The organism is Pseudomonas sp. NIBRBAC000502773, from assembly GCF_006517195.1.
Taxonomy (GTDB): Bacteria; Pseudomonadota; Gammaproteobacteria; order Pseudomonadales; family Pseudomonadaceae; genus Aquipseudomonas; species Aquipseudomonas marginalis.
The window spans coordinates 3,290,141-3,346,055 of sequence record NZ_CP041189.1 but is presented as its reverse complement, the minus strand read 5'-3'; the positions used below and the strand labels follow the sequence as shown (position 1 = coordinate 3,346,055).

Genomic DNA, 55,915 nt, shown 5'->3' with positions numbered 1-55,915 from the left:
GGCAGGCCACGCAGTCGCCGGCGCGGGCCAGGTATTCGCCCTGCTTGATCAGGTCGGTTTCGGCGGCACTGATCGAGCAGCTGCTGAGCAGGGCAAACGTCGCGATAACAAATGCTTTCATGGTCATCGCTCCTTATGCCTGAACCAGCGGGCCGGGGTTTTTCAGGTACTGCTCGCGGATCGCCCGGGCCGACCAGTAGGTCAATGCCGCCACCAGGCCGGTAGGGTTGTAGCCCAAGCCCTGTGGGAAAGCGGATGCGCCGGGGACAAACACGTTGTGCACATCCCAGCACTGCAAGTAGCGGTTCAGCGCACTGGTCTTCGGGTCGGTCCCCATGATCGCGCCACCGTTGAGGTGGGTGGTCTGGTAGGACGCGGTGTTGAAGTGCTCACCGACTTTTTTGCCCAGTACGGCTATCGCCTTGGGGTTCATCGCTTCGGCGACCTTGCCCATTTTCTCGACCATGAAGCGGTTCATCTTGATGTCGTTTTCCTGCCAGTCGAACGTCATGCGCAGCAACGGCAGGCCGTAGGCATCGCGGTAGACAGGGTCCAGATCCAGGTAGTTACCCCGGTAGGATTGATGGGCACCGTGTGCATCCATCGACACCTGGTGGGTGTAGTAATCGGCGGTGGCGCGCTTCCAGGCACTGCCCCAGGCCGGCGTGCCGGGCGGGTTGGACGTACCGGCAATCGGCCGGCTGCCGGCCTGGTTGACCCACATCGGCGAACCGCCCACAAAGCCATGGGGCCCGTGATCGAAGTTGTCGGCGTTGAAGTCATCGATGGCCACGCCATTGCCGCCGGCACCGATAAAGTTGTTGGTATGGGTGTCCTTGTCGAAGAACGCCTTGATGGTGGCCATGTTCTGGTAGGCAAAGTTCCTGCCCACCACACCCTCATTGGTTATCGGGTCGTAAGGCTTGCCGATGCCCGACAGCAGCATCAGCCGCACGTTGTGGAACTGGAACGCGCCGAGGATCACCAGGTCTGCCGGTTGTTCGCACTCTCGGCCCTGGGCGTCGATGTAGGTCACGCCGGTGGCCTTGCTCTTGGTGCTGTCCAGATTGACCTTGAGCACGTGGGAGTTGGGCCGCAGCTCGAAATTCGGCACCTGGCGCAGCGCCGGCAGGATGTTCACGTTCGGCGAGGCCTTGGAGTACATGTAGCACACGTAGCCGCTGCAAAAACCGCAGAAGTTGCACGGGCCCATCTGCGCGCCGTAGGGGTTGGTGTAAGGCCCCGAGGTATTGGCTGAGGGCAGGTTGTAGGGCTTGTACCCGACGCTGGCGGCGGCTTTCTGAAACAGCTGTGCGGAGACTGTGTTCTTTTGCGCTTCCAACGGAAACGGGTTGGAACGGTCCGGCGCATAGGGGTTGCCGCCACGCCCTTCGCCCACCACCTGGCCTTTCACGGTCCAGGCCTGGCCTGAGGTGCCGAAGACTTTTTCCGCATAGTCGAAAAACGGCTCCAGCTCTTCGTAGCTCACGCCGAAGTCCTGGATGGTCATGTCCTTGGGAATGAAATGCTTGCCGTAGCGCTCTTCGTAATGGCTGCGCATGCGCAGTTCAATCGGATCGACACGGAAATGCACGCCCGACCAGTGCAAGCCTGCACCGCCCACGCCGTTACCCGGCAAAAACGCGCCGAGCTGACGGTTAGGCAAGGCAACGTCATTCACACTATGGCGAATCGTCACCGTCTCCTTGGAGATGTCCTGGAAGAGTTTTTTACGCACGCTGTAGGTCAGTTCGTCGATGACCTGGGGATAGTTGCCGTCCGGGTAAGTGTCCTGCATCGGGCCGCGCTCCAGCGCCAGCACGTTCAGTCCGGCTTCCGTCAGCTCCTTGGCCATGATCGCGCCGGTCCAGCCGAAGCCGACAATCACCGCATCCACTTTCTTCATGATGGTCGCCACGTTTATGCCCTCTCGCCGCGAATGGATACTGCCGGGAAGGGGTACTGCTCGTTGCGTTCCACCCAGTCCATGAAATCGGCGCGGGCGCCGGGGAAGCCAATCATGGTCCAGCCGACCATGCCTTTGTTGCCACCATGGATCGGGTCGCAGAAGAAGCCTTCCTTGGTGTTTTGCAGCAGCAGGTTGAAGAACATCTTCGGCGGCACCGCGTCAAAATGTGCCGTGACTTCACTGCCGCCCGCCTCCAGGCGCCGCAACATATCGTCTCGGGTAGCGCTGTCTTGCGCAGCAAAAACTTTGCCGTTGAACGCCTTCGACCAGGCATCCGTCGCGGCAATACCCAGGCGATAGATGTCCTTGGGCACCAACTTGCTCTGCCAGCCCATCTCCGGTGGCGCATCGGCATTAAACGGGCCTTGCATGAACCACAGGGCACCGCTGGCGTAAGGCGTGTTCATCTGCCGGTCGATGTACTCCGGCGCGCCAGCTTCCAGGGCGCCGGGGCCTTGGGCATCGGCCGGGATCAGACGCTCGACGGCAGCGTTGATAAACGCCCATTCCTCGGCAGTGAAATAGCTTGGCTCGTAGGCTTTTTCGCTGGCCGCAGGCTTGGCTGGCGCAGCCTCGACCGGCGCAGGCGTCGCCATCAGCATCGAACCGCCAAGGCCGGTGCTGGCAACCGTGACCACCGGGATCAAGGTCAAGGATTTGCGTAGAAAGTCACGCCGGGGGTTGTCTTGATCTTGATCAGACATGGTGGCACCTCATCATGTGGTCACGGGTTATCAGCCGCTTCTAGGGAGTGGCTTGGCGTTGTCGGGCGGCGAACTGGATCCAGGCAATCCAGGGAGATAGAGCGCAGCGCGCAAACAATAGTTACAAATGATAGCAGCCTAAGCATCGAGAGAATCGCTTCAGCGACTAAAGATTGAAGATTCACGATTCTTTGACGCACACCTCACACCTCCTTGACCCGCCGTGACCGACTCTGGGCGCTATCAACCACTCCCTATAGGGTGACGTCGCCCATGTACAAGCATCATTGGTTGCCGGCCCTGGGTCTGGCGTTCATGGCACTGTTCACCACAGCTTTTGCGCGGGCCGATGACACTACGTCCCTGCGTTCTCCAGAATGGGCCCAGCCAGTGGGCGACCGCTACAACCTGCATCAAATGACGCCCACGCTCTATCGCAGCGCATTGCCGGATAGCAATGCAGCGCCGTTGCTGGAACAGCTCAAGATCGGCACCGTGATCAACTTCCTGCCCGAGTCCGATAGCAACTGGCTGAAGGCGCCAGGCATCCGTCAGGTTCAGTTGAGTTATCGCACCAACCATGTGGATGACTCTGACGTGCTGGCGGCACTCAGGGCGATCAAGGAAGCGGAAGCTGACGGCCCGGTGCTGATGCACTGCAAGCACGGCTCTGACCGCACCGGCCTGATGGCGGCGATGTATCGCGTGGTGATCCAGGGATGGAGCAAGGAGGATGCGCTGAACGAGATGACCCTGGGCGGTTTCGGCACCAGTAACGGCTTCAAGGACGGCGTTCGCTACATGATGAGGGCCGATATCGACAAGTTGCGCACAGCCTTGGCGAATGGCGATTGCAGCACCAGCGCCTTTGCCCTGTGCTCGATGAACAGCTGGCTGAACCCGGCGAACAAGGATCACGAGTCCGCCGAGGAAAAAACCGCACTGCTGGTCACCCCCTGAGACGCACTCCCAGGGGGTAGACGAATCAGTCTTTCTTCAGCTTCGGGTTAGGGAAAAACTGCACCGCCTGCACCTTCGGATCCGGCGCTTTCAACGCCGATGTATTGACCCGCGTGCCCAATTCCTTGGGCACCGACAGGCCTTGATCATTCAGCGTATCGGTATACCCGCAGGCCACGCACTCGCGATGCGGCACGCTGTCCTCGGTCCACATCTTCAACTTGTCCGGCTCGCTGCACGCCGGGCAGACCGCCCCGGCGATAAATTGCTTTTTGGTAATCACAGGCCCTTCACTCATGCTGCTGCGTCCTCACTCAGGCCGCTGTGGCGCAAGAGTGCGTCAATCGACGGGGCACGTCCGCGGAAGTCGACGAACAGCACCATCGGCGCCTGGGAACCGCCGCGCGCCAGGATCGCCTCGCGGAAGGCACGGCCGGTCTCGGCATTGAGCACGCCGTCTTCTTCGAATTTGGAGAAGGCATCCGCCGACAGCACTTCGGCCCATTTGTAGCTGTAGTAGCCCGCGGCATAACCGCCAGCGAAGATGTGCGCAAAGCTGTTGGGGAAACGGTTGTAGGCTGGCGGACGCATCACCGACACCTCATCGCGCACACCTTCGAGCACCTGCGCCACGCTGCGGCCATCGCCATGGGTGGCATGCAACTCGAAGTCGAACAGCGAGAACTCCAACTGGCGCACCATCATCAGGCCGGACTGGAAGTTCTTCGCCGCGAGCATTTTTTCCAGCAGGTCCTGGGGCAGTGGCTCGCCGCTTTCATAGTGGCCGGAGATCAACGCCAGGCCTTCCGGCTCCCAGCACCAGTTCTCCATGAACTGGCTCGGCAGCTCCACCGCATCCCATGCCACGCCATTGATACCGGACACGCCGGCATGCTCGACGCGGGTCAGCAGGTGATGCAGGCCATGGCCGAATTCGTGGAACAGGGTGGTCACTTCATCGTGGGTCAGCAGGGCAGGCTTACCGCTGTCGGCCGGGGTGAAGTTGCACACCAGGTTCGCCACCGGGCTTTGCAGCACACCGTCGATGGTACGACGACGGTCGCGCGCGCCGTCCATCCAGGCACCGCCACGCTTGTTGGCGCGGGCGTACAGGTCGAAGAAGAAGCGCCCGACGTGCTGGCCGTTTTCCTTGATTTCAAACAGGCGAACATCCGGGTGCCAGGTGTCGAAGCCTTTTTGCTCGGCAATCTCGATGCCGTACAAACGCTGCACAATGGCGAACAGGCCGCCCAGCACCTTGTCGATCGGGAAGTAGGCGCGCAGGGCTTCCTGGGACACACTGTAGCGCTGCTCACGCAGCTTTTCGCCGTAGAAACCGCTGTCCCAGCTTTGCAGGTCGGCGCAGCCTTGTTCGGCGGCGTAGGCCTTGAGCTGTTGCAGGTCCTGGGCAGCGAACGGCTTGCTACGCTTGGCCAGGTCGCGCAGGAAGCTCAACACCTGGTCGCTGGACTCGGCCATCTTGGTGGCCAGGCTCAGCTCGGAGAACGAGGCGTAACCCAGGAGCTTGGCCAGTTCCTGACGCAGATCGAGGATCTGTTCCATCACCGGGCCGTTATCGTTCTGACCGGCATTCGGGCCTTGGTCTGACGCACGGGTGCAGTAGGCCGCGTAGATTTCTTCCCGCAGGGCGCGGTCCTGGGCGTAGGTCATGACCGCGTAGTAACTCGGAAACTCCAGGGTGATAAGCCAACCGTCGAGGCCTTTGGCCTGCGCGGCAGCAGCCATCTGCGCCTTGGCCGAATCGGTCAGGCCGGCGAGGGTGGCTTCCTCGGTGACGTGCTTGGTCCACGCCTGGGTGGCGTCCAGCAGTTGGTTGGAGAATTTGCTGCCCAGTTCGGAAAGCTTGCTCTGCACCTCGGCATAACGTTTTTGCTGCTCAGGCGGCAAATCGATACCCGAGAGGCGGAAGTCGCGCAGGGAATGTTCGAGGATGGTTTTTTGCGCCACGTCGAAACCGGCGGCTTCCGGGCTGTTGGCCAGGGCTTCGAAGGCCTGGAACAGCGCGCGGTTCTGGCCCATCTCGGTGGAGTAGGCGCTCAACGCCGGCAGACACGCCTCGTAGGCTTCGCGCAGCTCGGCGCTGTTGCACACGGCGTTGAGGTGGCTGACCGGGCTCCAGGCAGCGCCCAGGCGATCATTCAATTCGTCCATGGCCAGCACCAGGCCGGCCCATGTCGGATTTTTACCCTGGCTTTGCAGGATGCCTTCGATGGCAACACGGTTATCGGCGAGGATCTGTTCGATGGCCGGCTGCACGTGCTCGGCACGGATCGCCGAGAACGGCGGCAGGTCGTAGGACTGCAGAAGAGGGTTGTTCGCGCTCACGGTTGGCACCTTGGCTGAAGAAACATGTAAGAACAAAGATGGGGCCATCTTAATTACAATCAACGCCCACCGCAGCTATCACCACATAAGAGAGAGGCTATCGTGACCCTTCGCACCTATCAGAATCACACGCCAACCCTGGGCACCGGGGCTTTTGTCGATATTTCGGCGGTGGTGATCGGCGATGTCGAAATCGGCACCGACAGCTCGGTCTGGCCGCTGACCGTGATTCGCGGCGACATGCACCGCATCCGTATCGGCGCGCGCACCAGCGTGCAGGACGGCTGCGTGCTGCACATTACCCATGCCGGACCGTTCAATCCTGACGGTTTCCCGCTGCTGATCGGCGATGACGTGACCATCGCCCACAAAGTCATGCTGCATGGCTGCACGGTGGGCAACCGGATTTTGATCGGCATGGGCAGCATCGTGATGGACGGCGCCGTGGTGGAAGACGACGTCATCATCGGCGCCGGCAGCCTGGTGCCACCGGGCAAGAAACTCGACAGTGGTTTTTTGTATGTGGGCAGCCCGGTTAAACAAATCCGCCCGCTGACTGACAAGGAACGCGCTTTTTTCACCTACAGCGCCGCCAACTACGTGAAGCTCAAAGACCTGCACCTGGCTGAAGGATTCGACCAATGACCCTCCCTTACCAAACCGTCCTGTTCGACCTGGATGGCACCCTCACCGACCCACGGGAGGGCATCACCCGCTCGATCCAGTACGCCCTTGGCAAACTGGGCATCGACGAACCCGACCTGACCCAACTCGAACACTTCATCGGCCCGCCATTGCTGCAAGCCTTCATGCAGTTCTACGACTTCGATGAGGCCAAGGCCTGGGAAGCGGTGAATTTCTACCGCGAGCGCTTCAAGGTCACCGGGCTGTACGAAAACCGCGTATTCGACGGCGTGATGCCGCTGCTCGAAGACCTAGGCAAGCAGGGCCGCCAGTTGTACGTCGCCACATCCAAGCCCTGGGTGTTTGCCCGCGAGATCGCGCGGCATTTCGATTTTGCCAGGCACTTCAAGGTGATCTACGGCAGTGAACTGGACGGGACACGCACCAACAAGGTCGAGTTGATTGCGCATTTGATCAGCGAAGAAGGCCTCGACCCAGCGACCACCTTGATGATCGGTGATCGTAAGCACGACCTGATCGGGGCGCGCAGCAATGGCGTGGATTCGGCGGCCGTCGGTTACGGGTTTGGTAGTTTCGAAGAGTTGAACGCCGAAGCGCCGACCTGGCATTTCGAGACGTTGGCGCAGATGCATCAGGCGTTTTTGCAGCGGCCCTGAGGCCGCCATCGGTGGCAAGCCTCCTCCCACATTGGGAGCGGCTTGCCCCCGATGAGGCTCTACAGATCAGGACCTTCCAACCGCCTCAACGCAGCCTTGCGCTGCGCCACCGGCAACCCGCCCATCTTCTCCACTGCGGCGTAAAACTTCAGCCAATCCCCGCCTTCCTGCCTGAACAACGCCGCAAACGCCGGCACCCACCGGTCATACAGCCCGAACGGCAACAACCGCGCATTGTTCATCGGCAGGTTCATCCAGGCGTCATAACGCTTGTCCCCACCCCATTGGCTATCGCGCATCTGCCGGTACTCACGGCGCAACGCCTCGAATTCGGCCGCCTTGGCCTGGCGCATCGCCTCGACGGACAGCGGTTGCGCATAGAGTTTTTCCAGGCGCTTACGTGTATCGAGGATCAGCTGGGTAAATTGGTCCCGCTGCTGCCGCGTCGAGCTGCCAAGCGGCGCCAGGCCCTGGGCCGCGCGCCACTGGCGGGTGCCTTCCTGCTCGACGAAGCTGGCAAACGACTCGTTGAATTCGGTGTCATCCTTCACGTAGAACCGCTGGTGCGCCAGCTCATGGAAGATCAGCGTGGCCAGGCGTTCGTCGCCCCAGTTCATCATCGAATTCATGATCGGGTCGTTGAACCAACCCAGGGTGGAATAGGCTTCGACGCCACCTATCGATACGTCCATGCCTTGCTGGCGCAACAACGCCGCCTCACCCCGTGCCGCGCCCTGGCGGTAATAGCCGCGATAGGCCACGCAACCGGCAATGGGGAAGCAATGGGTTTGAGGCGCCAGGGAAAATTCCGGCGTGGCGAAGACATTCCAGACCACATAGGGTCGACCAATATCCGCATACAACCGGTAACTCTGGTTGTCCGGCAGATGCAGGTGCTCGCTGGCGAAGGTTCGGGCTTTCTGTGCTTGAGCCAGATGATCACGCAGCCCCTGTGGCCGCGACGGATCGGCGATGACCTCGGCAACCGGTTCCCGGGCTCGCAACAGCTGCCACTGACCACCTGCCAATTGGCTGTAGTAACTGACGCTGGAACAGCCACTGAGCAGCACGACTATCAACCCTGGAAGAAAACGCCTGACCATGCCCCGACCGCTCCTGGGTGATGTGTTCGCCAGACTATCGCGCCTGAAGGGGATTTTTCCATGGCGTGGCGTGTTTATACTCAAACCTCTCCTTGCGTTGAGTACCCGCCATGCGCCAGCTCCTGCTTCCCATCGTCGCCCTGTTGCTCAGCGCCTGCGCTTCGACCCCCCTGCCGCCGGTCGACCCGCATCAGGCCTGGGTCGATTTCGCTACGCCGACGCCGGGAGCCAAGCTGGTGATGGCGCAACGCCTGGATGGTAAGAACCTGCCGGACGGGCGCTACTTCCAGGTGCCACCGGGCAGTCACGAGTTGATGGTGCGCTTTGATTTCGAGGTGCCGACCGGCGGCAGCCTCAATGGCTTTGGGCAAACGGCCGACCGCACCTGTTTCATCACGCTGCAGTACGACCATTTCGAGGCAGGCCAACGCTATCGCCTGGAAGGGCGCTCATTGGCCTTCACGCCGAATATCCGGCTGTATAACGCCGCTCGCCAATTGCTGGCGGAAGAGCGCAGCGTCAACTGCCTCTGATCAATCGTTGTTCTTCTGATAGATGATGGCTTTGGTACCGTTCTCACAGCTGCCGACGACCATGGCGACGTCGTGCTTGTCAGCCTCTTCCTTGCTGACAATTTCCAAGGTGTAGGACGGAACCGCGTTCGCCTGGATCTTGACCTCAATCTCTTTCCTGAGCTCTTCGCAGTCTTTTGGTGCGGCCACAGCCGATGTGGCCAACACACCGCAAATGATCGCCAAAGCAAAACGTTTCATGTGTGAAGCTCCCTGAATGCATGCGCACGGGTGTGCGCCTAAGGCTGCATAGGCTATAGGACCACATTCGGGAAACACGAGTTCTGATTTAACGCAGAACAAAATGTGGGAGGGGGCTGGCCCCCTCCCACAGTGGACCTGCAATGTCAGCTGACCAGCGTCGCATCCAGGCTGATCTTCGCATTCAGCACCTTGGACACCGGGCACCCTTCCTTGGCCTTCTTGCTCAATTCATCGAACTGCGCCTGGCTGGCGCCCGGGATCTTGGCCTTGAGCACCAAGTGCACGGCGGTGATCGCGAAGCCACCTTCGACCTGGTCCAGGGTCACTTCGGCCTGGGTGTCGATGCTGTCAGCCTTGAGCCCGGCATCGCCGAGAATCATGGAAAAAGCCATGGAGAAACAGCCGGCGTGGGCCGCGCCAATCAGTTCTTCAGGGTTAGTACCCTTGCCGCCTTCGAAACGGGCCTTGAAGCCGTAGGGCGCTTCGCGCAGCACGCCGGTTTCGGTGGAAATGGAGCCCAGGCCAGTCTTCAGATCACCTTCCCAATGCGCGGATGCCTTTTTAACGATACTCATAGCTCTCTCCTCGAACGGTGGTTTTGCGTCAGTAAGGTTCTGAGGATAGACACGCCGGCAAAGTTCAGTTGTAAGAGAAACCTAGCGATTAAGTAGGAAATTTCATTGCTGCTATTGAATCTCGGGTATATGCCCTCATTGCATAGAGCATGCACATGAAGCGGCAGGTTTTGGTTCGTCTAAGAAGCCTGCGCCCCCATTGGAGAAGCAGGCTTATGAAATCGCTGTCCGACGTAAAGTTCTCGACCCTCGACCTGGTGCCGGTGCGCGCCAACGGCAGCCCGGCGCAGTCGCTGCGCAATTCCCTGGATTTGGCCCAGCATGTGGAAAAGTTCGGCTACAACCGTTTCTGGGTGGCAGAACACCACAATATGGATGGCATCGCCAGCTCGGCCACCTCGGTATTGCTGGGTTACCTGGCCGGCGGTACCTCGACGATTCGCGTCGGCTCCGGCGGCGTGATGCTGCCCAACCATGCACCGCTGGTGATCGCCGAGCAGTTCGGCACCCTGGAAAGCCTCTACCCCGGACGTATCGACCTGGGCCTGGGCCGCGCGCCCGGCTCCGACCAGATGACCGCCCGCGCCCTGCGCCGTGAACGCTCCGGCAGCGCGGATGACTTCCCGGAAGACGTGGCCGAACTGATGGCCTACCTCGGCCCACGCACGCCGGACCAACGGGTGATTGCGGTGCCCGGCACCGGCACCAACGTACCGGTATGGCTGCTGGGTTCCAGCCTTTTCAGCGCGCAACTGGCGGGCGAACGCGGTTTGCCCTACGCCTTCGCCTCCCATTTCGCACCGCGTTTGATGCACGAGGCGATTCGCGTGTACCGCAACCACTTCAAGCCCTCGGCCGTACTGGACAAGCCTTACGTGATGCTCGGCATTCCCTTGGTTGCCGCCGACACCGATGAGCAGGCCGACTACCTGGCCACCTCGGTGTACCAGCGCATCCTTGCCTTGATGCGCGGGCAAAGCCTGGTCCAGCGCACCCCCGTGAAAACCATGGACGGCCTGTGGCTGCCCCATGAAAAAGACGCCGTCGGCAGTTTCCTCGGACTGGCAATGGTGGGCAGCCCGGCGAAGATCCGCGCCAAGCTGGAAGTGCTGATCGAACAGACCGGCGCCGACGAATTGATCTTCACCTGCGACCTGTACGAGCACGCCGATCGGATTCATTCCTACGAGCTGCTGGCGCAGTTGATGAAGGGCTAAATCCCCAGGCAAAAAAAAACCGACGCACCTTTGCGTCGGTTTCAAGCCTGCCACACGGAATTAACCGCGCTTGTAGACGATTTCCTTGGTACCACCTTCACAGGTGCCAACCACTTTAGCGTCGGTCGAGGCGCCTTTATCCACGACTTCCAGCGAATAACCCGAAGCGCCCTTGGCGTCGATTTTCGCTGCAATTTCACTTTTCAGCTCTTCACAAGGCTTGCCCGCCGCCAGGGCTGTGCCCGCAATGCTCAACAAACCTACCGCTAACAGGAACTTCTTCATCCGTCACTTTCCTTGCGCTGATTGAAACGAGCGTGCCGACGCTGCAGGCATCGGCACCCATTGTTTGTAGCGCAGGTTATGGCAATCGGCCAGCCGGCAAGTTCAACCGACGCGATTAACTACTGGCAATTCGGAACCCCACCTTGAGCGTGACTTGGTAGTGGGCGACCTTGCCGTCCTTGATATGACCACGGGTCTCCGTCACCTCAAACCACTCCAAGTGCTTGATGCTCTTGTTGGCTTCGGCCAGGGCATTGTTGATTGCGTCTTCGATGCTGGTGGTGGACGAACCTACCAATTCCACTTTCTTGTAGGTGTGATGATCAGACATGGTGTTTCTCCTGAGGGTCGTCAATAAAGCCTAGCAGTCATTGTTCATACTGCTTCTGGCGACGGTTCCTACCCGAAAGTTCAGATTTACTGCACTTTCTGAAACCGCTGGAGTCGGTATCTACACACGCCACTCAATCACTTCAGGAGAATCCACATGGCCAACACTTCTTTACGCAAAGCGTCGCTGGAAAGCATGGAAGCCGAGATTTCGAGCCTGCTCAAGTCCCTTGAGAGCCTCAAGGACGATGCGTCGGATGAGTCGCGCAAAACCCTGAAGGCCCTGAAAAGCAATGCCGAGAATGCCCTCAAGCATTCCCGTCACCTGATCAGCGATGCCTACGAAGAAAGCAAAGTCAAAATCCGCGAAACCGGTGTTGCCACCCGGGACTACGCACAAGAGCACCCATGGACCACCGCCGGCGTCGCCGTTGGCGCACTGGGCCTGCTGGCGGCTTACCTGCTGTGCAAACGCGGTGACTGATTGACCGGCTACACCGGCTGGCGCGCCAGCTCAGCCTTGAGCCAGTGCGCCAACTGACCCGCGCGCCCGTCTGCGGCGCGCTTGGGTAGCCACAACGCCAGGTGCGCCGGGGTTTCACTGAAACCCCACGGCGCCACCAGGCGACCCGCGCGCAGGTCCTCTGCTACCAGCGGTTCTGGCGCAATCGCCACGCCCAACCCCGCAACCGCCGCTTCCAGCAAATAATACAAATGCTCAAAACCCTGGCCGTGTTTCAGCGCGCCGGGCTCGATGCCGTGCTGTTGCGCCCAACTGGGCCAGGCTTGCGGACGGGACGTGGTGTGCAATAAAGCTTCGCCACACAAGGCGTGCGGCGGCGCCTGGCGCAGGCGCTCGTAGCCGGCAAAACGCGGGCTCATCACCGGGCCGATACGCTCGCTCGCCAGCTCATACACCTGCATATCCGCCGGCCACGGCGGTTCGGCGAAGACCAGCAGGGCGTCGAGGCCGGGGCGTCGAGGGTCGAGGTCGCCGTCGCCTGCCGACAGGTGCAGGCGCAGGTCCGGCAGGTCGGCATTCAAGCGTCCCAGGCGCGGGATCAACCAACGCGCCAGCAGACTGCCTGAGCAGCCGAGCACGAAAGGCGCGTCGGCGCTGGCCTGGGTGAGTTCGGCGCACACGTCCCGCAAGCGCTCGAACGCCTCGGCGCTGGCATCTCGCAACCGCACACCTGCATCTGTGAGTTTAAGGCCGCGCCCGTCCTTGATGAACAGGCTGACACCCAAATGCTCTTCCAGCACTTTCAACTGACGGCTGACCGCACCGTGGGTCACGTGCAATTGCTCGGCAGCCTGGCTGACGCTGTTGAGGCGGGCAGTGGCTTCAAATGCGCGCAGGGCATTGAGGGGCGGGAGGTCGCGGCTCATCTGTGAGTTTTCCTGACAGGTTGCAGCGATCTTATCGGTTTTCAGCGCCAGATGTGAGGGGTAGAGTGGCCCTCATTGCTTCCCATACAGAATTCCTACCTGGAGCGTCCCATGACTCAGTCCCAGACCGATCTGCGCAACGGCCCTGACGCCAACGGCCTGTTTGGCGCGTTTGGCGGCCGCTACGTCGCCGAAACCCTGATGCCATTGATCCTCGACCTGGCCCGTGAATACGAAGCGGCCAAGATCGATCCGGCGTTCAACGAAGAATTGGCCTACTTCCAGCGCGACTACGTCGGCCGCCCCAGCCCGCTGTATTTCGCCGAGCGCCTGACCGAGTTCTGCGGCGGCGCCAAGATCTACCTCAAGCGCGAAGAGCTGAACCACACCGGCGCGCACAAGATCAACAACTGTATCGGCCAGATCCTGCTGGCGCGGCGCATGGGCAAGAAACGCATCATCGCCGAGACCGGCGCCGGTATGCACGGTGTGGCCACGGCCACCGTGGCCGCGCGTTTCGGCCTGCAGTGCGTGATCTACATGGGCACCACCGACATCGAGCGCCAACAGGCCAACGTGTTCCGCATGAAGCTTTTGGGCGCTGAAGTGATCCCGGTGGTCGCCGGCACCGGCACCCTCAAGGACGCCATGAACGAAGCCCTGCGCGACTGGGTGACCAACGTCGACGACACCTTCTACCTGATCGGCACCGTGGCCGGCCCGCACCCGTACCCGGCGATGGTGCGCGACTTCCAGGCCGTGATCGGCAAGGAAACCCGCACCCAGCTGCAAGCCCAGGAAGGCCGCCTGCCGGACAGCCTGGTGGCATGCATCGGCGGTGGCTCCAACGCCATGGGCCTGTTCCACCCATTCCTGGACGACACCAGCGTCGAGATCATCGGCGTTGAAGCGGCCGGCCACGGCATCGAGACCGGCAAGCACGCCGCCAGCCTCAACGGCGGCGTACCGGGCGTGCTGCACGGCAACCGTACCTTCCTGCTGCAGGACGACGACGGCCAGATCATCGACGCCCACTCGATTTCCGCCGGCCTCGACTACCCAGGCATCGGCCCGGAACACGCCTGGTTGCACGATATCGGCCGTGTCCAGTACACCTCGGTGACCGACGATGAAGCCTTGGACGCGTTCCACAAATGCTGCCGCCTGGAAGGGATCATTCCTGCCCTGGAAAGCGCCCACGCCCTGGCCGAAGTGTTCAAGCGCGCACCGACCCTGCCGAAGGATCACCTGATGGTGGTCAACCTGTCCGGCCGTGGCGACAAAGACATGCAGACCGTGATGCACCACATGGAACAGTCTCAGCAGGAGAAACACTAAATGAGCCGCCTGCAAACCCGCTTTGCGCAACTCAAGGAACAAAACCGCGCCGCCCTGGTGACCTTCGTCACGGCCGGTGACCCGGGTTATGACACCTCGCTGGCGATCCTCAAGGGCTTGCCCGCTGCGGGCGCCGATGTGATCGAGTTGGGCATGCCCTTCACCGACCCGATGGCCGACGGCCCGGCCATCCAACTGGCCAACATCCGCGCGCTGGAAGCCAAACAGAACCTGCTGAAAACCCTGCAGATGGTGCGTGAGTTCCGCAAGGACAACAACGATACCCCGCTGGTGTTGATGGGCTACTTCAACCCGATCCACAAATACGGCGTGCCTAAGTTCATCGCTGACGCCAAAGAGGCCGGCGTCGACGGCCTGATCGTGGTCGACATGCCGCCAGAACATAACGGCGAGCTGTGCGACCCGGCCCAGGCCGCAGGTATCGACTTTATCCGCCTGACCACGCCGACCACCGATGACGTGCGCCTGCCGACCGTGCTCAACGGCAGTTCCGGGTTTGTCTACTACGTATCCGTGGCCGGTGTGACCGGTGCTGGCGCTGCGACCCTGGAACACGTCGAGGAAGCCGTGACCCGCCTGCGTCGGCATACCGACCTGCCGATCAGCATCGGTTTTGGTATCCGCACACCGGAACAGGCGGCCGCCATCGCGCGCCTGGCCGATGGCGTGGTGGTGGGCTCGGCCCTGATCGATCACATCGCCAATGCCAGTAACGATCAACAAGCAATCGATGGCGTATTGAGCCTGTGCGCGGCGCTGTCGGAAGGTGTGCGCAACGCCCGTAAGTAAGCACCATGTAGCGAGAGGTAAAGTTCCTGATACAGAGGAATCAACGCGCGCAATCACGGCCTAAACAGCAAGACCAAGGGATTTCGAACCGCGTTCGAGATCCCTTTTTTGTATGTGTGCCCTGAGGAATACCCGATGAAAATGCCTAAATCCGTGATTGCAGGTCTTGGTGTGCTGGTGCTTGGCGCCAGCGCCCTGGTGCAAGCCGCGCCGCCTGACCAGCGGGGTGACGACCGTGGCGGCCCGCAAGGCCAGCACGAGCAACGGGGCGACGAGCATCGTGGCCCGCAGGACAATCGTCGCGGCGGCCCACCCCAGGACTTCGGCCCGGTACGCCAGATCATTCACGACAACCACGGCCAGTTCTCCCGTGGCGCACCGCCGCCGCCGAATGTGCGCCTGGTGCGCGGCCAACCCCTGCCGCGCGGCTATTACGGCGAGCGCCTGGACAACCGTGCGCTGGCGCGCCTGCCGGTGTACCCGGGTTATGAGTGGCGCCGTTCGGGGCCGGATGTGGTGTTGATTGCGGTGGGTACCGGTATCGTCTATGAAATTCTGGACGGCGTGCTGAACTGATCCGGGCTTTTTCCATATAGGCTAGGCTTGAGGGGGAACACACCCCCTCAACACACTTCGTGCCTATTGCCGTCTAACCACCTCTGCAAGTCACGCCTTCTTGCGTTGCCGGTCGTTAAGTTAGCTGCATCAGAAGTCATTATCGTCTCCCAGGAGTCCATCATGGCATTTGATCTCATCACCCCCTCGGACCGTCGTCATTCCACGTTGCAAAAGGGTTTCAACCTGCGCTGGCCATTGGGTAACGTCCAGGGCGAGTCTTCACCCAACGGCGCCAACCTGATCTACCTCTGCCGCAACCCACAAGACATCCTCGACGCAGCCGCCCAGGCCCTGGCTGTGCCCAACGGCCGCATCACGGTGCGCAGCGGCGGGCATTGCTATGAAGGATTCGTCTCTAACAAGATGCCGGATGCGCCAGGCGAGGTGTTGTCGATCCTGGACATCGGCCAGATGAACCAATTGGCCTATGACCCCAACGGGCAAATCGGCTCCGTGCTGGTACCCGCGTCACCCCATCGCTATGCATTCCGCCTGGAGCCCGGCTGCCAGAACTGGGACACCAGCGTCGCGCTGTACAAATTGGCAGGTAAGGCGCTGCCCAGTGGATCCTGCTATTCGGTGGGACTGGGCGGGCATATCTGCGGCGGCGGCTATGGGCTGCTGTCGCGTAAATACGGGCTGGTCTGCGACTGGCTGGACGGCGTCGACCTGCTGGTCGCCAATGCCTCCGGCTCGGGCCTTGAACCTGTCCATGTGTCCCGTAACAGCCTCGACACCGATGAGCTGGACCTGTTCGCCGCCTGTTGCGGCGCCGGTGGCGGGCAGTTCGGCATCATCACCAGTTACTATTTCAAGACGCTGCCGCCAGCCCCGGAGAAAGTGCTCTGGCTGCCATTGGAATGGGACTGGTCAGACCTCACACGCGCCGCCCTCGAACGTTTGCTGCACGCCTATCAAAACTGGTTCGTGGATCATCAGGCCGACCCGAAAACCTGGGGCCTGGCCACCAAACTGGAGATGCGCCACCTCAATACTGGCAACGTGACCCTCGGCATTCACTACGTCGACAAGGACGGGAAGCTCGATGACCTGGCGCCTTTCAACGACTTTGTCAGCAGCATGCAGGCCGCGGTGGGCGTCAGTGCGACAGAGTCGCTCCTGCCGTTCCACGTCGTGCATCAGCCACGTGGTCGGCAAAAGGGTCGCCGGATCGATTCACTGCGGAGCGCCCACAAAAGCGCCAGGCGCCTGGACTGGTTGTACGCCACCCAATCACTCAACGGCTCCGGCGACAATCAGCGCGGCCGGTATAAATCGGCGTATCAGAAAGGCGGATTTACACAGCGCGTGCTGGATGCGATCTGGACGACGCTGAACTTGCCGGACGATCAGCAATACCTGACCCAAAGCCTGATCCAGATCCAGTCATTTGGCGGGCGCATCAACCAGATGGACGGCCCGATCCTGGCGCAGACGTCAGCCGCGCAACGCTCCTCGTACCTCAAATGGCAACCGCAGTGTTACTGGCACGCCGACGATGACGCCATCGACCGCGCCCATGCCGACTGGATCCGCGGCCTCTATTACGCTGCATTCACCAACGGCGTTCCCAATGACCCGGAGTTCGAGGGCTGCTACATCAATTACCCCGACCTGGACATGACCCACCTCGGTGGTAATCCCGCGAACGCCAAGAACCCCCTGTGGTATGGAATTTTCTTCCCCAACACGATCATCGAGAACCGCCTGCGCCGAACCAAGCAACGCTGGGATCCGTTGAATGTGTTCCGTAACGAAATGTCGGTGCCCTGAGCCCGGCCAACGGGCGGTCCGCAGGCCGCCCACGGCTTACAACTCGATCCGCTCGACCTTGCCCACCAGCAGCACATAGGAGAGTGCGCCCAACAGCGCCAGCACGGCGATATAGGTGATCGCCGGCGCGAACGAATCACCACTGGCCAGGAAACCAATGACGATCGGCGTGGCAATCGCCGCCAGGTTGCCGATGAAGTTGAAAACCCCGCCGGTCAGTCCCAGCAGACGTGCCGGGGCAAGGGTCGAGACCAGCGACCAGGTGATCGAGGCCAGGCCATTACCGAAGAACGCCAGGGCCAGGAAAGCGATGACCAACGGTGTCGATTCGACGAAGTTGGCGCCAATGATCGCCGTAGAGATCAACAGGCCGCTGATGATCGGCAACTTGCGGGCAAACCCCACCGAAGCGCCACGGCGGATCAGCCAGTCGGAAAACAACCCCGAACACAGCACGCCGACGAAAGCCGCGAGGAAGGGCAGTGACGCGAGCATGCCGGACTTGATGAAGTCCATGCCGCGGTATTTCACCAGGTAGGTCGGGAACCAGGTCAGGAAGAACCACAACGTGGAGTTCAGGCAGAACTGCCCCAGGTAGATACCCCACAACTTGCGCTTGCTCAGGACGATGCCCAGGTCGACCCAGCTGAAGGGCGCCTTGCTCTTGCTCGCTTGTGCGCTCAAGTCCACCAGCCCGCCACCTTCGCGGATCAATTCGATTTCAGCGGCGTTGACGCCTTTGAAGTCCCGAGGCTCGCGATACAGGGCATACCAGATCGCCGCCCACAGAATGCCCACGCCACCGGTCACGACAAATACCATGTGCCAGCCGTAATGGTGCTGCAACCAGGCCAGGACCGGCGTCAGGAACGCCAGCCCGACAAACTGCCCGGAGGTGTAGAAGCCAATGGCCGTGGCGCGCTCACGCTCGGGGAACCAGCTGGTGACCACGCGACTGTTGATGGGGTAAGCCGGTGCTTCCAGGGCACCCACCGCCATACGCAGCACAAACAGCGCAATGAAGCTGGCGGCAAAACCGAGCATCACGGTGGCGATGGACCACAGCAACAGGGCGGCGGTGTAGAGGATACGCGGCGGCACCCGGTCCACCAGCCAGCCGCCGGGGATCTGCATGGCGGCGTACGTCCAGCCGAACGCGGAGAAAATCAGCCCGACATGTACCGGGTCGATGCCCAGCTCACTGGTCAGCGCCGGAGCGGCAATCGACAGGTTGCTGCGGTCGAGATAGTTGATCACCACGGTGATAAACAGCAACACCATGATGAAGTAGCGCTTTCGGGTAGGCGTGACTAAAGAAGCCTGCCCGCTCAAGGATTCAGGTTGCATGGTAGGTGCCTCTTCTTATATTTGTTGAGGAAGGGACTTCTGCAGAAACCGGATCAACATGTGGGAGGGGGCAAGCCCTCTCCCGCATGTTTGACCGTGTTCTTTCAGGAAGACATCACCACTCGGCAAAGCTGCCGTCGGCGTGGCGCCAGATCGGGTTGCGCCAGCGGTGGCCGATGGCTGCGCGTTCGATCACGTATTCCTCGTTAATCTCGATGCCCAGGCCCGGCCCGTTGGGGATCTTCACAAAGCCCTGGTCATAGTCGAACACGCCCGGGTCGCGCACGTAGTCGAGCAGGTCGTTGCTCTCGTTGTAGTGAATACCCAGGCTTTGCTCCTGGATAAACGCGTTGTAGCAAACCGCATCCAGTTGCAGGCACGCCGCCAACGCAATCGGGCCCAGCGGGCAGTGCAGGGCCAGGGCCACGTCGTAGGCTTCGGCCATGTTGGCGATCTTGCGGGTTTCGGTGATACCGCCCGCGTGGGAAGCGTCCGGCTGGATGATGTCGACGTAGCCTTCGCTGAGCACGCGCTTGAAGTCCCAGCGCGAGAACAGGCGCTCGCCCAGGGCAATCGGGGTGCTGGTCAGCGGCGCCAGTTCCTTGAGGGCCTCGTAGTTTTCGCTGAGCACCGGCTCTTCGATAAACATCAGTTTGTACGGGTCGAGTTCTTTCATCAGCACCTTGGCCATGGGCTTGTGCACCCGGCCATGGAAGTCGACGCCGATGCCGACGTTAGGGCCGACCGCATCGCGCACGGCCGCGACGTTGGCCAGGGCCAGGTCGACTTTTTCGAAGCTGTCGACGAACTGCAACTCTTCGGTGCCGTTCATTTTCACCGCGGTAAAGCCACGGGCCACGGCCTCTTTGGCGGCGCGGGCGGTGTCGGCCGGGCGGTCGCCACCGATCCAGGAGTACACGCGGATCTTGTCACGTACCTGGCCACCCAACAGGTCGCTGACCGATACGCCCAGGGCCTTGCCCTTGATGTCCCACAACGCCTGGTCGATGCCGGCGAGGGCGCTCATGTGCACGGCGCCGCCACGGTAGAAGCCGCCGCGGTAGAGCACGGTCCAGATATCCTCGATATTGCGTGGGTCCTTGCCGATCAGGTAATCGGACAGTTCCTCGACCGCCGCAGCCACGGTGTGAGCGCGGCCTTCGACTACGGGCTCACCCCAGCCGGTCACGCCCTGGTCGGTCTCGACCTTGAGGAAGCACCAGCGCGGCGGGACGATAAAGGTCGTCAGTTTAGTGATTTTCATCTGTTATCTCTCTTATAGATGCAGCGCCAGGGGCGCGGAACTTGATCTCAGCTCAGGGCTTTCCAGGCGGCGACATAAGCCTGGGCACGGCTCGCTACCTGATCCACTGTCATACCCGGTTTGAACAACCCGGAACCCAGCCCGAACCCCTTGGCGCCGGCGTCGATAAACACCTGCATGTTGTCCGGGGTAATGCCGCCCACCGGCAGCAGCAACGTGCCTGCCGGCAATACCGCCAGCCACGCCTTGATCACAGAAGGGCCCATTTGCTCGGCCGGGAACAGCTTCAACACGTCGGCGCCTTCATCCAGCGCGGCGAACGCTTCGGTGGGCGTGGCCACCCCCGGCGACAGGTACAGGCCAGCGGCCTTGGCAGCGCGCAGGACCTTGGCATCGCTGTGGGGCATGACGATCACTTGGCCACCAGCAGCTTTCACCTGCTCGACCTGCGCAGGCGTCAACACCGTACCGGCGCCGATCAGGCAATCGGCGGGCAGGCTGTCGCGCAGGATGCGGATGCTGGTGTAAGGGTCCGGCGAGTTGAGCGGGACTTCGATCACGCGAAAACCGGCGTCGTACAGCACCTGGCCGACCGCCTGGGCTTCGTCCGGGCGCACACCGCGCAGGATTGCGATCAAACCGTTTTGTGCCAGTGCTTGCTTGAGCATGTCAGGCCTCCGTTGCAGGTTGAGTGAGCCCGGCGGCCACTGCCAGTTGCCACAGGCCGCGCTCGGTCGCTTCCTGCGCCAGGCTGAAGTGGGCGAAACCGCAGAGGGCGAGGGCGCGTTGGTAGCGCACGCAAAGCGGGCCGGCGCCCACCAGGATGATGGGGACGAGCCGCGCACTGGCTGGCAGACCGGCCAGTTCATGGCCGATCAGCAGGCCGGACAGGTAATCGGGCTGCTGCTCAGGGGTAAGTTCGGCAGTCAGCCCAAGGGTGCGCGCACTGAACAGGGTCGACAGCACGCCGCGCTGACCCTCTTTCGACAGCGCCACTTGAACGCCGCGGTCGAAAGCCTCGGCCTGGAACTGCGCGGATACCTTTTGCGTACGCCCCAGCAGGCTGTGCTTGCTCAGCACCGCGAACAGTTCGCCGGTCATGAAGGTATCGAAGTGGGTGATGCAACCTTCCACCACCTCGACCCATTTGGAATGGCTGCCGGGCAGGCCGATCAACATTTCACCGTTGGCCGAGAGGCTTTGCAGCACACCCAGCACCTGGGTTTCTTCACCGCGCATCACATTGGGCAAACCGACCTGCTCGATCACGCCGGGCACGATATGCACATCGACGCCGCGCAAGCTGCGCACCGTGTGCAAAGCCTGGCCCAGGCTGGCGACGTCGACCGGCGTATTGCGATATGCCGCCTCGCTCCAGCCCTGGGCGCTGCCGACCATGCCGCAGGCGATCACTGGAAGATGGGGTTGGGCCTCGAGCCAGTCGCCGCATGCCGCATCGAACGCCAACTCGAAGCCATCGCTGCAGTGCACACCGCCGATGTCCCGGGGCTCACTGGGCAAATGCATGATGCCCGACGCCAGCGAGCGCTGTTCCAGCACGACGCCTGCGGGCCCGAGTTTATAAGCACGAAGGGAGCTGGTCCCCCAATCGAGCGCGATCAATTGCGCCTGCATCGCTTCACCTGAAATGAGTGGGTGCTGAAAAAAGCAGATGGGCGAATATAAACCTATGGCCGGCAATATCTCAATATATAAATAACAGTCCCATATAGTGAGACGAAACAAGATAAATCCTACAACTTCCTCGCCTTTTACTGCGGGAAGAGTCGGGTTTTATCTGATAAAGAGAGGTTAAAAAACCGACAGATCCAGCTCGCGCATCGCACCCATCCAGATCGCGTGATCGGTGTGATCCTTCAGCTCATCGCCGGTTTCAGGGTGCAGAAACACCACCAACCCATTGCGATGCAGCGCCAGCCACGGCAGCACTACGCCAATGTATTCGGCATCGAACGCCAGCTGGCAGCTCCAGTCCGGGTGCGGGCCTACGGGCCGTTCATGCACACGGCCCATGCGCAGCGGGAACAGTTTCGCGCCGTCTTCACATAGGGTGCGCGCCTGGTCGATGGTGCTGGCGTCAAAGTAGATATGGGCATGGTAGCCCTTGATACGTTGCATGACGGACTCCGGATCCAATGTGCGGCAAATCCTAGACCGCAATCGACGGCAGGGCCAGTCCGGTCAGGGACTGCGCGCTGCTGGCCTGTTCTGCCTGCAACCAGTCGACGAAACGTTCGACCAACTGCCCACGCCGCTTGCGCTGTGGCTGCACCACGTAATAGCCAAAGCGCGAAATCACCGTATTGCCGATCGGTCGGCACAACCAGTTCTGTTCCAGCAGGTTATCCACCAAATGGCGCCAGCCGATCGCCACCCCTTGGCCGGCAATCGCTGCCTGGATCAATAAGGTGTAGTTGTCGAATCGCAGCTGGCCGGGCGTGGGCGTGGCGGTGATGCCCAGCTCGCGGAATACGCCACTCCAGTCGAACCACTGGCTGTTGTTTTCCTGGCGCAGGTGCAGCAACGGGTAGTCGGGCAAGGTGTGCACAGTCAAAGGCCTGGCCTGCTCCTTGAGCCACTGCGGGCTGCACACCGGAAACACTTCCTCGTTGAACAGCCACAGGCTGTCGCCCTGCTTGAAACGACCATCGCCAAACAGCACCGCCACGTCGATGTCGCTGCGCAGTGTCGCGTGGTTGCGCTCGCTGGTCACCAGGCTCACGTCCACCTGCGGATTGGCGGCGTGGAAGCGATGCAGGCGCGGCATCAGCCAGTAGGCGGCGAACGCAAAGTCTGTGGCCACTTGCAGCACTTCGTGCTGGTCCTGCTGGGTAATCACACTGAGGCCCTGGTTGATGCTCTGCAAACCGCCTTGCACATGCTCGAACAGCAGGGCGCCGGCGTCGGTCAGTTCGATGCCCCGATAGATGCGGTCAAACAGGCGGATCGTCAGTTGTTCTTCAAGGCGCTTGATCTGCTGGCTGATCGCCGGCTGAGTGGTGCCCAGCTCCATCGCAGCGGCAGTAAAGCTGCGGTGACGGGCTGCGGCTTCGAACGCACGCAGCAAATCGAGGGAGACATCGCCAAGGGCTTCATACATAAGCTGTGCTTATCCTAGACATTGCTTTTCATGGGCTTTACCCCATTTTCCATGGGCTGCATGCTCATTCGCATAAACACTGCCTATGGAATGCCGAAGACCCATGAAGCGCAAGAACATTCTTTTCATCATGGCCGATCAAATGGCCGCGCCGCTGCTTCCGTTCTACGGACCTTCTCCGATCAAGTTGCCGAATTTGAGCCGCCTCGCCGCACAGGGCGTGGTGTTCGATGCGGCCTATTGCAACAGCCCGCTGTGCGCGCCCTCACGCTTCACCCTGGTCAGCGGCCAATTGCCGAGCAAGATCGGCGCCTACGACAACGCGGCGGATTTTCCCGCCGATGTGCCGACCTATGCCCACTACCTGCGGCGCCTCGGTTATCGCACCGCGCTGTCGGGCAAGATGCACTTCTGCGGCCCCGACCAATTGCACGGTTATGAAGAACGCCTGACCAGCGACATCTACCCCGCCGACTATGGCTGGGCAGTGAACTGGGATGAGCCGGACGTACGACCCACCTGGTACCACAACATGTCCTCGGTACTGCAAGCCGGCCCGTGCGTGCGTACCAACCAGCTGGATTTCGACGAAGAGGTGGTGTTCAAGGCCCAGCAGTACCTGTTCGACCACATCCGCGAAGACAGCGACCAGCCGTTCTGCCTGACCGTGTCGATGACCCATCCCCACGACCCGTACACCATTCCCAAGCCATTCTGGGACCTGTACGACGACAACGACATCCCTTTGCCCGCAACGCCGAACCAGGCAGACCTCGACCCGCATTCCCAGCGTCTGCTCAAGGTCTATGACCTATGGGACAAGCCGCTGCCTGTGGATAAGATTCGCGACGCCCGCCGCGCCTACTTCGGCGCATGCAGCTACATCGACAGCAATGTCGGCAAGCTGCTGCAGACCCTGGAAGACACCGGCCTGGCCGACAACACGATCATCGTTTTTTCCGGCGACCACGGCGACATGCTCGGTGAGCGCGGCCTCTGGTACAAAATGCACTGGTTTGAAATGGCCGCCCGCGTGCCGCTGCTGGTCAGTGCGCCGGGGCAATTTGCACCGGGCCGGGTGACCCAGGCCGTGTCCACCGCCGACCTGCTGCCCACCCTGGTGGAACTGGCCGGCGGCGAACTGGACCCGCGCCTGCCACTGGACGGTCGCTCGCTGGTCCCGCACTTGCAGGGGCAGGGCGGGCATGACGAAGTCTTTGGCGAATACATGGCCGAAGGCACCATCAGCCCGTTGATGATGATTCGCCGTGGCGCCTACAAATTCATCTACAGCGAAGACGACCCTTGTCTACTGTTCGATGTGCACAACGACCCGCACGAGCGGGAAGACCTCAGTCAGTCACCGGAACACCGGCCACTGTTCGAGGCGTTTTTGAATGAAGCGCGGGCCAAATGGGACATCCCGGTGATCCACCAGCAGGTGCTCGCCAGCCAACGCCGTCGTCGCCTGGTGTTCGAGGCGCTGACCCAGGGCAAGCTGAAGAGCTGGGATCACCAGCCACTGGTGGACGCCAGTCAGCAATACATGCGCAACCATATCGACCTCGACGACCTGGAGCGCAAGGCACGTTATCCACAACCCTGCCAAAACCAATAAGTACAGAGGGAAGGCCATGCAAAAGTTAACTGCAGTAGTGGGCATGTTGGTGCTGAGTAGCGCCAATGCGTATGCGGACACCCGCTGTGAGACCGTGAAGATGGCCGATCCAGGCTGGAGCGACATTGCCGCCACCAACGCCATTACCGGTTTCCTGCTGAACGGCATGGGCTACAAGGCCAAGGTCGACACCCTGGCGGTGCCGATTACCTTTGGCGGGCTCAAGGACGGCCAGGTGGATGTATTCCTGGGCAATTGGATGCCGGCGCAGCAGGGCTTCTATGACAAGTTCGTGGCCAACGGCGATGTGGTGCAACTGGCGAAGAACCTCGACGGCACCGAGTTCACCCTCGCCGTGCCGGATTATGTGTGGGATGCCGGGGTGCATGACTTTGCCGACTTGAACAAATTCGCCGACAAGTTCGACAAGAAGATCTATGGCATCGGTTCCGGCGCGCCGGCAAATATCTCGCTGCAGGAGATCATCAAGAAGAATGACTTCGACCTGGGCCAGTGGAAGCTGATCGAGTCCAGCGAACAGGCGATGCTCGCCGAGGTCTCACGGGCGGTGAAAAAACAGCGTTTCGTCACCTTCCTCGGCTGGACGCCACACCCAATGAACGTGCAACTGAAAATGCACTATCTCAAAGGCGGCGAGAAATACTTCGGTGATACCGGCAGTGTGTATACCTTGACCCGCAAAGGGTATGCGCAGGCCTGCCCTAACGTCGGCAAACTGCTGACCAACCTGAGCTTCACCCAGGAGATGGAGAACAGCATCATGGCTGAGGTGGCCAACAACAAGGTCAGCAATGCCGACGCGGCGAAGGCGTGGATCAAGGCGAACCCGGCTGTATTGGACAAATGGTTGGACGGCGTGAAAACAGTGGATGGCCAGGATGCGTTGCCGGCAGTAAAGGCCAAACTCTAGGGCCTTGCGCTATTCCAATGTGGGAGGGGGGCTTGCTCCCGATAGCGGAGTGCCAGTCAGAGAGATTTAGACGGGTCCACCTATATCGGGAGCAAGCCCCCTCCCACAAGGACCAGTGTGTACTGATACCCTGAGTCAAACCTTTTCAGCCGAGTTATAAATGCCCCGGCCCAACCGCCATACACTCTTCCCCTTCCTCAGCTGGCTCCCGCGTCAAACACGAGCCACTGTGGGCCGTGACGCGCTGGTCGGCCTCAGCGGCGCCGTGCTCGCACTGCCCCAGTCGATTGCCTACGCGCTGATCGCCGGTCTCCCACCGGAGTACGGTCTGTATGCCGCCATCATCCCGGTGCTGATCGCCTGCCTGTGGGGTTCATCCTGGCACCTGATCTGTGGCCCCACGGCAGCGATTTCCATCGTGCTGTACGCCAGCGTCAGCCCGTTGGCCGTGCCGGGGTCTCAGGACTACATCACCCTGATCCTGTTGCTGACATTCCTCGCCGGGGTATTCCAGTGGCTGCTGGGCATGCTGCGCTTTGGCGCGCTGGTGAACTTCGTCTCGCATTCGGTGGTGCTGGGTTTTACCCTCGGTGCCGCCGTGGTGATTGCCCTTGGGCAACTGCCCAACCTGCTGGGCCTGGATTTACCGAGCCAGGCCACAGCGATCAATAGCCTGCTGGCGCTGATCGACCACGCCGGCGAGTGGGACCACGCTTCCCTTGCCCTTGGGCTCGGTACTTTGCTGGTGGGCGCGTTGCTCAAATACCTTGTGCCTCGCTGGCCAACGCTACTGATCGCACTGACCCTGGGTAGCCTGGCAACGTGGCTATGGCCGACGATGTTCGGACATGTGGCGCTGGTCAGTTCGTTTATCGGCAAGCTGCCACCGTTCAGCCCGTTGCCGCTGGATCCGGACATGATCCTGCGCCTGCTGCCCAGCGCCGTTGCGGTGGGCATGCTGGGGCTGGTGACCAGCCTGTCGATTGCCCGTTCGCTGTCGGCCCGTTCACAACAATTGCTCGATGCCAACCAGGAAGTTCGCGCCCAGGGTTTATCCAATATCGTTGGCGGATTTTTCTCCGGGTATCTGTCGGCAGGGTCGTTCACCCGCTCCGGCCTCAGCTATGAGGCGGGTGCCTGTTCGCCGTTGGCCGGGGTGTTTTCAGCAGTATGGGTGGCCTTGTTTGCGCTGTTTGGCGCCGCATTGATCGCACATATTCCGATCCCGAGCATGGCCGCCAGCATCTTGCTGATTTCCTGGGGCCTGGTGGATCGTCGGGGTATTCGTGCGTTGTTCCGCGTGAGCCGCGCAGAGTTCGTAGTGATGAGCCTGACCTGTGTCGCCACCTTGTTGCTGGAGTTGCAAACGGCGATTTATGCGGGGGTGTTGGCGTCATTGTTTTTCTACCTTAAGCGCACGTCGCAGCCACGGGTACAGCAATGGCGTGATGGGGAAGACGATGTGTTGCGCGTCGGTGGGTCGATCTTCTTTGGCGCCAGCCATTACCTGCAAGTGCGCCTGCATAGCTTGCAGGGTGAGCGGGTGGTGATCGAGGCGCAGCAGATCAACTTTATCGACTATTCCGGGGTGGAGATGCTGCACCAGGAGGCGCGTCGTTTAAGCGGGCTGGGCCGTAGCCTGACATTGCGCCGCGCCAGGCCGCAGGTGGTGGAAGAGTTGAAAAAACTGGAGGGGGCCGATAAATGCCCCATCCAGTTTGAAGATTGATTACTGCGCCAACTGCCGGCGCAGTTCAGCCCACACCGGCGCCGAATCCGGGCGCACACCGCGCCACAGGAAGAACGCTTCGGCTGCCTGCTCCACCAGCATGCCCAGGCCATCCATCGCCACGGCTGCGCCTTGCTCACTGGCCCAGCGGCAGAACGCGGTCGGTTGCTTGGCGTACATCATGTCGTAGCAAAATGTCTTGCCCGGTGCGATCAGGCTGCCGGCAATCGGCGGTACATCGCCTGACAGGCTGGCGGACGTGGCATTGATGATCACGTCCACCGGCTCACGCAGCCAGTCGAATCCACTGGCGGACACCGGGCCCAGGTCGTCGAACAGCTCGGCGAGCAATTCGGCTTTTTCCACGGTGCGGTTGGCGATGATCAACGAAGCGGGCCGTTCAGCCAGCAACGGCTCCAACGCGCCCCTTACCGCGCCACCCGCGCCCAGCAACAGGATGCGTTTGCCTTGCAGATTCAAGCCGGCGTTTACCGTCAGGTCGCGCACCAGGCCGGCGCCGTCGGTGTTGTCGCCGAGCAACGTACCGTCAGCCAGTTTGCTCAAGGTGTTCACCGCTCCGGCGCGCTGGGCGCGTTCGGTGAGGCTGTTGGCCAGGCGGTAGGCGTCTTCCTTGAACGGCACGGTGACGTTGGCACCTCGGCCCTGTTGGAAAAACTCACGGGCACAGCCGGTGAAATCCTCCAGGGGCGCGAGCAAGGTGCTGTAGTCCAGTTGCTCGCCGGTCTGCTCGGCGAACATACGGTGAATCAGCGGCGACTTGCTGTGGCCGATGGGGTTGCCGAACACCACATACCGATCCATCAGACAGCCGCCTTGGGCGCGGCGATGCCCAGCCAATCGCGGTCTTGCAGGAAGTAGTCGGTGAGGCGTGCTTCTTCGCTGCCGGCCTCGGCTTTCCAGTCGTAGCTCCAGCGCACCTGGGGCGGCAGCGACATCAGGATCGACTCGGTACGCCCGCCCGATTGCAGGCCGAACAGGGTGCCACGGTCATACACCAGGTTGAATTCAACGTAGCGGCCGCGACGGAATTCCTGGAACTGGCGTTGCTGTTCGGTATACGCGGCGGCTTTGCGACGTTGCACGATCGGCAGGTAGGCGTCGATGTAGGCGTCGCCGATGGCGCGGATAAACGCGAAGCAGGTGTCGAAGTCCCACTCGTTCAAGTCATCGAAAAACAGGCCGCCGATGCCACGGGGCTCGTTGCGGTGCTTGATGTGGAAGTAGGTATCGCACCAGGCCTTGTAGCGCGAGTAAACGTCCGGACCAAAAGGCGCGCAGGCCTGCTCGGCCACGCGGTGCCAGTGAATGCAGTCTTCTTCGTTGCCGTAGTAGGGCGTGAGGTCGAAGCCGCCACCGAACCACCACACCGGCTCTTCGCCGTCTTTTTCGGCGATGAAAAAACGCACGTTGGCGTGGGACGTCGGCACGTGTGGGTTGTGCGGATGAATCACCAGCGACACGCCCAGGGCTTCAAAGCCACGACCGGCCAGCTCGGGGCGATGCGCACTGGCTGACGGTGGGAGGCCGCTGCCGAACACGTGGGAAAAGTTAACGCCGCCCTTTTCGATGACCGAGCCGTTCTCGATCACACGGGTGCGACCGCCGCCGCCGGCAGGCCGGGTCCAGGCGTCTTCGATAAAGCGAGTGTCCGTCTCGAAGGTTTCCAGGGCGCTGCAAATGCGGTCTTGCAGGTCGAGCAGGTAGGCTTTGACAGCCTCGGTGCGAGTAGTCATGACATCACCTTGAATCGGGCAAAGCTACGCGAAGCCGTGGGGCGTCGGCGGCAAATGGGCGCACAGGATACCACTGCACTTGGATAGCACTGCACTTAGGAGCGCCACAGTTGACGAAGATCAAGCTTAGGAGTCCGATAGGGGGCTACGCGAATTCGACCTCAGGAGAAGTGCAGATGGCCAAACGTATCCAGTTCAGCGCCCATGGCGGCCCCGACGTACTTGAATATGTGGACTACACACCGGCAGAGCCCGGCCCGCAGCAGGTTCGAGTGCGTAACGAGGCGATTGGCCTGAATTTCATCGATACCTATTTCCGCAGTGGCCTTTACGCGCCGCCGGCCCTGCCATCGGGGCTGGGCGCAGAAGGCGCCGGTGTGGTTGATGCGGTGGGCAGCGAAGTTACGCAATTTAAAGTCGGTGACCGCGTGGCCTACGGCAGCGGCCCACTCGGGGCCTACAGCCAGTTGCACGTGCTGCCCGCCGCCAACCTGGTGCACCTGCCGGACGACATCAGCTTCGAACAAGCCGCCGGCGCCATGCTCAAGGGCCTGACCGTGCAATACCTGCTGCGCCAGACCTATGAGCTCAAAGGTGGCGAGACCATCCTGTTCCACGCCGCCGCCGGTGGCGTGGGCTCCCTGGCCTGCCAATGGGCCAAGGCACTGGGCGTGAAGCTGATCGGTACCGTGAGCTCGCCAGAAAAAGCCGCCCTGGCCAAATCCCTCGGCGCGTGGGAAACCATCGACTACAGCAAGGAAAATGTTGCACAGCGCGTGCTGGAGTTGACTGACGGCAAAAAGGTGCCCGTGGTGTACGACGGTGTCGGCAAGGACACCTGGCTGACCTCATTGGACAGCGTGGCGCCACGTGGCCTGGTGGTGAGCTTTGGCAATGCTTCGGGCGCGGTGGATGGGGTGAACCTGGGGATACTCGCGGCCAAAGGCTCGCTGTACGTGACACGGCCGACCCTGGCGACCTACGCCAACAATCCGGCGAACTTGCAGGTGATGGCGGATGATCTGTTTTCGATGATCAAGAGCGGCAAGGTGCGCATTGATATCAACCAGCGGTATTCGCTGGCGGACGCGGCGAAGGCACAGACGGAGTTGTCGGGGCGGCGTACCACTGGGTCGACCATTCTGTTGCCTTGAGGGCCTCTTCGGGGGCGGTGCGACGATTCCACTTGCCCCCGATAGGCGCGACGCGGTCTCAGGAAGGCCGCACCACCTCACCCGTTGCCAAATCGCGGATCAGGCTCGGGTTCTTGCGCCCACCCAGGGCACCACCCAGCACCAGATCCACCTGCCCGCGAAAGTACTGCTCCACACGAATCCGCGTGCGCGCTGCCGGGCGGCCCTGGGGGTTGGCTGAGGTGGAGATCAACGGCCCCACCAGCGCGCACAAGTCCCGTACCAGCGGATGATCGCTCACTCGCAGCGCCACCGTGTCGTGCACACCGGTGACCCATTCCGGTAACAAATCCTGATGCGGCACCAGCCACGTATTCGGTCCGGGCCAGGTGCTGGCCATACGTTCGATCCAGGTATCCGGGAAGTCTTCGAACAGAAAGTCGAACTGGCGAATATTGTCTGCCACCAGGATCAGGCCCTTGTCCACCGAACGGTTCTTGATCGCCAGCAGCCGATCCACCGCTTCTTCGTTCCAGGGATCGCAACCCAAGCCCCAGACCGCTTCGGTTGGATAGGCAATCACCGCGCCTGCGCGAATTTCTCGTGCGGCTTCCAGCACACGCCACCTGTTGACCATTGTTTACTCTCCGGACTAAAGCTCTGGGCAGTTTACCGATCTTCTTTACAAAACCTAGTTCCAAAAAACTGGCCGCTACAAAAGGTGGCCACGCGCAAGCCAGCGCCCGCTTTCGCAGATCACCAGGCCTTCAAGTTCCAACTCCGTGAGGGTCGCCAACACCTGGGCCAACGGCCGCCCACTGGCCAGCGCGAGGGCTTCGCTGGTATGGGGCGCCGCGTGCAACAGCGCCACCAACGGATGTATCACAGGCATCGGCGCCGGGCGCGACAATGCCTGCCAGCCACGCAAACCTTCGAAGATGTGTTCAATGGTTTCCACCAGCATCGCCCCATCACGGATCAACTGGTGACACCCCTTGGCCCCCGGATGATGGATGGAGCCCGGGATTGCATACACCTCGCGCCCTTGCTCGGCCGCGAGCTTGGCGGTGATCAGCGAGCCGCTGGCCATGCTGGCCTCCACCACCAGCACGCCCAGGGACAGGCCACTGATGATGCGGTTGCGCCGGGGGAAGTTACCGGCCTGGGGGGCGGCGTCCAGCGGAAACTCGGAAACCACGGCGCTGCCTTGGGCAATCATCGCCGCCGCAAGCCGTCGATGGCGCTGTGGATAAAGATTTTCCAGGCCCGTGCCGAGCACGCCGATTGTATGACCCCCCACATCCAAAGCGGCTTGATGGGCCGCACCGTCGATACCCAGTGCAAGGCCACTGGTGATGACAAAACCTGCGCTCGCCAGGCTGCGGGAAAATGCGACAGCCGTGTCCATGCCGGGGCGGGATGCACGGCGGCTGCCGACCATCGCCAGTTGCGGTTTTTCCAGGATCCCGGGGTCGCCGGCGACAAATAAAAGCGGCGGGGCATCATCTATCTGGGCGAGCAGTGCCGGGTACTCAGGTTGGTCCCACATCAGCAAATGCTGGGCTGGACGCTCCAACCAGGCCAACGCCTCACAGGCGCCGTCGCGGATCTCATGGCTACGGCGGGCATCGGCGCTGATGGGCGACAACCCCAAGGAGCGCCACGCGCTGGCCGGGGCACTGATGGCCTTTGAAGCGCTGCCGAACGCTTCGATCAACAACCGAAAACGCTTCGGGCCTACCTCCGGCAGCCTGTGCAGGCGTAGGCGGGCTTCCAGTTCTGAAGGGGAAATTTCATTGCAGTTTGTCGAAAGCATCTGATCATCCTTGACCGGAACAAGCTGTGGATAACTCTGTTGGTAACTTATTTAGCAGGCTATTTATTGCGGTCGAGGGGCAGTCTCGAAATGGGGGGTAAAGCCCTTGGGACGTCGTAGTATTAAGAATGGGATTGTGTAACAAGAAATAGTGAATGGCCTGTTGCGTCGCTTGATCCAGCCGCGGGCCGGGCTCTGGAAGCAGGGCCATGGCGAACGGGGCCCATAGCAGCAAGACGAGTAGCGATTTCCTCATGGGGTGAATCTCCTTTATTATGTGCGTTCGCGTGAAATGCCACAGCCTTCGCGGCTTTCGGGCGTTTCACACCGGCCGTATGGGTCCATCCCACCGCCGATTTGCCTTTACCTCACATGTGCAGCAATTACGCTTATGGCTATTTTGAACATCCTCGAATTCCCCGACTCGCGCCTGCGCACAATCGCCAAGCCGGTGGCCGTAGTGGACGACAAGGTTCGTCAGCTGGTCGATGACATGTTTGAAACAATGTATGAAGCGCCTGGTATCGGCCTCGCCGCCACCCAGGTCAACGTGCATCTGCGTGTCGTGGTCATGGACTTGTCGGAAGATCGCAGCGAACCGCGGGTGTACATCAACCCCGAGTTCGAACCGTTGACCGACGAGATGGGCGAATACCAGGAAGGCTGCCTCTCGGTACCGGAGTTCTACGAGAACGTCGAGCGCCCGCTGCGCGTGAAGATCAAGGCTCTCGACCGCGATGGCAAGCCGTTCGAACTGATTGCCGAAGGCCTGCTGGCCGTGTGCATCCAGCACGAATGCGACCACCTCAACGGCAAGCTGTTTGTCGATTACCTGTCCACGCTCAAACGCGACCGGATCAAGAAGAAGCTGGAAAAAAAGCATCGCCAGCAAGCTTGATGCCCTCCTTCCAAAGGCTTGCTGCGGCAAGCCTTTTTCTTTTGTGACTGCTTTTAACCGAGACCTCCCATGACCGAGCCATTGCGCATTGTTTTTGCCGGCACGCCTGAATTTGCCGCCGAACACCTCAAGGCCCTGCTTGCCAGCCCTTATGACATCGTCGCGGTGTACACCCAGCCGGATCGCCCGGCCGGTCGCGGGCAAAAACTGATGCCGAGCCCGGTCAAGCAGTTGGCGCTTGAGCACAACATTCCCGTGCTGCAACCGCCGACCCTGCGCAACGCCGAGGCCCAGGCTGAACTGGCGGCGCTGCAACCGGACTTGCTGGTGGTGGTGGCCTACGGTTTGATCCTGCCCCAGGTCGTGCTGGATATTCCACGCCTGGGCTGTATCAACAGCCACGCCTCACTGCTGCCACGCTGGCGTGGTGCGGCGCCGATCCAGCGTGCCGTGGAGGCAGGCGACAGCGAAAGCGGCGTGACGGTGATGCGCATGGAGGCGGGTTTGGACACCGGCCCGATGCTGCTCAAGGTCACCACTCCGATCACGGCCCAAGACACCGGTGGCAGCCTGCACGACCGCCTCGCCGAGATGGGCCCGCCCGCCGTGATCGAGGCTATTGCCGGTCTCGCTGCCGGAACCCTGCAAGGTGAGGTGCAGGACGACAGCCTGGCCACCTACGCCCACAAGCTGAACAAGGACGAAGCCCGCATCGACTGGAGCCGCCCGGCTGTGGAGCTGGAACGCCTGGTGCGTGCCTTCAACCCGTGGCCGATCTGCCACAGCACCCTCAATGGCGAAGCCTTGAAAGTGTTGGCCGCGACCTTGGCCGACGGCAAAGGCACACCCGGTGAAATCATCGGCGCCAGCAAGGAGGGGCTGCTGGTCGCTTGCGGCGAACAGGCGCTGTGCCTGACCCGTCTGCAATTGCCCGGTGGCAAGGCGCTTAATTTCAGCGATTTGTACAACAGTCGCCGTGAGAAATTTTCCCTGGGCACGATCCTCGGGGTGGCAGCCCAATGAACCCGCGTCTGGCCGCCGCCAAGGCCCTGGCCGCCGTACTCAACGGCAAGGCTTCGCTGAACAGTTCGCTGCCCACGCAGTTGGACAAGGTTGAAGACCGCGATCGTGGTTTCACCCAGGACCTGGCCTTCGGCACCGCCCGCTGGCAACCACGGTTGTCGGCGCTGGCAGCCAAGCTGCTGCAAAAACCGTTCAAGGCGGCCGATGCTGATGTCGAGGCGCTGCTGCTGGTCGGTCTCTATCAATTGCTCTACACCCGCGTGCCGGCCCACGCCGCCATCGGTGAAACCGTCGGTTGCGCCGACAAGCTGAAAAAGCCCTGGGCCAAGGCGTTGCTCAACGCGGTACTGCGCCGCGCCCAGCGCGAAAGCGAAGCGCTGCTGGCCGAGTTGGAACATGACCCGGTGGTGCGCACCGCTCACCCGCGCTGGCTGCAAAAATCCCTGAAGGCCTTCTGGCCCGAGCAATGGGAAGCCATTTGCGCGGCCAACAACGCGCACCCACCGATGATCCTGCGAGTCAATCGTCGTCATCACCGCCGTGATGCGTATCTGCACTTGCTGACGAACGCAGGGATCAACGCCACGCCATGCGTGTACAGCAACGACGGCATCGTGCTGGAAGCGGCCACCGACGTGCGCAGCCTGCCGGGCTTCGCCGAAGGCTGGATCAGTGTGCAGGACGAAGCCGCGCAACTGGCCGCCGACCTGCTCGACCTGGCTCCCGGTCAGCGTGTACTGGACGCCTGCTGTGCTCCGGGCGGTAAGACCTGTCACATCCTCGAAGTCGAAAAGGACCTGGCCGGTGTAGTGGCGGTCGATCTGGAAGCCAAGCGTCTGGTACGTGTACGGGAGAACCTCGCGCGCCTGGGCCTCAGCGCCGAGCTGATCGCTGCCGACGGCCGCGACACCGCCACCTGGTGGGACGGCAAACCGTTCCAACGCATCCTGCTTGACGCGCCGTGTTCCGCCACCGGTGTGATCCGCCGTCACCCGGACATCAAGCTCACCCGCCAACCCGACGACATCACCGCCCTGGCGGTGCTGCAAGGCGAACTGCTCGACGCACTGTGGCCGACCCTCGAAGTCGGCGGCATCCTGCTTTACGCCACCTGCTCCACCTTGCCCACCGAAAACACCGAGGTGATCGAAGCCTTTCTCGCCCGCACCAGCGGCGCGCGGGAACTGGACCTCGCCACGGCCGCCGGTATCAAGCAGCCCCATGGCCGCCAGTTACTCGCGCAGGAAGGCGGGCATGATGGTTTCTACTACGCCAAACTGATCAAGATCGCCGCCGCGCGCGGCTGAACGGGTTTAAGGGAGTGACCGGATGAAAATCATCATCCTTGGAGCAGGGCAGGTTGGCGGCACACTGGCCGAACATTTGGCCAGTGAAGCCAATGACATCACCGTGGTCGACACCGATGCCGAGCGCCTGCGCAACCTGGGCGACCGCCTGGATATCCGCACCGTACAAGGCCGGGCGTCGTTTCCTACCGTGCTGCGTCAGGCGGGTGCCGACGATGCCGACATGCTGGTCGCGGTCACCAACAGCGACGAGACCAATATGGTCGCCTGCCAGGTCGCCCACACCCTGTTCCACACCCCGACCAAAATCGCCCGGGTGCGTGAAGCCGCCTACCTGACCCGCGCCGGCCTGTTCGACAACGACGCTATCCCCGTGGACGTGCTGATCAGCCCGGAACAGGTAGTCACCCACTACATCAAGCGCCTGATCGAAATCCCCGGCGCCTTGCAGGTGATCGACTTCGCCGGCGGCAAGGCGCAATTGGTGGCCGTGAAGGCCTACTACGGTGGGCCGCTGGTGGGTCAGCAGTTGCGTCAACTGCGTGAACACATGCCGAATGTGGAAACCCGCGTAGCCGCGATTTTCCGACGTGACCGGCCGATCCTGCCCCAGGGCGATACGGTGATCGAGGCCGATGACGAAGTATTCTTCATTGCTGCCAAAGCGAATATTCGTGCCGTCATGAGTGAGATGCGTCGGCTCGATGAGAGCTACAAACGCATCGTCATCGCCGGCGGCGGGCAGATTGGCGAGCGCCTGGCCGAAGCGATCGAGAGTCGCTACCAGGTGAAAATCATCGAGATGAGCCCGGCACGCTGCCGGCATTTGTCCGACACCCTGGACAGCACGGTCGTACTGCAAGGCAGTGCCTCGGACCGCGACCTGCTGATGGAAGAAAATATCGCCGACGCGGATATCTTCCTGGCCCTGACCAACGATGACGAGGCCAACATCATGTCGTCCTTGCTGGCCAAGCGGTTGGGGGCGAAGAAGGTGATGACCATCATCAACAACCCAGCCTATGTCGACCTGATCCAGGGCGGCGATATCGACATCGCCATCAGCCCACAGTTGGCCACCATCGGCACTTTGCTTGCCCACGTGCGCCGGGGCGATATCGTCAGCGTGCACTCCCTGCGCCGGGGCGCGGCGGAGGCCATCGAAGCGATTGCCCACGGTGATTCGAAGTCGAGCAAAGTGATCGGCAAGGCCATTCGCGATATAGGCCTGCCGCCGGGCACCACCATTGGCGCAATCATTCGTGATGAGGAAGTGATCATCGCCCACGACGACACGGTGATCGCCACGGGTGACCACGTGATCCTGTTCCTGGTGGATAAAAAACATATCCGCGATGTGGAGAAGTTGTTCCACGTGGGATTGAGCTTTTTCTGATCAACCGGAGTGACCGACATGCTCGAATCCCTGGAAAAAATGCTCGCCAAGGGTGTGGATAATTCCCTGCTGCGCTTTGGGCTGGGCAAGGGTTATCTGGACCTGAAGGACAATGCCAAGGCGGCGGAGCATTTGCACAAATGCGTCGAGTTCGATCCGAAGTATTCGGCGGCGTGGAAGTTGTTGGGCAAGGCGCAGCTGGGGCAGGGTGATAACGCCGCGGCGCGACAGGCGTGGGAGAAGGGCATCGAAGCGGCCCAGGCCCATGGCGACAAGCAGGCCGAGAAAGAGATGACGGTGTTCCTGAAGAAACTCGAGCGCCAGGCCTGAGCAGATCAAAAATGTGGGAGGGGCAAGCTCCCTCCCACATTTGGTCAGCAGTGGGTCAGTACCACCGTTCTTCACCCGGCGGGCGTTTCTTGAAGCGCTTCATGCTCCACATGTACTGGCTCGGGTAGGCGCCGACATAACGCTCCACCACTTTGCTCATCGCCGCGCAGGACGTGGCGGTGTCGGTGCTGTACATGTCTTCCGGCGCCGCTTCCAGGATCACTTTGTAGCCCGAACCGTCCGGCAGCCGCAGCGCATGCAGGAACACCCCCACGGCCTTGTGGCCGGCGAGCATGTTCGGCACGAACTTGCTGGTGAGCGCCTGGGTGGCGAAGAACGGCACGAAGATCCCTGCGGACTCGGCCGGCTCCGGGTCGGCCGGAATACCCACCTGGCCGCCCTTGCGCACTTCCTTGATCACACTGAGGATGCCTTCCTTGGTGGACGCCGCCACGCGGTTACCCAGTTGTACGCGCTGCTTGCGCAGCAACTCGTCCACCGCCTTGAGCTTGGGCGGGCGGTAAAAAATGATCGGTTTGCACTGGCTGCAATAGAAGTGGTTCAACACCTCCCAGTTGCCCAGGTGGCTGGTGATGCCGACCACGCCTTTGCCCGACGCCAGGGCGTCGTGCAGCACTTCCAGGCCTTCGACTTCGCGCACCAGGTCGATGGAGCGCTGGGCCGGCCAGATCCAGGCGCAGGCGCTTTCGGTCAGGGACTTGCCGATGTCCTTCAGGCTCTGGCCAACCAGGCGCTCGCGCGCGGCGGGGTCCATGTCCGGGAAGCATTTAGAGAGGTTGATCCGCACCGTGTCACGGGAGCGGTTAGGGGTTTTCCACATGATCCAGCCGATGGCCGTGCCGACCGCTTGAACCGCGCGCCAGGGCAATAGGGCAAACAACCGAAGAGCGCCTACCAGCAAGGCGCCTTTAAACTTTTCCACAGGTCACTCCTGATCGTGTGTGGTGCGCAAAGCCGCCATTCTAACCGGCGTTGGCCAAGTCCGCGTAACGGTCACAGTCCTGGGTATGGTCCATGACCATGCCCGAGGCCTGCATGAACGCGTAACAGATGGTCGGGCCGACAAAGGTGAAACCGGCTTTCTTGAGTGCTTTGCTCATGGCTTCAGCCTCCGGCGTAATCGCCGGCACCTCGCTGCGGTCCTTGAAATGGTTGACCTTGGGCACGCCGCCGACAAACGACCAGAGCCACCCCACCGGATCTTCAAGCGCCAGCCAGGCTGCGGCGTTGCGCCGGGTGGCGTTGAGCTTGAGACGGTTACGCACAATGCCAGGGTCAAGCATCAGCGCTTCGATCTCGGCATCGGTCAGCTGTGCCAGACGCCGGGCATCAAAACCAAACAAGACCTTTCGATAATGCTCGCGTTTGCGTAAAACGGTGATCCAGGACAGGCCCGCCTGGAACCCTTCGAGCAAAAGCAACTCGAACAAACCCTGCGCATCGCGCAGCGGCGTTCCCCACTCCTGATCGTGATAAGCCATGTACAGCGGATCTTCAGAACACCAAAAGCAGCGTGGCATAAGGCTCCAGGGGATGGTGGCGCGGCCGAATCGGGTATACTCCCGCTCTTTAAATCGCAGCCCAAGTAACAGGTGAATTTCGTGAGCCAGCCTACGCCAGCCGTGCGTACCTTCCAAGACTTGATCCTCGCCCTCCAGCAATACTGGGCCGAGCAAGGTTGTGTGGTACTTCAGCCCTACGATATGGAAGTAGGCGCCGGCACTTTCCACACCGCTACATTCCTGCGGGCCATCGGCCCGGAAACCTGGAACGCCGCTTATGTGCAGCCCAGTCGTCGCCCGACTGACGGCCGCTACGGCGAAAACCCGAACCGTCTGCAGCACTACTATCAGTTCCAGGTAGTCCTGAAGCCGAACCCGGACAACTTCCAGGAACTGTACCTGGGCTCGCTCAAGCACGTGGGCCTCGACCCGCTGGTGCACGACATCCGTTTCGTCGAAGACAACTGGGAGTCGCCCACCCTCGGCGCCTGGGGCCTGGGCTGGGAAGTCTGGCTCAATGGCATGGAAGTCACCCAGTTCACCTACTTCCAGCAGGCCGGTGGCATCGAATGCTACCCGGTGACCGGCGAGATCACCTACGGTCTTGAACGCCTGGCCATGTACCTGCAGGGCGTGGATTCGGTCTACGACCTGGTGTGGGCTGACGGCCCGTTCGGCAAAGTGACCTATGGCGACGTGTTCCACCAGAACGAAGTGGAGCAATCGACCTACAACTTCGAACACGCCAACGTCGACAAGCTGTTCGAACTGTTCGACTTCTATGAAAGCGAAGCCAAGCGCCTGATCGAACTCGACCAGCCGCTGCCGTTGCCGAGCTATGAAATGGTGTTGAAGGCATCCCATACCTTCAACCTGCTGGACGCCCGTCGTGCCATCTCGGTAACCGCGCGCCAGCAATACATCCTGCGTGTACGCACCCTGGCGCGTTCCGTCGCCCAAGCCTACCTGCTGGCTCGCGCCAAGCTGGGCTTCCCGATGGCTACCCCGGACCTGCGTGATGAAGTGTTGGCTAAGCTGGAGGCTGCACAATGAGTGCTCAAGATTTCCTGGTTGAACTGGGCACCGAAGAGCTGCCACCCAAGGCACTCAATACCCTGGCCGATGCGTTCCTGGCCGGTATCGAAAAAGGCCTGCAGAGCGCCGGCCTGAAGTTTGAAGCGAAAAAAGTCTACGCCGCACCGCGCCGCCTGGCCGTGTTGCTGACCGCGCTGGAAACCCAGCAGCCGGACCGCAGCATCAACCTCGACGGCCCGCCACGCCAGGCGGCTTTCGACGCCGAAGGCAACCCGACCCAAGCCGCACTGGGCTTCGCCAAGAAGTGTGGCGTCGAGCTGAGCGAGATCGACCAGAGCGGCCCGAAACTGCGTTTCAGCCAGGTCATCACAGGCAAGCCCACCGCCAGCCTGTTGCCGACCATCGTCGAAGACTCCCTGAACGACCTGCCGATTCCCAAGCGCATGCGCTGGGGCGCGCGCAAGGAAGAGTTCGTGCGCCCGACCCAGTGGCTGGTGATGCTGCTCGGTGACCAGGTCATCGATTGCACCATCCTCGCCCAGAAAGCTGGCCGTGATTCCCGTGGCCATCGCTTCCACCATCCACAAGCGGTGCGCATCACTTCGCCGGCTAACTATGCCGCCGATCTGCGTGCAGCCTACGTGCTGGCCGATGCCAACGAGCGTCGCGAGCTGATCAGCAAGCGCACCGAAGAACTCGCCCGCCTGCAGGAAGGCACCGCCATCGTGCCGCCAAGCCTGCTCGACGAAGTGACCGCGCTGGTTGAATGGCCGGTGCCGCTGGTGTGCTCGTTCGAAGAACGTTTCCTCGATGTGCCGCAGGAAGCGCTGATCACCACCATGCAGGACAACCAGAAGTATTTCTGCCTGCTGGACGTGGACGGCAAGTTGCTGCCGCGCTTTATCACCGTGGCCAACATCGAAAGCAAGGACCCGCAGCAGATCATCGCCGGTAACGAGAAGGTCGTGCGTCCGCGCCTGACTGACGCCGAGTTCTTCTTCAAGCAAGACAAGAAGCAGAAACTCGAAGACTTCAACCTGCGCCTGCAGAACGTGGTGTTCCAGGAAAAACTCGGCAGCGTCTACGACAAGGCCGTGCGCGTTTCCAAGCTGGCGGCCTACATTGCCCCACGCATCGGCGGTGATGCCGCCTGGGCTGCGCGTGCAGGCTTGCTGTCCAAGTGCGACCTGGCCACTGAGATGGTCGGCGAGTTCCCGGAGATGCAGGGCGTTGCCGGTTACTACTACGCCCTCAACGATGGCGAGGCGGACGATGTCGCGCTGGCGCTGAACGAGCAGTACATGCCGCGTGGCGCCGGCGCCGAGCTGCCGACCACCCTGACCGGTGCGGCCGTGGCCATCGCCGACAAGCTGGATACCCTCGTCGGTATCTTCGGTATCGGCATGCTGCCTACCGGTAGCAAAGACCCGTACGCCCTGCGTCGTGCGGCCCTGGGCGTGCTGCGTATCCTGATCGACAAGAAGCTCGACCTCGACCTGACCCAGGCCGTGGTGTTCGCGGTCGGCCAGTTCGGTGGCAAGGTCAAGCAAGCCGGCCTGGCCGAGCAAGTGCTGGAGTTCGTGTTCGACCGCCTGCGCGCGCGTTATGAAGACGAAGGCGTGGACGTTTCCGTCTACCTGTCGGTACGTGCCCTGCAACCAGGTTCGGCGCTGGACTTCGATCAACGCGTACAAGCCGTACAGGCGTTCCGTAAGCTGCCGGAAGCCGATGCCCTGGCCGCTGTGAACAAGCGTGTGTCGAACCTGCTGAGCAAGGCCGAAGGCCTGGGCAACGCCGATGTCGACCCAGGCTTGTTTGCCGATGCCAAGGAGTTCTCGCTGAATTCTGCCATTGCCAAGGCGGAGAACGCGGTGAAGCCGCTGATCGCCGAACGCAATTACGCCGAAGCCCTGGCACGCCTGGCGACCTTGCGTGAGCCGGTGGATGCGTTCTTCGAAGCGGTGATGATCAATGCCGAAGATGCCGGCGTGCGGAAAAACCGCTACGCCATGCTGGCGCGCCTGCGTGGCCTGTTCGTCAACATCGCTGACATTTCGACGCTGAGCTGACCATGTTGAAACTGCTGATTCTCGATCGGGACGGGGTGATCAACTACGACTCCGACGCTTACATCAAGTCGGTGGCGGAATGGATTCCACTGCCCGGTTCGATCGAGGCCATCGCGCAGTTGAGCAAAGCCGGCTGGACGGTGGCCATCGCTACCAACCAGTCCGGCATCGCCCGCGGCTATTACGACATCGCCACCCTGGACGCCATGCACGCGCGCTTGCGCACGCTGGTGGCGGAGCAGGGCGGTGAGGTGGGGCTGGTGGTGTATTGCCCTCACGGGCCGGATGAGGGCTGCGATTGCCGCAAACCCAAGCCTGGCATGTTGAAAATCATTGCAGAACATTACAAGGTGCCCTTGGCTGGGATATGGTTCGTCGGGGACAGCCTCGGTGACCTGGAGGCGGCCAAAGCCGTCGACTCTCAGCCAGTTTTGGTAAAGACCGGGAAAGGCGAAAAGACCCAGGCGAAAAACCTGCCGGTAGGCACCTTGATTTTTGACGATCTGGCGGCGGTTGCCGCAGAACTTATCAACAACTAGCCGCCCTCGACTTCCTGGCCAAGGACTGTTCGGGAGTGCGCTTTTAACAGGCGGGCCATGTCCCGCAACGGTAAATGCCGCCATGTCGATTTTGCAGGCCATCAGAACCTTTTTCTTTTACCTGCTGCTGGGCACCAGTTCGTTTCTCTGGTGCACCCTGAGCTTTTTTATTGCGCCGTTCCTGCCGTTCAAGGCGCGCTATCGCTTTATCAACGTCTATTGGTGCCGCTGCGCGTTGTGGCTGACCAAGGTGTTCCTGAACATTCGCTTCGAGATCAAGGGCGCTGAAAACGTACCGGACCAGCCGTGCGTGATTCTGTCGAACCACCAGAGCACCTGGGAGACCTTCTTCCTCTCGGCTTACTTCTCGCCGTTGAGCCAGGTGCTCAAGCGCGAGTTGCTGTACGTGCCGTTCTTCGGCTGGGCCATGGCCATGTTGCGCCCGATCGCCATCGACCGTGACAACCCCAAGGCGGCGCTCAAGCATGTCGCCAAGAAGGGCGATGAACTGCTCAAGGATGGCGTGTGGGTGCTGATCTTCCCGGAAGGTACGCGGGTACCCTTTGGGACAGTCGGCAAGTTCTCTCGCGGCGGTACCGCATTGGCAGTCAACGCCAACCTGCCGGTGCTGCCGATTGCGCATAACGCCGGCAAGTTCTGGCCGAAGGCGGGTTGGGCAAAACGCGCGGGCACCATCACTGTGGTGATAGGCGAGCCAATGTACGCAGAAGGGGAAGGCCCACGCGCCATTGCCGCGCTGAATGACCGTGCCCAGGCATGGAATGAAGCGCAGCAGCGGGCCATGGGTTCCCTGCCGCCGGAGCCGATTGTGGTGGAGACGCCGGTGGTATGAGCATCTGTGGATAACCTGTGTACGCTTTGTTGGCGAATTGGCTTTTTTTGGTCCTAATAAGTTGATTTAGTTAGATATTTCCAAATCCATTAAAATCGCAAAAAACGTGCATAAGTTTTTTCCGCATTAAAAAACCGGTCCTTGAGACCGGTTTTTTATGCACAGCGCAAAGGTACGTTTTAGCCGTCGTCCAGCAAGGGCAGCTGCAGGCTGAAAGTGGTGCCTTTGCCCACGGTGCTTTCACACTCGATACGGCCCCCATGACGCTCCACCACCGCCTTGACCATGCTCAGTCCCAACCCCAGCCCTTCGCTGCCTTGGGCCGAGTCAAAGCGCTTGTACTGGCTGAACAGTTCCGGCAAATCCTCGGCGGCTATCCCTGGGCCCTGGTCGCTGATGCGGCATTCCAACCAGCCTTGCGCGCTGCTGTGCCGCAGCCGGACAGTGGTACCGGACGGAGAGTATTTGATCGCGTTCTCCAGCACATTGAACAATGCGCGGGTGAGCAGCGATTGATCGGCTGACACCATCCCTTCGTCGGCCTCATCCAGATCGTGGACCAGGTGAATCCCCTTGAGCTGGGCGATCACGGCCACTTGATCAAAGGCATCCATTACCAACATGGCGAACAGCGTAGGCTCGAACTGGTAGCCATCGGCCTCAGCCCTCGCCAGTTGCACAAATGATTCGGTCAGGCTCAAGGCGCGGCGTACTTGTTGCTCTATCTGGGCGAATATCGGCGACTCACTGCCGTGCACATCCAACAGGGCGAGGATCGCCGAATGGGGTGCACGCAAGTCGTGGGAGAGGAAGCGCAGCATGGTTTCCCGATGCTGCTGGGCCTCGCGTTCCTTGCTCAGGTCGGTGAGGCTCAACAGCCAGCCAAGCGCGACATCCCCTTCGGCCGGCAGCAAGGGGGCAAGCTCCATGCGCAGGCTGCGTTGATGGATATCACGAAACTCGATGAGTTCCAGTGTCGAGAGGGTAGGGCGTACGCCATTGTGCAGCGGCGGATAACCCAGGTCGGCCAGTTGCTCCAGAAGGTTATGGTTGATCAGATCATTGCCGAACACTTCCCGGGCGATGCGGTTGGCCAACAGGACATTTCCCTGGGTGTCTGTGATCAGTGTTGCCACCGGCAGGCATTCCAACCCATCGGCCATAAACCGTCGGGTGTCCCGCGTACGACTGACGGCTTGCTCCAAGGCAAAGATACGGCCCTGTAATACATCACCTTTGCTGGCGGGTGCACGACGGCGTTCGGGCAAGACTTTGGGTTCGTGATCCAGGCGCGCCAATTCCCAGCCAAAGTAGGCCAGGATCACGCTGAGACGCCGCCAGTTCCAGATCAGGTAGCTGAGCAGCAAACCGATCCAACAGGCCGCGGGCGACCACCAGTAGCCCAGGCGCAATAAGGCCGCTGAACCGAGCAAGGCCATGCACATGCACCCCAGGGTCATCCACAGCGCATAGCGTGGGCGGTAGAGCAGCAGGCCCAACAGCACCGCCACCAGGGACGTTGCCATCAGTGCGGCCAGCCAACCGGGCATATCGACGATACTTCGACCTTGCAGCAAGCCATTGAGTACATTGGCCTGGATCTCCACACCCGCAGTCGTACCGGCCATAGGCGAGAGCGGGGTGACAAAGCGATCGCCCATGCCCGACGCAGTTGCCCCCACCAGAATCAGACGGCCCCGTAACCGCTCAGGAGGGACCTCACCGTGTAATACGCTGGCATAAGACACACTCGGGAAATGGGTGTCGGCAGCAATAAACGGGATACGGACAGCATGCTCCCGGTGCCAATCCTGGGTGATCGATGGCAGAGGTTCCCCGGGCATCTCGGCCGATTGCCCGCTCATCACGAAAGCCAGCCACGCTAACTGAAGCGCCGTGGCGTCGGCTGGTCCCTCGCGCATATACAGCCTGCGGACCACGCCATCGCTATCCGCCTCCACATTGATGTGCCCGACACCCTTGGCACATTTGAGCAGTGACAACATTTGTGCCCCAGGCTGGCTATAGCTGGCCGAATCGTCACGAGCCAAGGGCAACAATACGTTGCCGGCGTTGCACACCGCGTCGGCCAGGCGCTTGTCATTGACCGGGTTACCGGGCTCGCTGAAGACCACATCAAACAGGATACCGGCCGGTTGCGCCGCGCTCAGGCGATCGATCAGGTCGGCGTGCACACTGCGCGGCCAGGGCCACTGGCCGAGTTTCTTCAGGCTAGGGTCATCGATGGTCACCAGCAGGATACGCGGATCCACCGGCAGCGGTGCCAGACGACGAAGGCTGTCGTATAGCGGGTTGTTCAAGGCCAGGCCAGGACTCATCGAGAGGTAGGCAGTGATTGGCAACAGCAGCAAACCGATCCATAACCACTCACGTACCAGACCGTGGAACAGGCGCTGGGCATGGGTGGGTTGGCGCTTTTCGGCCTTTCCCCAGAGCATCATGGATCAACGCGCCTGAGTTGTTGGCGTGCGATAGAAGATGGCATAGACCCCCGATTCCTCCTCAGGCGTTGCATGGCGTAAGCCGACACACGTACGTGATAGAACGACGCGTTGAGCCCAGTGAAGCTCATTTTCGGCGCGGTGGAAAAAATTTCCTGCTGGATGTTCATAACGGCGGGGATTCCAAAGGGCATCCACTATCGGGCACAGGAGTTTACGACAGCGCACGCGTCGGCTGATCCTTTTCCTTAAGGCCTGGAGCCGGTATCTTTCCCACATCGGTATGGAGGACTTTCAATGGCATATTCGCTTATTGATCCCAGCGTACCGAGAGATCCAAGGGGTCGACGAACCTGAGCACAATTCTTCAGATTCATTGACCGGCATCTGCGCAGTACGTGCCCCTCAATACGACTGCCGTACTCTTCAAGAAGAAAGGACCCACCCATGCGTGTCGCAATACTGGATGACGAACCCGCTGAATTGCGACGGGTGGAACAGACACTGCGACAAATCCCCAGCACCGCCGAACAACCCTGGTCCCTGCATTGCTTCGAACGCGGCGAAGACCTGCTGCGTCAGTTGCGTCGGGAGACCTTCGACCTGCTGATACTCGACTGGCAACTGCCCGACATCACCGGTATTGCCTTACTGCGCTGGACCCGTGAACACATGGAGTCGCCACCTGCAGTCATCATGCTCACCAGCCGTGATGCCGAAAGCGATATCGTCAGCGCATTGAACAGTGGCGCCGACGATTACGTCAGTAAACCCTTTCGGCCTAACGAACTGAAGGCACGAGTGACAGCCGTTCTACGTCGGCATGGCCTGCAGAGATCGGCAACCCCTGAAGTGCAGAGTTTCAACGACCTGACCTTCGACGACGCAGAGTTGACCGTCACACGCGCAGGCAAACCGATCAACCTCACCGAGCGCGAATATCGCCTGGCGAGCTGCTTGTTCGCCAACCTGGCTCGGCCGCTGTCGCGCGAGTACCTTTATGAGCGGTTCTGGACCCATGAAGAAATGGTGTCCTCGCGGCCGCTGGATACGCATATCTATCGGCTACGCAACAAGCTCGGGCTTACCGCTGACAGGGGTTGGCAATTGTTGACGATCTATGGGTATGGGTATCGATTGGAGAGTGTGGCGGCGGCTTCTTCTCATGGATAAAAAACACGATGTTCCACGTGGAGCATTTTGCAGAAGATGATTTCCACGCAATAAAAAAGGCCAACGCTATGCGTTGGCCTTTTTTATTTTAGGCGTCGTACCTGGATCAGAAATCCAGGTTAGACACTGCCAGGGCATTGCTCTCGATGAAATCACGGCGAGGTTCGACCGCATCACCCATCAGGGTGTTGAAGATCTGGTCTGCGCCAATGGCGTCCTCGATGGTTACACGCAGCATACGGCGCTGGGCTGGGTCCATGGTGGTTTCCCACAGTTGATCCGGGTTCATTTCGCCCAGACCTTTGTATCGCTGGATCGTATGGCGCTTGGTGCTTTCCGCCATCAACCAGTCCAGGGCTTCCTTGAACTCCTTGACCGCTTTCTTACGCTCGCCACGCTGAATATAAGCACCATCGTCCAGCAGGGTGCTCAGTTGCGCGCCGAGGGTCACAACGGTCTTGTAGTCGTTGCTGCCGAAGAAGTCGCGGTTGAAGGTGACGTAGTTCGACAGGCCGTGGGAGATCAATTCGACCTCTGGCAACCATACGTTGCGCTCACGGTCTTCACGCAGGCTGGCTTTGTACACCAGGCCGGATTTTTCGACAGTACGCAGGCGTACTTCGTACTGGGCCAGCCATTCCTGCATGTGTGCGTGGTCGCCCAACTGCTCCAGGCTTACGGACGGCAGGTAGATGAAGTGCTCGGTCAGTTCCTGTGGGTACAGGCGCGACAGGCGCTTGAGCGTCTTCATCACCATACGGAAGTCGTTAACCAGACGCTCCAGCGCCTCGCCGGAGATCCCCGGGGCTTCGTCGTTCAAGTGCAGGCTGGCATCTTCCAGGGCCGACTGCGTCATGTACTCTTCCATGGCGTCGTCGTCTTTGATGTATTGCTCTTGCTTGCCTTTCTTCACTTTGTACAACGGCGGCTGGGCGATGTAGATGTAGCCACGCTCGATCAGCTCCGGCAACTGACGGAAGAAGAAGGTCAGCAGCAGGGTACGGATGTGCGAACCGTCGACGTCAGCATCGGTCATGATGATGATGTTGTGATAGCGCAACTTGTCAATGTTGTACTCGTCTCGGCCAATACCGCAGCCCAGTGCCGTGATCAAGGTGCCGACTTCCTGGGAGGAAATCATCTTGTCGAAACGAGCCTTCTCGACGTTGAGGATCTTACCCTTCAACGGCAGGATGGCCTGGGTGCGACGGTTACGACCCTGCTTGGCGGAACCGCCAGCAGAGTCACCTTCCACCAGGTACAGTTCGGAAAGGGCAGGGTCCTTCTCCTGGCAGTCAGCCAGTTTGCCTGGCAAGCCGGCAATATCCAGCGCACCTTTACGGCGGGTCATCTCACGGGCTTTACGCGCCGCTTCACGGGCACGTGCGGCGTCGATCATCTTGCCGACAACCAGCTTGGCTTCGTTCGGGTTTTCCAGCAGGAAGTCCGAGAAGTACTTACCCATCTCCTGTTCAACCGCAGTTTTCACTTCGGAAGACACCAGCTTGTCTTTGGTCTGGGAGCTGAATTTAGGGTCCGGCACTTTCACCGAGATGATCGCGGTCAGGCCTTCACGGGCATCGTCACCAGTGGTGGCGACCTTATGCTTCTTCGCCAGGCCTTCGGCTTCGATGTAGGTGTTCAGGTTACGCGTCAGCGCCGAACGGAAACCCACCAAGTGAGTGCCACCGTCACGCTGTGGAATGTTGTTGGTGAAGCACAACAGGTTCTCGTTGAAGCTGTCGTTCCATTGCAGGGCGATTTCCACGCCGATGCCGTCTTCACGCTGGATGTTGAAGTGGAACACCTGGTTGACCGCAGTCTTGTTGGTGTTCAGGTATTCAACGAACGCACGCAAGCCGCCTTCGTATTTGAACAGCTCTTCCTTGCCGCTGCGCTCATCCTTGAGGACGATGCCGACACCGGAGTTGAGGAAGGACAATTCACGAATCCGCTTGGCCAGGATGTCCCAGCTGAAGTGGATGTTCTTGAAAGTTTCAGCCGATGGCTTGAAATGGATCTGGGTACCGGTGCTTTCACTGTCACCAACGATTTTCATCGGCTCCTGTGGCACACCGTGGACGTAGGTCTGCTCCCAGATCTTGCCACTGCGGCGAACGGTCAGGATCAGCTCTTCGGACAGAGCGTTCACCACCGACACACCCACACCGTGCAAACCACCGGAGACTTTGTAGGAGTTGTCGTCGAACTTACCGCCGGCGTGGAGCACGGTCATGATGACCTCTGCCGCCGAAACACCTTCTTCTTTGTGCACATCTACCGGGATGCCGCGACCGTTGTCGCGCACGGTAATGGATTCGTCCGGATGGATGATGATGCTGATGTCGTCGCAGTGACCGGCCAAAGCTTCGTCGATGGAGTTGTCGACCACCTCGAACACCATGTGGTGCAGACCGCTACCGTCATCAGTGTCGCCAATGTACATACCGGGACGTTTGCGTACGGCATCCAAACCTTTCAGCACTTTAATGCTGGTCGAGTCGTACGTGTTTTCTTCGCTCATGCCTTCACTCCCGATGGTCGTGGGTCTGGGTGATACGGCCTTGTTCCACGTGGAACAAAGCGACTGGCGTTTCCGTCTGCCAGCCTTCCCTCAATAATTCGTGGTCTACACAGGTGATAAACACCTGGCAGCGTAAGTCTTCCAACAAGCGGCATAACGCACGGCGGTGTTGCTCGTCGAGTTCAGACGGCAAGTCATCCACCAGATAAATACACTGACCACGTCGGGCTTGGCTAACCAGATGCCCCTGGGCGATCCGCAGTGCACACACCACCAACTTCTGCTGGCCGCGGGACAAGATATCCGCAGCATTGTGTGCGCCTAATCTAAGACGCAAATCAGCCCGTTGGGGTCCGGCCTGGGTATGGCCAATTTGCTGATCCCGCTGCAGGGACGTCGCGAGCACTGCACTCAGCTCACGGTCTTTGTCCCAGCCACGGTAGTAACTCAGCGTCAGCCCCTCGAGATCCAACAACTCACTCAAGGTCTGCTCAAAGACTGGTTTCAAGGCTTTGATATAGGCGCGGCGGTATTCATCTATTTCATCGCTGGCCAGGCACAATTCCCGGTCCCAGGCCGCTTGCGAAGCGGCGTCAAGTGTACCATGCCGCAGCCATGAGTTCCGCTGCCGCAGGGCCTTCTGCAGGCGCTGCCACGTCGCCATGAATCGCGGTTCCACGTGGAACACTCCCCAGTCGAGGAACTGCCTGCGGATCTTCGGCGCGCCTTCCAACAAGCGGAAGCTGTCAGGGTTGATCAGTTGCAACGGCAGGATCTCTGCCAGTTGTGCGGCACTGCGAGCATTTTGCCCGTCGATGCGAATCTGGAACTCACCGCCGCGATCACGAGAAATCCCCAGGCTGCTGTGCCCACCCTCTGCCAGTTCGACTTGGCCAAATACCGTGCAGGCCAGCTGTTCGTACTGAATCACCGGTAACAAGCGGGCACTGCGAAAGGAACGGGCAAGCCCTAGCAGGTGGATGGCTTCCAGCACGCTGGTTTTGCCACTGCCGTTGGCGCCGTGGAGGATATTGATGCGGGGGGAGGGGGAGAAGGTCACCGGGTGCAGATTGCGCACCGCGGTGACCGAGACGCGACTAAGGGACATCTAGCTTCTGCTGGGCATGATTACAGGCGCATCGGCATAACAACGTAAGCCGAGTCGTCATTATCGGATTCCTGCACCAGGGCGCTGCTGTTGGAGTCGGACAGGATCAGGCGAACCTGTTCGGTGGTCATCACACCCAGCACGTCCAGCAAGTAGCTCACGTTGAAGCCGATTTCCAAAGAACCGCCGTTGTAGTCGACGCCCACTTCCTCTTCCGCTTCTTCCTGCTCCGGGTTATTGGCCTGGATTTTCAACTGACCGTTGGCCAGCTGGAGACGAATGCCTCGGTACTTCTCGTTGGACAGGATCGCAGTACGACTGAACGCTTCACGCAGGGCCTGGCGATCACCGATCACCAGCTTGTCGCCGCCTTTAGGCAGAACGCGCTCGTAATCCGGGAACTTGCCGTCGACCAGCTTGGAGGTGAAGGTGAACTCGCCGGTGGTCGCGCGGATATGGTGCTGACCCAGCACGATGCTGACATTGCCATCCGGCTCGGTGAGCAGGCGCGCCAGTTCGAGAATACCCTTACGCGGCACGATCACCTGGTGACGGTCAGGTTGACCGATATCGGCGCGCATCGAGCACATCGCCAGACGGTGACCGTCAGTGGCCACGGCGCGAATGATGCCTTCCGACACCTCCAGCAGCATGCCGTTGAGGTAGTAACGTACGTCCTGCTGGGCCATGGCGAAGCTGGTGCGCTCAATCAGACGGCGCAGTTTGCTTTGCTCCAGGCTGCAGGTCAGTGAGCCCGGGCCTTCTTCCACAGTCGGGAAATCATTGGCCGGCAAAGTAGACAGCGTGAAACGACTGCGACCCGCCTTGACCACCAACTTCTGCTCATCAACCTTGATGTCGATCAGCGCGTCGTTCGGCAGGCTTTTGCAGATGTCCATCAGCTTGCGCGCGGGTACTGTGATCTCGCCAGGTTCAGCGGGTTCTTCCAGTTGCACGCGACCGACCAGCTCGACTTCAAGGTCGGTACCGGTCAGGGACAATTGCTGGCCTTCGACCACCAGCAATACGTTGGAGAGCACCGGCAAGGTCTGTCGGCGCTCGACGACGCCTGCGACCAGTTGCAGGGGTTTCAACAGGGCTTCGCGTTGAATGGTGAAATGCATGGTCTAGTCCCTTGCCTTAATAAGCTGCGCTGGTGTCATCACGTAGTCAGTGTACGCAGCAGGTTCTTGTAGTCCTCGCGAATATCCGCGTCGGATTCCTTAAGTTCGTTGATCTTGCGGCATGCGTGCAAGACCGTGGTGTGGTCGCGGCCGCCAAACACATCCCCGATTTCCGGCAGGCTATGGTTGGTCAACTCCTTGGAGAGTGCCATGGCCACCTGACGCGGACGCGCCACCGAGCGCGAACGACGCTTGGACAGCAGGTCGGAAATCTTGATCTTGTAGTACTCGGCCACGGTGCGCTGGATGTTATCCACACTCACCAGTTTGTCCTGCAATGCCAGCAAGTCTTTCAGGGATTCGCGAATCAGCTCGATGGTGATGTCGCGGCCCATGAAGTGAGAGTGCGCGATGACACGCTTGAGCGCACCTTCCAGCTCACGCACGTTGGAACGGATGCGTTGGGCGATGAAAAACGCGGCGTCGTGGGGCAGATCGACTTTCGCCTGGTCGGCCTTTTTCATCAGGATCGCAACGCGGGTTTCCAGCTCCGGCGGCTCTACCGCAACGGTAAGGCCCCAACCAAAGCGCGACTTCAAGCGTTCTTCCAGACCTTCGATTTCCTTCGGGTAACGGTCACTGGTCAGGATGACCTGTTGGCCGCCTTCGAGCAGGGCGTTGAAGGTGTGGAAAAATTCTTCCTGGGAACGCTCCTTGCGCGCGAAGAATTGAATGTCATCGATCAGCAATGCATCAACGGAGCGGTAGAACCGCTTGAACTCGTTGATCGCATTGAGCTGCAGGGCCTTGACCATGTCAGCCACGAAGCGCTCCGAGTGCAGGTACACAACCTTGGCATTCGGGTTCTTCTTTAATAGGTGGTTACCCACGGCGTGCATCAAGTGGGTCTTACCCAAGCCAACGCCTCCATAAAGGAAGAGCGGGTTGTAACCATGCTTGGGGTTATCGGCGACCTGCCAGGCGGCAGCGCGGGCCAGCTGGTTGGATTTACCTTCGACGAAGTTCTCGAAGGTGAACGTGCGGTTCAGGTAGCTGGTGTGCTTGAGCGCACCTTCGACCTGCACCGTGCGCTGCTCGGCGCGGACCGGAGCCTGCTGGGAACTGGCACCCGCCATCGGATCGAAGCTGTCGCGGGACGGCTCTTCATTGATAGGCGCGTTGTTCTGCGACGAGGATTTCGAAGGCGTCTGGGCAACCGGCGCTGGCGAGTTATTAACAGGCGCCACAGGGGCTTGAGCCTGCGAGGCACTCGCTGCGAGCGGAGCATTCGGTGCAGCACGCGGTGCCGAGCTGCGTTTGCTGCCTATTAATAAGGAGAGCACGGGCGCAAGGCCATTGCCGTGTTCATCGAGCAATTCGAGAACGCGGCTCAGGTACTTCTCGTTGACCCAGTCGAGAACAAAACGATTGGGCGCATAGACACGCAACTCGTCGCCTTCGGCTTCGACCTGTAGCGGGCGGATCCAGGTGTTGAATTGCTGGGCAGGCAGCTCATCGCGCAAAAGCTCCACGCACTGCTGCCAAAGTTCCACTGACACGGATATCCCCTAAGTTGAAAGCCGGTGAGGCAAAAACAGCCGCCATTGTAGCGGCCAGCAGCCCACTTATCCACATGTAGGTTGCTCACAGGCCAGCCAAAATCAATGCCTTAACTGCAAAAAATGCGACAGATGGTCTGTGCATAAGCTCTGTGGATAAGCGCGCCTGAGCTCGTTGTACAAGTGGGGTCGAAAGTCTGTGGGTAACTGGCCTGTGGATAACATGCCATTCCACACACAGCTTATCCGACAGCGCAGCACAGGCAGAGCACCGCTTCTCCCCCATGTTGTCATTCTCTGTACAGCACGTGGAATATGGCCTTAAGGAAGTTATCCACAGAGGATGCCCTGCCTAGCTTTTATAAGCTTTACAGAAAAGCTTTAAATAATTTCCTTCTTTATTTTTATATCTATGGCATTGCTCATGGAAGCAGAACGGAAAGAAAAGGTCTGGAGGCCCGTAAAGATCTAATTGAAGGAAAAGCTGGTTGGAAATTGACCTAGAGGCTTGCTTTCTCTAGAATCGCCGGTCTCTTAAAACGGGGGCCATTCCGGCCCGTTGTGGACGAACCAGGTAACAACGCCATGAAACGTACTTTCCAACCAAGCACCATCAAACGCGCCCGTACCCACGGCTTCCGTGCTCGCATGGCTACCAAGAACGGCCGTGCTGTCCTGTCGCGTCGCCGCGCCAAAGGTCGTGCGCGTCTGGCAGTTTGATAATCCGGTACTGGTGGTGAGTCAGGACTTCAGTCGGGAAAAGCGTCTGCTAACCCCCGGCACTTCAAGGCAGTCTTTGACTCCCCCACCGGCAAGGTTCCGGGGAAAAATCTCCTGCTCCTTGCGCGTAACAACGATCTTGATCACCCCCGGCTCGGGTTGGTGATCGGCAAGAAGAGCGTAAAGCTCTCCGTTGAGCGCAATCGCCTCAAGCGTCTGATGCGCGAATCGTTTCGTCTCCACCAGGACACTCTGGTTGGTTGGGATATTGTTATCGTCGCGCGCAAAGGCTTGGGGGATGTAGAAAACCCCGAATTGATTCAGCATTTCGGCAAGCTCTGGAAACGTCTGGCGCGTACCAACAAACCAGCACCAGCAGTCAGCACCGAAACTGTAGGGGTAGACAGCACCGATGCGTAAACTGGCACTCGTTCCGATCCAGTTTTATCGCTATGCCATTAGTCCTCTGATGGCCAGCCACTGTCGTTTCTACCCCAGTTGTTCCTGCTACGCGTTAGAGGCCATAGAAAATCATGGTCTTCTGCGCGGTGGCTGGCTGACCTTTCGTCGTTTAGGTCGCTGTCATCCGTGGAATCCCGGTGGTTATGACCCGGTTCCACCTATCCCTACCTCCCGTTCTTCTTCGATGGCCGAGTAATCATGGATATTAAACGCACGATCCTGATCGTCGCCCTGGCAATCGTGTCCTACGTCATGGTCCTTAAGTGGAACCAGGACTATGGCCAGGCTGCCCTGCCGACTCAGAATGTTGCTGCCAATGCTGTTCCAGCGGGGCTTCCCGATACAGTAAGTGGCACCAATACTGCCGCCAGTGATGACATTCCACGGGCAGCGGGCGAAACAAAAGCACCTGCTGAAGTTGCAGTTGCCGCAAGCACCGACCTCATCCAGATCAAGACGGATGTGTTGGACCTGGCTATCGACCCGCAAGGTGGCGATGTTGCAAAGCTGACACTTCCGCTGTATCCGCGTCGTCAGGATCACCCGGAAATCCCATTCCAGTTGTTCGATAACGGTGGTGAACGTGTTTACCAGGCACAAAGTGGCCTGATCGGCACCAACGGCCCTGATGCGAGTGCAACCGGTCGTCCGATTTTCTCTGCGGAGAAGAAGAGCTATCAACTGGCAGATGGCCAAGACCAACTGGTCGTGGACTTGAAGTTCAGCAAGGACGGCGTCAACTACATCAAGCGCTTCACACTCAAGCGCGGCCTGTACGACATCGTTGTCACCTATCTGATCGACAACCAGAGCGCCCAGCCTTGGACCGGCGCAATGTTTGCGCAGCTCAAGCGTGACGCCAGCTCCGATCCATCGTCCAGCACTGCGACGGGTACCGCGACTTACCTGGGCGCCGCCCTGTGGACAAGTTCGGAGCCGTACAAAAAAGTATCCATGAAAGACATGGATAAAGTGGCCGAAGACAAAACCAAGGCGCCGATCACCTATAACGTGAACGGTGGCTGGGTAGCCTGGCTGCAACACTACTTCGTGACCGCGTGGATTCCTCAGCCTGGCCAGAACAATTCCGTACTGGCGCGCAAGGACAGCAAAGGCAACTACATCATCGGCTACACCGGCCCGGCGATGACCGTTGCTCCAGGCGCCAAGGCTGAAACCAGCGCTACGCTGTACGCAGGCCCGAAAAGCCAGGCCGTGCTGAAAGAGTTATCCCCAGGTCTGGAACTGACTGTGGACTACGGCATCCTGTGGTTCATTGCCCAGCCGATCTTCTGGCTGCTGCAACATATCCACAGCATCGTCGGTAACTGGGGCTGGTCGATCATCTTCCTGACCATGCTGATCAAGGGGATCTTCTTCCCACTGTCGGCCGCCAGCTACAAGTCGATGGCGCGCATGCGTGCCGTGGCGCCTAAACTGGCCGCGCTGAAAGAACAACATGGTGATGACCGGCAGAAAATGTCGCAGGCCATGATGGAGCTGTACAAGAAAGAGAAGATCAACCCGCTGGGTGGATGCTTGCCGATTCTGGTACAGATGCCGGTATTCCTGTCGCTGTACTGGGTACTCCTGGAAAGCGTGG

Annotated in this window: 55 protein-coding genes and 2 pseudogenes (2 of these 57 cut by a window edge); 28 read left to right on the top strand and 29 right to left on the bottom strand. The window is 60.4% G+C overall.

Features of this window, described 5'->3' with window-relative positions; all coding sequences use genetic code 11:
* The 3 genes in view from NIBR502773_RS15570 to NIBR502773_RS15560 are tightly spaced (at most 12 nt apart) and all read right to left on the bottom strand, a layout consistent with a single transcriptional unit that may run on beyond the window.
* A protein-coding gene (locus NIBR502773_RS15570; RefSeq protein WP_141156385.1) for a cytochrome c crosses the window boundary here: on the bottom strand, nt 1-121 show its beginning. The gene continues 1,178 nt to the left of window position 1, outside the view; only the first 121 of its 1,299 coding nucleotides appear in the window; the start codon lies at nt 119-121; its stop codon lies off the left edge, out of view.
* Between the two features lie 12 nt (nt 122-133).
* The gene (locus NIBR502773_RS15565) at nt 134-1,918 is read right to left on the bottom strand and encodes a GMC family oxidoreductase (protein ID WP_065937877.1); all 1,785 of its coding nucleotides are present in this window, start codon (nt 1,916-1,918) and stop codon (nt 134-136) included.
* Between the two features lie 2 nt (nt 1,919-1,920).
* Nucleotides 1,921-2,673, bottom strand: a complete 753-nt coding sequence (locus NIBR502773_RS15560) for a gluconate 2-dehydrogenase subunit 3 family protein (protein WP_027608123.1) — start codon at nt 2,671-2,673, stop codon at nt 1,921-1,923.
* Between the two features lie 273 nt (nt 2,674-2,946).
* Between NIBR502773_RS15560 and NIBR502773_RS15555 the strand changes: the two genes are divergently transcribed.
* Nucleotides 2,947-3,633, top strand: coding sequence for a tyrosine-protein phosphatase (locus NIBR502773_RS15555; RefSeq protein ID WP_141156384.1), 687 nt, complete (start codon nt 2,947-2,949; stop codon nt 3,631-3,633).
* Nucleotides 3,634-3,658: 25 nt separating this feature from the next.
* Here NIBR502773_RS15555 and NIBR502773_RS15550 read toward each other — a convergent pair whose 3' ends face one another.
* Both NIBR502773_RS15550 and prlC read right to left on the bottom strand, forming a co-directional pair.
* Nucleotides 3,659-3,931: a YheV family putative zinc ribbon protein gene (locus NIBR502773_RS15550; protein ID WP_027608125.1), complete on the bottom strand. Its 273-nt coding sequence runs from the start codon at nt 3,929-3,931 to the stop codon at nt 3,659-3,661.
* The gene (gene prlC, locus NIBR502773_RS15545) at nt 3,928-6,027 is read right to left on the bottom strand and encodes an oligopeptidase A (protein ID WP_174556988.1); all 2,100 of its coding nucleotides are present in this window, start codon (nt 6,025-6,027) and stop codon (nt 3,928-3,930) included. The genes NIBR502773_RS15550 and prlC overlap by 4 nt, the downstream gene beginning before the upstream one ends.
* A 54-nt stretch (nt 6,028-6,081) precedes the next feature.
* Here prlC and NIBR502773_RS15540 point away from each other — a divergent pair, with 54 nt between their 5' ends.
* Nucleotides 6,082-6,624, top strand: a complete 543-nt coding sequence (locus tag NIBR502773_RS15540; RefSeq protein WP_065937880.1) for a gamma carbonic anhydrase family protein — start codon at nt 6,082-6,084, stop codon at nt 6,622-6,624.
* Nucleotides 6,621-7,280: an HAD family hydrolase gene (locus NIBR502773_RS15535; RefSeq protein WP_065937881.1), complete on the top strand. Its 660-nt coding sequence runs from the start codon at nt 6,621-6,623 to the stop codon at nt 7,278-7,280. The genes NIBR502773_RS15540 and NIBR502773_RS15535 overlap by 4 nt, the downstream gene beginning before the upstream one ends.
* A gap of 59 nt (nt 7,281-7,339) precedes the next feature.
* On the opposite strand, the gene NIBR502773_RS15530 is transcribed toward NIBR502773_RS15535, so the two are convergent.
* Nucleotides 7,340-8,383 carry an aminopeptidase gene (locus NIBR502773_RS15530; protein ID WP_141156383.1) on the bottom strand — a complete coding sequence of 348 codons (1,044 nt, stop codon included), beginning with the start codon at nt 8,381-8,383 and terminating at the stop codon, nt 7,340-7,342.
* 110 nt (nt 8,384-8,493) lie between these two features.
* On the opposite strand from NIBR502773_RS15530, the gene NIBR502773_RS15525 reads away from it, so the two are divergent.
* Nucleotides 8,494-8,916 (top strand): hypothetical protein, encoded by a 423-nt coding sequence (locus tag NIBR502773_RS15525; RefSeq protein ID WP_141156382.1) that lies wholly within the window; start codon nt 8,494-8,496, stop codon nt 8,914-8,916.
* On the opposite strand, the gene NIBR502773_RS15520 is transcribed toward NIBR502773_RS15525, so the two are convergent.
* Complete coding sequence (locus tag NIBR502773_RS15520) at nt 8,917-9,156, bottom strand: DUF1161 domain-containing protein (RefSeq protein WP_017734725.1); 240 nt, start codon at nt 9,154-9,156, stop codon at nt 8,917-8,919. It abuts the gene before it with no gap.
* Between the two features lie 146 nt (nt 9,157-9,302).
* Nucleotides 9,303-9,734, bottom strand: coding sequence for an OsmC family protein (locus tag NIBR502773_RS15515; RefSeq protein WP_141156381.1), 432 nt, complete (start codon nt 9,732-9,734; stop codon nt 9,303-9,305).
* A gap of 215 nt (nt 9,735-9,949) precedes the next feature.
* Between NIBR502773_RS15515 and NIBR502773_RS15510 the strand changes: the two genes are divergently transcribed.
* On the top strand, nt 9,950-10,951 hold the full coding sequence (locus tag NIBR502773_RS15510) for an LLM class flavin-dependent oxidoreductase (protein ID WP_141156380.1): 1,002 nt from the start codon (nt 9,950-9,952) through the stop codon (nt 10,949-10,951).
* Between the two features lie 60 nt (nt 10,952-11,011).
* Here NIBR502773_RS15510 and NIBR502773_RS15505 read toward each other — a convergent pair whose 3' ends face one another.
* Complete coding sequence (locus NIBR502773_RS15505; RefSeq protein ID WP_005783407.1) at nt 11,012-11,236, bottom strand: DUF1161 domain-containing protein; 225 nt, start codon at nt 11,234-11,236, stop codon at nt 11,012-11,014.
* Between the two features lie 115 nt (nt 11,237-11,351).
* A complete protein-coding gene (locus NIBR502773_RS15500) occupies nt 11,352-11,567 on the bottom strand; it encodes a dodecin (protein ID WP_027608132.1) in 216 nt (71 codons plus the stop codon).
* A 156-nt stretch (nt 11,568-11,723) separates the two neighbouring features.
* Here NIBR502773_RS15500 and NIBR502773_RS15495 point away from each other — a divergent pair, with 156 nt between their 5' ends.
* Nucleotides 11,724-12,050 carry a YqjD family protein gene (locus tag NIBR502773_RS15495; RefSeq protein WP_003170746.1) on the top strand — a complete coding sequence of 109 codons (327 nt, stop codon included), beginning with the start codon at nt 11,724-11,726 and terminating at the stop codon, nt 12,048-12,050.
* 8 nt (nt 12,051-12,058) lie between these two features.
* Here NIBR502773_RS15495 and NIBR502773_RS15490 read toward each other — a convergent pair whose 3' ends face one another.
* Nucleotides 12,059-12,955, bottom strand: coding sequence for a LysR family transcriptional regulator (locus tag NIBR502773_RS15490; RefSeq protein WP_141156379.1), 897 nt, complete (start codon nt 12,953-12,955; stop codon nt 12,059-12,061).
* 111 nt (nt 12,956-13,066) lie between these two features.
* Between NIBR502773_RS15490 and trpB the strand changes: the two genes are divergently transcribed.
* From trpB to NIBR502773_RS15470, 4 genes are all read left to right on the top strand, one after another.
* Nucleotides 13,067-14,293: a tryptophan synthase subunit beta gene (trpB, locus tag NIBR502773_RS15485; protein WP_027608134.1), complete on the top strand. Its 1,227-nt coding sequence runs from the start codon at nt 13,067-13,069 to the stop codon at nt 14,291-14,293.
* Nucleotides 14,294-15,103: a tryptophan synthase subunit alpha gene (gene trpA, locus NIBR502773_RS15480; RefSeq protein WP_065926830.1), complete on the top strand. Its 810-nt coding sequence runs from the start codon at nt 14,294-14,296 to the stop codon at nt 15,101-15,103.
* Nucleotides 15,104-15,238: 135 nt separating this feature from the next.
* Nucleotides 15,239-15,679, top strand: coding sequence for an anti-virulence regulator CigR family protein (locus NIBR502773_RS15475; RefSeq protein ID WP_098480661.1), 441 nt, complete (start codon nt 15,239-15,241; stop codon nt 15,677-15,679).
* A 162-nt stretch (nt 15,680-15,841) separates the two neighbouring features.
* Complete coding sequence (locus NIBR502773_RS15470; RefSeq protein WP_141156378.1) at nt 15,842-17,494, top strand: BBE domain-containing protein; 1,653 nt, start codon at nt 15,842-15,844, stop codon at nt 17,492-17,494.
* A 36-nt stretch (nt 17,495-17,530) separates the two neighbouring features.
* Here NIBR502773_RS15470 and NIBR502773_RS15465 read toward each other — a convergent pair whose 3' ends face one another.
* The 6 genes from NIBR502773_RS15465 to NIBR502773_RS15440 form a co-directional block, all read right to left on the bottom strand.
* Nucleotides 17,531-18,841, bottom strand: coding sequence for an MFS transporter (locus NIBR502773_RS15465; RefSeq protein WP_027608138.1), 1,311 nt, complete (start codon nt 18,839-18,841; stop codon nt 17,531-17,533).
* Nucleotides 18,842-18,956: 115 nt separating this feature from the next.
* Nucleotides 18,957-20,105, bottom strand: coding sequence for a galactonate dehydratase (gene dgoD, locus NIBR502773_RS15460; protein WP_003170741.1), 1,149 nt, complete (start codon nt 20,103-20,105; stop codon nt 18,957-18,959).
* A 47-nt stretch (nt 20,106-20,152) separates the two neighbouring features.
* Nucleotides 20,153-20,773, bottom strand: a complete 621-nt coding sequence (locus NIBR502773_RS15455) for a 2-dehydro-3-deoxy-6-phosphogalactonate aldolase (RefSeq protein ID WP_027608139.1) — start codon at nt 20,771-20,773, stop codon at nt 20,153-20,155.
* Between the two features lies 1 nt (nt 20,774).
* Nucleotides 20,775-21,740 (bottom strand): 2-dehydro-3-deoxygalactonokinase, encoded by a 966-nt coding sequence (locus NIBR502773_RS15450; protein WP_141156377.1) that lies wholly within the window; start codon nt 21,738-21,740, stop codon nt 20,775-20,777.
* A 177-nt stretch (nt 21,741-21,917) separates the two neighbouring features.
* Nucleotides 21,918-22,244 (bottom strand): DOPA 4,5-dioxygenase family protein, encoded by a 327-nt coding sequence (locus NIBR502773_RS15445; protein ID WP_027608141.1) that lies wholly within the window; start codon nt 22,242-22,244, stop codon nt 21,918-21,920.
* Between the two features lie 31 nt (nt 22,245-22,275).
* Nucleotides 22,276-23,226, bottom strand: coding sequence for a LysR family transcriptional regulator (locus tag NIBR502773_RS15440; protein ID WP_141156376.1), 951 nt, complete (start codon nt 23,224-23,226; stop codon nt 22,276-22,278).
* Between the two features lie 103 nt (nt 23,227-23,329).
* Between NIBR502773_RS15440 and betC the strand changes: the two genes are divergently transcribed.
* The 3 genes from betC to NIBR502773_RS15425 all read left to right on the top strand — a co-directional run bounded on the left by betC (nt 23,330) and on the right by NIBR502773_RS15425 (nt 27,504).
* Complete coding sequence (betC, locus tag NIBR502773_RS15435; protein WP_141156375.1) at nt 23,330-24,844, top strand: choline-sulfatase; 1,515 nt, start codon at nt 23,330-23,332, stop codon at nt 24,842-24,844.
* A 16-nt stretch (nt 24,845-24,860) separates the two neighbouring features.
* Nucleotides 24,861-25,775 carry a choline ABC transporter substrate-binding protein gene (gene choX / locus NIBR502773_RS15430; protein ID WP_065937893.1) on the top strand — a complete coding sequence of 305 codons (915 nt, stop codon included), beginning with the start codon at nt 24,861-24,863 and terminating at the stop codon, nt 25,773-25,775.
* A gap of 160 nt (nt 25,776-25,935) precedes the next feature.
* Nucleotides 25,936-27,504, top strand: coding sequence for a SulP family inorganic anion transporter (locus NIBR502773_RS15425; RefSeq protein WP_141156374.1), 1,569 nt, complete (start codon nt 25,936-25,938; stop codon nt 27,502-27,504).
* Here NIBR502773_RS15425 and aroE read toward each other — a convergent pair whose 3' ends face one another.
* Both aroE and hemF read right to left on the bottom strand, forming a co-directional pair.
* Nucleotides 27,505-28,326 (bottom strand): shikimate dehydrogenase, encoded by an 822-nt coding sequence (aroE, locus tag NIBR502773_RS15420; protein ID WP_141156373.1) that lies wholly within the window; start codon nt 28,324-28,326, stop codon nt 27,505-27,507. It abuts the gene before it with no gap.
* Nucleotides 28,326-29,258: an oxygen-dependent coproporphyrinogen oxidase gene (gene hemF, locus NIBR502773_RS15415; RefSeq protein ID WP_141156372.1), complete on the bottom strand. Its 933-nt coding sequence runs from the start codon at nt 29,256-29,258 to the stop codon at nt 28,326-28,328. Before hemF ends, aroE begins: the two co-directional genes overlap by 1 nt.
* Nucleotides 29,259-29,434: 176 nt before the next feature.
* On the opposite strand from hemF, the gene NIBR502773_RS15410 reads away from it, so the two are divergent.
* Nucleotides 29,435-30,412 (top strand): quinone oxidoreductase, encoded by a 978-nt coding sequence (locus NIBR502773_RS15410; protein WP_141156371.1) that lies wholly within the window; start codon nt 29,435-29,437, stop codon nt 30,410-30,412.
* A 58-nt stretch (nt 30,413-30,470) separates the two neighbouring features.
* Here NIBR502773_RS15410 and NIBR502773_RS15405 read toward each other — a convergent pair whose 3' ends face one another.
* The 3 genes and pseudogenes from NIBR502773_RS15405 to NIBR502773_RS30960 all read right to left on the bottom strand — a co-directional run.
* A complete protein-coding gene (locus NIBR502773_RS15405) occupies nt 30,471-31,028 on the bottom strand; it encodes an L-threonylcarbamoyladenylate synthase (RefSeq protein ID WP_027608149.1) in 558 nt (185 codons plus the stop codon).
* A 75-nt stretch (nt 31,029-31,103) separates the two neighbouring features.
* Nucleotides 31,104-32,207, bottom strand: a complete 1,104-nt coding sequence (gene dprA / locus NIBR502773_RS15400) for a DNA-processing protein DprA (protein WP_141156370.1) — start codon at nt 32,205-32,207, stop codon at nt 31,104-31,106.
* A 118-nt stretch (nt 32,208-32,325) separates the two neighbouring features.
* Nucleotides 32,326-32,463 (bottom strand): annotated as a pseudogene (locus tag NIBR502773_RS30960) (peptidoglycan-binding protein); the annotation flags it as partial.
* Nucleotides 32,464-32,598: 135 nt separating this feature from the next.
* Here NIBR502773_RS30960 and def point away from each other — a divergent pair.
* From def to NIBR502773_RS15370, 5 genes are all read left to right on the top strand, one after another.
* Nucleotides 32,599-33,105: a peptide deformylase gene (gene def, locus NIBR502773_RS15390; protein ID WP_005783383.1), complete on the top strand. Its 507-nt coding sequence runs from the start codon at nt 32,599-32,601 to the stop codon at nt 33,103-33,105.
* 69 nt (nt 33,106-33,174) lie between these two features.
* The gene (gene fmt, locus NIBR502773_RS15385) at nt 33,175-34,128 is read left to right on the top strand and encodes a methionyl-tRNA formyltransferase (protein WP_141156369.1); all 954 of its coding nucleotides are present in this window, start codon (nt 33,175-33,177) and stop codon (nt 34,126-34,128) included.
* Entirely contained in the window at nt 34,125-35,435 is a 1,311-nt protein-coding gene (gene rsmB, locus NIBR502773_RS15380; protein WP_141156368.1) for a 16S rRNA (cytosine(967)-C(5))-methyltransferase RsmB, read from the top strand. Before fmt ends, rsmB begins: the two co-directional genes overlap by 4 nt.
* A 22-nt stretch (nt 35,436-35,457) precedes the next feature.
* Entirely contained in the window at nt 35,458-36,831 is a 1,374-nt protein-coding gene (gene trkA / locus NIBR502773_RS15375) for a Trk system potassium transporter TrkA (protein ID WP_027608153.1), read from the top strand.
* Between the two features lie 18 nt (nt 36,832-36,849).
* The gene (locus NIBR502773_RS15370; RefSeq protein WP_092488126.1) at nt 36,850-37,161 is read left to right on the top strand and encodes a M48 family metallopeptidase; all 312 of its coding nucleotides are present in this window, start codon (nt 36,850-36,852) and stop codon (nt 37,159-37,161) included.
* Between the two features lie 55 nt (nt 37,162-37,216).
* Here NIBR502773_RS15370 and NIBR502773_RS15365 read toward each other — a convergent pair whose 3' ends face one another.
* Together NIBR502773_RS15365 and NIBR502773_RS15360 are read right to left on the bottom strand one after the other, a co-directional pair.
* Nucleotides 37,217-38,104 carry a lysophospholipid acyltransferase gene (locus tag NIBR502773_RS15365; RefSeq protein ID WP_092488127.1) on the bottom strand — a complete coding sequence of 296 codons (888 nt, stop codon included), beginning with the start codon at nt 38,102-38,104 and terminating at the stop codon, nt 37,217-37,219.
* Between the two features lie 40 nt (nt 38,105-38,144).
* Entirely contained in the window at nt 38,145-38,702 is a 558-nt protein-coding gene (locus NIBR502773_RS15360) for a DNA-3-methyladenine glycosylase I (protein WP_065926816.1), read from the bottom strand.
* Between the two features lie 81 nt (nt 38,703-38,783).
* Here NIBR502773_RS15360 and glyQ point away from each other — a divergent pair, with 81 nt between their 5' ends.
* From glyQ to NIBR502773_RS15340, 4 genes are all read left to right on the top strand, one after another.
* A complete protein-coding gene (gene glyQ, locus NIBR502773_RS15355) occupies nt 38,784-39,737 on the top strand; it encodes a glycine--tRNA ligase subunit alpha (RefSeq protein WP_003187265.1) in 954 nt (317 codons plus the stop codon).
* Nucleotides 39,734-41,788: a glycine--tRNA ligase subunit beta gene (gene glyS, locus NIBR502773_RS15350; RefSeq protein ID WP_141156367.1), complete on the top strand. Its 2,055-nt coding sequence runs from the start codon at nt 39,734-39,736 to the stop codon at nt 41,786-41,788. Before glyQ ends, glyS begins: the two co-directional genes overlap by 4 nt.
* 2 nt (nt 41,789-41,790) lie before the next feature.
* The gene (gene gmhB, locus NIBR502773_RS15345) at nt 41,791-42,327 is read left to right on the top strand and encodes a D-glycero-beta-D-manno-heptose 1,7-bisphosphate 7-phosphatase (RefSeq protein ID WP_162494271.1); all 537 of its coding nucleotides are present in this window, start codon (nt 41,791-41,793) and stop codon (nt 42,325-42,327) included.
* An 82-nt stretch (nt 42,328-42,409) separates the two neighbouring features.
* Nucleotides 42,410-43,180: a 1-acyl-sn-glycerol-3-phosphate acyltransferase gene (locus NIBR502773_RS15340; RefSeq protein WP_065926814.1), complete on the top strand. Its 771-nt coding sequence runs from the start codon at nt 42,410-42,412 to the stop codon at nt 43,178-43,180.
* A gap of 179 nt (nt 43,181-43,359) precedes the next feature.
* Here the strand turns inward: NIBR502773_RS15340 and NIBR502773_RS15335 are convergent, their stop codons facing one another.
* Nucleotides 43,360-45,642, bottom strand: coding sequence for a CHASE2 domain-containing protein (locus NIBR502773_RS15335; protein ID WP_065937905.1), 2,283 nt, complete (start codon nt 45,640-45,642; stop codon nt 43,360-43,362).
* A gap of 447 nt (nt 45,643-46,089) precedes the next feature.
* Here NIBR502773_RS15335 and NIBR502773_RS15330 point away from each other — a divergent pair, with 447 nt between their 5' ends.
* Entirely contained in the window at nt 46,090-46,815 is a 726-nt protein-coding gene (locus NIBR502773_RS15330; protein WP_065937906.1) for a response regulator transcription factor, read from the top strand.
* Between the two features lie 106 nt (nt 46,816-46,921).
* Here NIBR502773_RS15330 and gyrB read toward each other — a convergent pair whose 3' ends face one another.
* From gyrB to dnaA, 4 genes are read right to left on the bottom strand one after another with little or no spacing between them, the layout of a single operon-like run.
* Entirely contained in the window at nt 46,922-49,339 is a 2,418-nt protein-coding gene (gyrB, locus tag NIBR502773_RS15325) for a DNA topoisomerase (ATP-hydrolyzing) subunit B (RefSeq protein ID WP_065937907.1), read from the bottom strand.
* 4 nt (nt 49,340-49,343) lie between these two features.
* Nucleotides 49,344-50,447: a DNA replication/repair protein RecF gene (gene recF, locus NIBR502773_RS15320; RefSeq protein WP_027608164.1), complete on the bottom strand. Its 1,104-nt coding sequence runs from the start codon at nt 50,445-50,447 to the stop codon at nt 49,344-49,346.
* A gap of 20 nt (nt 50,448-50,467) precedes the next feature.
* Nucleotides 50,468-51,571 carry a DNA polymerase III subunit beta gene (dnaN, locus tag NIBR502773_RS15315; RefSeq protein WP_005783345.1) on the bottom strand — a complete coding sequence of 368 codons (1,104 nt, stop codon included), beginning with the start codon at nt 51,569-51,571 and terminating at the stop codon, nt 50,468-50,470.
* 38 nt (nt 51,572-51,609) lie between these two features.
* Nucleotides 51,610-53,130 carry a chromosomal replication initiator protein DnaA gene (gene dnaA / locus NIBR502773_RS15310; RefSeq protein ID WP_092488131.1) on the bottom strand — a complete coding sequence of 507 codons (1,521 nt, stop codon included), beginning with the start codon at nt 53,128-53,130 and terminating at the stop codon, nt 51,610-51,612.
* Nucleotides 53,131-53,715: 585 nt separating this feature from the next.
* Here dnaA and rpmH point away from each other — a divergent pair.
* The 4 genes and pseudogenes from rpmH to yidC form a co-directional block, all read left to right on the top strand.
* The gene (gene rpmH, locus NIBR502773_RS15305) at nt 53,716-53,850 is read left to right on the top strand and encodes a 50S ribosomal protein L34 (protein WP_003213577.1); all 135 of its coding nucleotides are present in this window, start codon (nt 53,716-53,718) and stop codon (nt 53,848-53,850) included.
* A 16-nt stretch (nt 53,851-53,866) separates the two neighbouring features.
* Nucleotides 53,867-54,270 (top strand): annotated as a pseudogene (gene rnpA, locus NIBR502773_RS15300) (ribonuclease P protein component).
* Nucleotides 54,263-54,508, top strand: a complete 246-nt coding sequence (gene yidD, locus NIBR502773_RS15295; RefSeq protein ID WP_010207715.1) for a membrane protein insertion efficiency factor YidD — start codon at nt 54,263-54,265, stop codon at nt 54,506-54,508. Before rnpA ends, yidD begins: the two are co-directional and overlap by 8 nt.
* Before the next feature lie 2 nt (nt 54,509-54,510).
* Nucleotides 54,511-55,915, top strand: the 5' portion of a protein-coding gene (gene yidC, locus NIBR502773_RS15290) for a membrane protein insertase YidC (RefSeq protein WP_115488320.1). The gene runs 299 nt beyond the window's last position; the window shows 1,405 of its 1,704 coding nt (coding positions 1-1,405); it begins with the start codon at nt 54,511-54,513; the stop codon falls past the right edge of the window.

Bases quoted from the DNA above. Each gene is read 5' to 3' on its own strand.
- NIBR502773_RS15555 (WP_141156384.1), top strand. From the start codon at position 2,947: ATGTACAAGCATCATTGGTTGCCGGCCCTGGGTCTGGCGTTCATGGCA.
- rsmB (WP_141156368.1), top strand. From the start codon at position 34,125: ATGAACCCGCGTCTGGCCGCCGCCAAGGCCCTGGCCGCCGTACTCAAC.
- NIBR502773_RS15340 (WP_065926814.1), top strand. From the start codon at position 42,410: ATGTCGATTTTGCAGGCCATCAGAACCTTTTTCTTTTACCTGCTGCTG.
- NIBR502773_RS15465 (WP_027608138.1), bottom strand. From the start codon at position 18,841: ATGCAACCTGAATCCTTGAGCGGGCAGGCTTCTTTAGTCACGCCTACC.
- NIBR502773_RS15405 (WP_027608149.1), bottom strand. From the start codon at position 31,028: ATGGTCAACAGGTGGCGTGTGCTGGAAGCCGCACGAGAAATTCGCGCA.
- NIBR502773_RS15520 (WP_017734725.1), bottom strand. From the start codon at position 9,156: ATGAAACGTTTTGCTTTGGCGATCATTTGCGGTGTGTTGGCCACATCG.
- gmhB (WP_162494271.1), top strand. From the start codon at position 41,791: ATGTTGAAACTGCTGATTCTCGATCGGGACGGGGTGATCAACTACGAC.
- NIBR502773_RS15450 (WP_141156377.1), bottom strand. From the start codon at position 21,740: ATGCAGGCGCAATTGATCGCGCTCGATTGGGGGACCAGCTCCCTTCGT.
- dgoD (WP_003170741.1), bottom strand. From the start codon at position 20,105: ATGAAAATCACTAAACTGACGACCTTTATCGTCCCGCCGCGCTGGTGC.
- NIBR502773_RS15370 (WP_092488126.1), top strand. From the start codon at position 36,850: ATGCTCGAATCCCTGGAAAAAATGCTCGCCAAGGGTGTGGATAATTCC.
- NIBR502773_RS15550 (WP_027608125.1), bottom strand. From the start codon at position 3,931: ATGAGTGAAGGGCCTGTGATTACCAAAAAGCAATTTATCGCCGGGGCG.
- NIBR502773_RS15410 (WP_141156371.1), top strand. From the start codon at position 29,435: ATGGCCAAACGTATCCAGTTCAGCGCCCATGGCGGCCCCGACGTACTT.
- NIBR502773_RS15500 (WP_027608132.1), bottom strand. From the start codon at position 11,567: ATGTCTGATCATCACACCTACAAGAAAGTGGAATTGGTAGGTTCGTCC.
- rpmH (WP_003213577.1), top strand. From the start codon at position 53,716: ATGAAACGTACTTTCCAACCAAGCACCATCAAACGCGCCCGTACCCAC.
- choX (WP_065937893.1), top strand. From the start codon at position 24,861: ATGCAAAAGTTAACTGCAGTAGTGGGCATGTTGGTGCTGAGTAGCGCC.
- trpB (WP_027608134.1), top strand. From the start codon at position 13,067: ATGACTCAGTCCCAGACCGATCTGCGCAACGGCCCTGACGCCAACGGC.
- NIBR502773_RS15455 (WP_027608139.1), bottom strand. From the start codon at position 20,773: ATGCTCAAGCAAGCACTGGCACAAAACGGTTTGATCGCAATCCTGCGC.
- NIBR502773_RS15330 (WP_065937906.1), top strand. From the start codon at position 46,090: ATGCGTGTCGCAATACTGGATGACGAACCCGCTGAATTGCGACGGGTG.
- fmt (WP_141156369.1), top strand. From the start codon at position 33,175: ATGACCGAGCCATTGCGCATTGTTTTTGCCGGCACGCCTGAATTTGCC.
- hemF (WP_141156372.1), bottom strand. From the start codon at position 29,258: ATGACTACTCGCACCGAGGCTGTCAAAGCCTACCTGCTCGACCTGCAA.
- dprA (WP_141156370.1), bottom strand. From the start codon at position 32,207: ATGCTTTCGACAAACTGCAATGAAATTTCCCCTTCAGAACTGGAAGCC.
- NIBR502773_RS15510 (WP_141156380.1), top strand. From the start codon at position 9,950: ATGAAATCGCTGTCCGACGTAAAGTTCTCGACCCTCGACCTGGTGCCG.
- dnaN (WP_005783345.1), bottom strand. From the start codon at position 51,571: ATGCATTTCACCATTCAACGCGAAGCCCTGTTGAAACCCCTGCAACTG.
- NIBR502773_RS15475 (WP_098480661.1), top strand. From the start codon at position 15,239: ATGAAAATGCCTAAATCCGTGATTGCAGGTCTTGGTGTGCTGGTGCTT.
- recF (WP_027608164.1), bottom strand. From the start codon at position 50,447: ATGTCCCTTAGTCGCGTCTCGGTCACCGCGGTGCGCAATCTGCACCCG.
- NIBR502773_RS15335 (WP_065937905.1), bottom strand. From the start codon at position 45,642: ATGATGCTCTGGGGAAAGGCCGAAAAGCGCCAACCCACCCATGCCCAG.
- NIBR502773_RS15445 (WP_027608141.1), bottom strand. From the start codon at position 22,244: ATGCAACGTATCAAGGGCTACCATGCCCATATCTACTTTGACGCCAGC.
- NIBR502773_RS15490 (WP_141156379.1), bottom strand. From the start codon at position 12,955: ATGAGCCGCGACCTCCCGCCCCTCAATGCCCTGCGCGCATTTGAAGCC.
- gyrB (WP_065937907.1), bottom strand. From the start codon at position 49,339: ATGAGCGAAGAAAACACGTACGACTCGACCAGCATTAAAGTGCTGAAA.
- NIBR502773_RS15560 (WP_027608123.1), bottom strand. From the start codon at position 2,673: ATGTCTGATCAAGATCAAGACAACCCCCGGCGTGACTTTCTACGCAAA.
- NIBR502773_RS15505 (WP_005783407.1), bottom strand. From the start codon at position 11,236: ATGAAGAAGTTCCTGTTAGCGGTAGGTTTGTTGAGCATTGCGGGCACA.
- aroE (WP_141156373.1), bottom strand. From the start codon at position 28,326: ATGGATCGGTATGTGGTGTTCGGCAACCCCATCGGCCACAGCAAGTCG.
- NIBR502773_RS15495 (WP_003170746.1), top strand. From the start codon at position 11,724: ATGGCCAACACTTCTTTACGCAAAGCGTCGCTGGAAAGCATGGAAGCC.
- NIBR502773_RS15470 (WP_141156378.1), top strand. From the start codon at position 15,842: ATGGCATTTGATCTCATCACCCCCTCGGACCGTCGTCATTCCACGTTG.
- NIBR502773_RS15525 (WP_141156382.1), top strand. From the start codon at position 8,494: ATGCGCCAGCTCCTGCTTCCCATCGTCGCCCTGTTGCTCAGCGCCTGC.
- NIBR502773_RS15440 (WP_141156376.1), bottom strand. From the start codon at position 23,226: ATGTATGAAGCCCTTGGCGATGTCTCCCTCGATTTGCTGCGTGCGTTC.
- trpA (WP_065926830.1), top strand. From the start codon at position 14,294: ATGAGCCGCCTGCAAACCCGCTTTGCGCAACTCAAGGAACAAAACCGC.
- yidD (WP_010207715.1), top strand. From the start codon at position 54,263: ATGCGTAAACTGGCACTCGTTCCGATCCAGTTTTATCGCTATGCCATT.
- def (WP_005783383.1), top strand. From the start codon at position 32,599: ATGGCTATTTTGAACATCCTCGAATTCCCCGACTCGCGCCTGCGCACA.
- betC (WP_141156375.1), top strand. From the start codon at position 23,330: ATGAAGCGCAAGAACATTCTTTTCATCATGGCCGATCAAATGGCCGCG.
- NIBR502773_RS15425 (WP_141156374.1), top strand. From the start codon at position 25,936: ATGCCCCGGCCCAACCGCCATACACTCTTCCCCTTCCTCAGCTGGCTC.
- NIBR502773_RS15535 (WP_065937881.1), top strand. From the start codon at position 6,621: ATGACCCTCCCTTACCAAACCGTCCTGTTCGACCTGGATGGCACCCTC.
- NIBR502773_RS15530 (WP_141156383.1), bottom strand. From the start codon at position 8,383: ATGGTCAGGCGTTTTCTTCCAGGGTTGATAGTCGTGCTGCTCAGTGGC.
- trkA (WP_027608153.1), top strand. From the start codon at position 35,458: ATGAAAATCATCATCCTTGGAGCAGGGCAGGTTGGCGGCACACTGGCC.
- NIBR502773_RS15360 (WP_065926816.1), bottom strand. From the start codon at position 38,702: ATGCCACGCTGCTTTTGGTGTTCTGAAGATCCGCTGTACATGGCTTAT.
- NIBR502773_RS15515 (WP_141156381.1), bottom strand. From the start codon at position 9,734: ATGAGTATCGTTAAAAAGGCATCCGCGCATTGGGAAGGTGATCTGAAG.
- prlC (WP_174556988.1), bottom strand. From the start codon at position 6,027: ATGGCCCCATCTTTGTTCTTACATGTTTCTTCAGCCAAGGTGCCAACC.
- glyS (WP_141156367.1), top strand. From the start codon at position 39,734: ATGAGTGCTCAAGATTTCCTGGTTGAACTGGGCACCGAAGAGCTGCCA.